Source organism: uncultured Ruminococcus sp., from assembly GCF_947301925.1.
Classification (GTDB): Bacteria; Bacillota; Clostridia; order Oscillospirales; family Ruminococcaceae; genus Ruminococcus.
The window spans coordinates 1-48,071 of sequence record NZ_CAMYUE010000018.1; the positions used below are offsets into that span (position 1 = coordinate 1).

Consider the following 48,071-nt stretch of genomic DNA (forward strand, 5'->3'; position numbering starts at 1 on the left):
GGAGCCTTATCGATCATATCGTAAGCCTCATACTGAGCCTGACCCTTCATAGCGAGAGTCTTTGTGATAGCAGCAGTAAGAGTTGTCTTACCGTGGTCAACGTGTCCGATTGTACCAATGTTTACATGGGGTTTGGTTCTTTCAAATTTAGCCTTAGCCATTGGGAAATTCCTCCTTAAAAAAGATTCAGTAAAATCTGTATATATTATTATACCAGATATTTTTGGTAAATTCAAGTGTTTCGGTAAAAAAATTGCTGCCAAAACACATGATTTTGTAAATTATGCCCGTTTCACACAGTTTTCCGCATAAAACGGGCGGAAAATACAATTAGTTCTTAGCTCTGTTAGCCATGATCTTCTCAGCAATGCTCTTAGGAACTTCCTCATAGCTGTGGGGCTCCATTGTGTACTGTCCACGACCCTGTGTATTTGAACGGAGGTCGCTTGTGTAGCCGAACATTTCTGAAAGCGGAACGAGAGCGTCTACCTGGATAGAGCCGGATCTTGCTTCCTGACCCTGGATCTGTCCGCGGCGTGAGCTGAGGTCGCCGATAACTGTTCCGAGATACTCATCGGGAACGATAACTGCAACCTTCATAACAGGCTCCATGAGAACTGCGTTAGCCTGCTTGAGAGCTTCCTTGAACGCGATAGAACCTGCGATCTTGAATGCCATTTCAGAGGAGTCGACCTCATGATATGATCCGTCGTAAAGCTCTACCTTAACGTCAACTACCTCGTAGCCTGCAAGGATACCGGCCTTCATAGCGCCCTGGATACCTGCGTCAACAGCAGGGATATACTCCTTGGGGATAGAACCGCCGACAACAGCGTTGGTGAACTCATAGCCCTTACCTGACTCGTTAGGATTAACTCTGATCTTAACGTGACCGTACTGACCTGAACCACCGGACTGCTTCTTGTACTTGTAGTCGATATCTGCGCTGCCCTTGATAGTTTCCTTATATGCAACCTGAGGAGCGCCGACATTGGCCTCGACCTTGAACTCACGGAGGAGACGGTCTACGATAATGTCAAGGTGGAGCTCACCCATACCTGCGATGATAGTCTGACCTGTTTCCTCGTCAGTCCATGTCTTGAAGGTAGGATCCTCTTCAGCAAGCTTTGCCAGAGCGATACCCATCTTCTCCTGACCAGCCTTTGTCTTGGGCTCGATAGCGAGCTGGATAACAGGCTCGGGGAATTCCATGGATTCGAGGATGATAGGATGCTTTTCATCACAGAGTGTATCACCTGTAGTGGTGTTCTTGAGACCAACAGCAGCAGCGATATCGCCTGAGTAAACTGTTGTCAGGTCCTTTCTGTGGTTAGCGTGCATCTGAACGATACGACCGAAACGCTCGCGGGTATCCTTTGTAGCGTTGAGGACTGTATCACCCTGATTTACGACACCTGAATATACACGGAAGAACGCAAGCTTACCAACGAAGGGATCTGTTGCGATCTTGAATGCGAGAGCTGCAAAGGGCTCGCTGTCAGAAGAAGGTCTGTCCTCCTCTGCCTCTGTATCGGGGTTAACGCCCTTGATAGCAGGAACATCGAGAGGAGAAGGCATATAGTCGATGATAGCATCGAGAAGCTTCTGAACGCCCTTGTTCTTGTATGATGTACCGCAGGTAACAGGTACCATGTGGTTAGCTATAGTAGCCTTTCTGATGCAGGTCTTGATCTCTTCCTGTGAGAGCTCGCCCTCTTCAAAGTACTTCTCCATGAGAGCCTCGTCCTGCTCGGCAACGTGCTCTACCATCTCGTCGTGGTACTTCTGAGCAAGTTCCTTCATATCCTCGGGGATATCTTCAACCTTGATATCTGTACCGAGGTCGTTAGTGTAAATGTAAGCCTTCATCTCAACAAGGTCGATGATGCCTCTGAACTCGTCCTCAGCACCGATGGGGAGCTGGATCGGAACAGCATTACACTTGAGTCTGTCCTTCATCATGTCGATAACACGATAGAAGTCGGCACCCATGATATCCATCTTATTTACATAAGCCATACGGGGTACCTTATAGTTATCAGCCTGTCTCCAAACGGTTTCAGACTGGGGCTCAACGCCGCCCTTTGCACAGAGAACTGTTACAGAGCCGTCGAGTACACGGAGTGAACGCTCAACCTCAACTGTAAAGTCAACGTGGCCGGGGGTATCGATGATGTTAAGTCTGTGGCCTGCCCAGTAGCAAGTAGTAGCAGCGGAAGTAATTGTGATACCTCTCTCCTGCTCCTGCTCCATCCAGTCCATAGTAGCGGAACCTTCGTGTGTTTCACCGATCTTGTGGTTAACACCTGTGTAGAAAAGGATACGCTCTGTGGTTGTGGTCTTACCTGCGTCAATGTGGGCCATGATGCCGATATTTCTTGTATTTTCAAGTGAACAATCTCTTGACATACTTTACTCCTTTTACAATGACGCTTACCAGCGGTAGTGAGCAAATGCCTTGTTGGCCTCTGCCATCTTGTGTGTATCGTCGCGCTTCTTGCAGGCACCGCCTGTGCCGTTAAGAGCGTCGAGGATCTCACCTGCGAGTCTTTCCTTCATTGTCTTCTCGTTTCTCTCTCTGGAGTACTTAGTGATCCAGCGGAGTCCGAGAGTCTGACGTCTTTCGGGTCTTACCTCCATAGGTACCTGGTAAGTAGCACCGCCGAGACGGCGAGCCTTTACCTCGAGCTCAGGCATGATATTTTCCATAGCCTGCTCGAACACCTCAAGAGCGTCCTTGCCTGTCTTTTCAGCTACGATCTCAAATGCACCGTAAACTATTTTCTGCGCTACGCCCTTCTTGCCGTCCAACATGATATTGTTTATCAGACGTGTAACGAGCTTTGAATTGTATACAGGATCCTGTAATACATCACGCTTTGCGATTTTACCTCTTCTTGGCATTTTCGCTTCCCTCCTTCATATAGATTGATGAATTCATAGGTACTCAAACCTTGTCGGTTACTGCCTCATCGGCCTTGCTTCGCCGACAGGTGTGTCAGGAGCCAATGCAGAGGATCAATCGATACAATCTATATGATCTCCGCATTACCCTGCGGTAGTAGTTATCCTATTGATAATGAATGTACGGCTCTCATGCAGTCAGCCGCCGACTGTTGTGAAGTATGCTCTTACTTCTGCTTGGGCTTCTTAGCGCCGTACTTGGAACGAGCCTGGTTACGGTTAGCAACGCCCTGAGCGTCGAGAGTACCTCTGATGATGTGGTAACGCACACCGGGGAGATCCTTTACACGTCCGCCTCTGATGAGAACAACGCTGTGCTCCTGAAGGTTGTGGCCGATACCGGGAATGTAAGAAGTAACTTCGTAACCGTTTGTGAGCTTAACTCTTGCGATCTTTCTCATAGCTGAGTTAGGCTTCTTAGGTGTAGCAGTTCTTACAGCTGTACAAACGCCTCTCTTCTGGGGTGAGCTCAGATCGATCTGAGTCTTCTTCTTGGCATTGTAGCCCTTCTGGAGAGCAGGAGCTGTAGACTTGGACTCGAGATCCTTTCTTCCCTTACGAACGAGCTGGTTAAATGTAGGCATATTTTTCCTCCTTTACATAATAATATAGTGCGTGCTCTTACCCTCAAAAGGGCATAGAATCTGCGCACTGATATATTATACCCAAAAAAGGGCGGCTTGTCAAGGGTAATCCCTCAAAAGCCGCTCTTTTTACTGATTTTTTGTTATTTTTCCCATTATTATCAAGGGTTTCGCCGTGGAGACTTAGCTATTTTTTCAGCCATTCCCTCATGTCGGTAATAGTACCGCCGCTTGCCGTGTAGGCATAGAAGGCGAGGACCTTTGACGCGTCAACGGAATTGATGTCGCCGTTTTCGTCCACATCTCCCGCGATATTCTGCTTTTCATTGAAGGCAGGCTCGCCGTTTGTGGCTATCCTTGCGTATTCCGCAAGTATCTGGCTGGCGTCTACGGAATTGACGTCGCCGTCCATATTCACATCGCCCAGTATTATGCCCTCATGGGGATCGGGCGGACCGGTTACGGGAGATGTTGTGGTGGTAGTGGTCTCCGTAGATGTGGTGGTCGTGGTTGTAGTTGTGGAAGCAGCTCTTACCCTTACGGTAAATCCGGCCTCCGCATATACCCATTCTCCAACGGCCTCGTTGTACGACCTGTATACCAGCTTAACGTTCTGCTCGCCGCTTACGGAGCTGTCATAGCCCTTTACCTCGTATCTCTCGGGGTGGGAAGCTGCCTCGTCGTAGCCGTGTACCAGCTCTCTGCCATTGCCGCCCACATGGAACACATTCACCGTCATGCCCGAAAGGGATATGGGCTCTCCCGCATTGTAATCCAGCTTGTCGGGAAGCCTTACCACGCTGATCTCCGCCGTATAATAGGGCGAAACGGTGGTAGTGGTGGTTGTTTCCGTGGTTGTTGTGGTGGTAGTCTCCGTGGTAGTGGTGGTAGTCTCCGTGGAGGTGGTGGTAGTCTCCGTGGAGGTGGTCGTAGTCTCCGTGGAGGTTGTCGTAGTCTCCGTGGTAGTGGTGGTAGTCTCCGTGGTGGTGGTCGTAGTCTCCGTGGAGGTGGTGGTCGTTGTGGTGGTTGTGGTCGTAGTAGTGGTGGTAGTCGTTGTGGTGGTCACAACAGGCTCTTCCACTTTTACACTGAAGCTGTCGGTAGCCGTCTCGCCGTTGGCGGTATAGCTGAGCCATACTGTGTATGTACCGTATCTCCAGCTCTGATAGTTGTCCGAACGGCTTATCCTCATATCGGTCATGGGAACCGTCTCTGCGGTCTTGGTGCCGTCACTGTTTATGAGACCGATCTCCACAAAGCCTCCCGTGAACCTGTGATCCAGATTCTCAAACCTTCTGTAGCTCAGCTTGTCGGGGAGAGCAACTATGGTTATGTAGGGCTTTGCCGCCTCTGTAGTAATAACAGGGGGAGCTGTTGTGGTGGTGGTAGTCTCCGTGGTAGTTGTGGTTGTTGTCTCTGTGGTTGTGGTAGTTGTCTCTGTGGTTGTGGTGGTTGTCTCTGTGGTTGTGGTGGTTGTCTCTGTGGTAGTAGTCGTCGTGGTCGTCGTTGTAGTTGTTGTAGTTGTTGTAGTAGTCGTAACGGGAGCAACTACCTCTACCTCGATCTGCGCATATGCCACCGAGCCCGATACAAGATAGCCGAAGGTTATGGGATACTTGCCGGGGGCGGTTTTGTCGAAGTCCATCCTGTTCACATATACCGAGTCGCGCCAGTAGGATATATCCTCCATATCCAGCACATCGGGACGCACATCCCTGTAGGAACCGTCGCTGTAGTACTCCCTGTACCAGCGTATCACCGTTCCTCCCGAGAGATCAAGATCCTCCCCTACGGTATAGGTGGTCTTGTATGGCGGCCGTCCTATTTCCAGCCCGGCAAACACGCTGACTACCGACGTAGTGGTAGTGGTGGTCGTAGTCGTTGTGGACGTGGTGGTGGTTGTGGTCTCGGTTGTCGTGGTGGTAGTTTCGGTGGTGGTCGTCGTGGTGGTTTCGGTGGTGGTCGTTGTCGTCGTCGTGGTGGTCGTCGTGGTCTCGGTGGTGGTCGTTGTGGTCTCGGTGGTTGTCGTAGTGGTTGTCGTAGTCGTGGTTGTCGTGGTGGTAGTAGTGGTCGTATCAGGCGGCCTTACCTCCACTTCAAGGTCAATGTACGATACCGAGCCTCCCGTGGTGTAGCCGAAGGTTATATTGTACTTGCCGGGACGGGTATTGTCAAATGCAGACCTGTTGACGTAAACTCCGTCACGCCAGTAGGATATTTCGTCCATATCCAGCACCTGAAGATGTATATCCCTGTAGGAGCCGTCGTTCATGAACTCCCTGTAGGAACGCTTTATAGTGCCTCCCGAAAGGTCAAGCTCCTCCCCTACGGTATAGGTGGTCTTTGTAGGAACGGCACCTATCTCCAGATAGGCCGAAACGCTAACTACAGTTGTAGTAGTGGTGGTGGTGACCGTCGTAGGCGGCGGAAGCACCTCCACCTCCAGCTCCGTATAAGCTGTAGAGCCCGATTTTGAATAGCCGAAGGTTATCTTGTATCTGCCCGGGTGAGTATTGTCATAGCTGTCCTTGTTGGTATACACGCCGTCCTGCCAGAAGGACATATTGGTCATATCCAGCTCCTCCAGCTCCATGTCCAGATAGGCTCCGTTGCTGAGGTACTCCCTGTAGGAGCGCTTTATGGTGCCTCCCGAGAGATCAAGCTCCTCGCCGTAGCTGAATGTGGTCCTGTAGGGCATTCTTCCGATCTCCACATTTGCGGAAACGCTTACCACATACACCGTGGTAGTGGTAGTAGTGGTTGTGGAGGTCGTGGTAGTAGTTGTCGTCGTCGTTGTCGTCGTCGTTGTCGTCGTCGTTGTCGTTGTGGTGGTCGACGTTGTAGTGGTAGTTGTTGTGGTTGTTGTAGTGGTGGTTGTAGTAGTTGTTGTAGTAGTGGTCGACGTGGTGGTGGTAGTTGTGGTAGTCGGCCTTGTAGTGGTTGTGGTGGTTGTCGTTGTCGTAGTCGTTGTTATGGGCGCAGGCGGTGTGCCGCTCAGCTTCTCGAACCTGTAGCCCGACTGCTTTGCATAGGTCTCGGCCGTAGATCCGCTGTATCCGCGGATCGCGCCGTTGTAGCTGCCCTTGCTGCCCGATTCGCTGTTGCATATCGTCAGCGTACCGCCTACGATATTACAGCTGCTGTTCTGTATAGTCACCGAATTCAGTGAAGAACAGCCTCTCAATGCGTCTCTTCCGAGACTTGTCACACTTACGGGGAGCTCTATTGAGCCCAGAGCCGTACAGCGCATGAAAGCGCCTCTGCTTACAGCTGTGACGGTGCTCGGTATGCTTACCGATCTCAGGTTTGAGCACTCCGCAAAGGCACTGGGGCCTATATTGGTGATGCCCTCCTTAATGATAACGGTATTGATAGAGTTCCTGCTGCCATACCATGGTGTATCGGAGCTCATGGCCCATGAGGCCATATTTCCCGAGCCCGATATTGTAAGAGTGCCCCCGCTGAGCACCCATTGCGCCTTGCTTCCGCAGGTGCCGGATTCACCTACTTTACCTCCCTGCTCCGTTATCTGAGCAGTTGCGGCCTCCGATAGCATTACCGGATATGTAAAGCAGGTAAAAATCGCCATTATCGCCGCCATTACCGCGGCTATAAGTTTATTCATGCATATTTTCTCCGTTCCGAGGAGCCTCCGCATCAGGCGGGGCGCCTTTATTTTCCCCTATGCATTCCCCTGATACCGATATATTATAATAACCTGCTGATGAATTCCGATAATGTCATTAAAGCTCCTTCGGTAGAGCCTGTATATGCGTAATATGCAAGTATCTTGGAGGCGTCTACCGCGTCAACGCTTCCGTTTTTGTCCACATCTGCGGCAAGAGCCTGAGAGGTGCTGAATGTTTTTTCACCCGAAGTCGATGTACGGGCATACTCTGCAAGCACTCTGCTGGCGTCCACAGCGTCTATCGTATTGTTATCGTTTACGTCTCCGCAAAGGAAAACAGTGAGTTGACAGGTATTAAAACTTTCCGGAGAAGTATAGAAAGTAACATCAACCTTACCCGGCGCTATACATTTTATCAGACTTTTGTTTTCGATAACAGCAATAGAAGTGTCTGAGACTTCAAAATGATCAAGCGGCCAGCCATCTGTATAATATTCAGCATAATTGCCAACCTCTACGGTACTATCGCGGAAGAAGAAACTGGTTTGGATACCCCGGGTGGTAGTAGTAACGACAGGTGCAGTAGTTGTGGTCGTAGTAGTTGTGGTCGTAGTAGTTGAGGTCGATGAAGTAGTTGTTGAAGTCGATGTAGTGGTAGTAGAGGTAGACGAGGTAGTTGTAGAGGTAGTTGTCGATGTTGTAGTTGTTGTGGTAGGTGTAGTGGTGGTAGTGGTAGGCGTAACAGGCTCGCTGCCCGCAACAGCAAAGTTTACACTGTACTTATTGGCGTATTTCTCGGCGGTAGAACCGCTGTAGCCAAGGATAGTGCCGCTGTATGAGCCCTGCCCTGCGTTCTCGCTGTTGCATATGGTGAGATTTCCTCCCACTATTGTACATTCCGGATTATAGATAGTCACCGATCTGAGGGAGCCGCACTCCCTGAGAGCGTCTCTGCCCAGTGAAGCAACGCCTGAGGGCAGGACTATGGACGAAAGAGAGCTGCAGCGCATGAACGCGCCTCTCTTTATGCTTGTAACCGTACCCGGTATGCTGACAGAGCTGAGATTCTTGCACTCGGCGAAAGCGCCGGGGCCCACATTGGTTATGCCCTCTGCGATAACTACCGATCTGATAGAGTCCCTGTACGGATACCAAGGAGTATCGGTGTTCATGGCCCATGCAGCCATATCACCCGAACCTGTAATGGTTAGTGTACCGCCGCTGAGTTCCCATTTTGCATTTGTGCCGCAGACGCCCGATTCTCCCACTCTGTTTTCAGACAGGATCGTCTGCGGAAGATCTGTGCTCACCGCCCATGCAGGTGCTGCCGCCGCTGCGGTAACGCACAGTGCTGCCGACAGGGCAGCCGCCATTAGCCTTTTCATGTTTTTTATTCCTCCCATTTTAATTTTTATTTCAGTCCCGTACAGCACCCCACGCATATACGGGACCCAAAAGCTTATCTTCTTCTTGGCACGAACAGCATTATCAGCGGATATATCTCAAGTCGTCCCAGAAGCATATCGAAGCAGAGGACTACCTTTGAGAAGGCGTTCAGACCGCTGAGGTTGCCCGCAGGACCGAAGCGTCCCACGCCGAAGCCGATGTTGTTCATACAGGTAATTACCGAGGAAAGCGATTCCTCGATGGAAAAGCCGTTGAGAGTCACCAGAAGCACGGATATGCTCATAAGCGTAAGGAATAGTATGAGATAATTGCTCACGCCGCGCACTACGTCCTTTTCCACGGGCTTGCCGTCCATCTTTACGGTGGTGACGGCACGGGGATTGGTGATATACTTCAGCTCCTTGATACCTGTCTTTATAAGTATGATTATTCTCGATACCTTCATTCCGCCGCCTGTAGAGCCTGCACAGGAGCCCACGAACATGAGCATCAGCAGCAGGGTCTGCGAGAACACAGGCCACTTGGCCGTATCCGTGGTGGAGAAGCCTGCGGAGGTCATGGTGGAGGCCACCATGAAGAAGGTATGTCTCAGTGTGTCGCCCACGCCGTCGTACATCTTGTGGACGTTCACCGATATTATTATCGTCGCGGCAATGATGACTCCGAAATAAGTCCTTACCTCTTCATTCTTGTATGCCAGCGAGAACTTCTTTATCAGCAGATAATAGTACAGGTTGAAGTTGACGCCGAACAGGATAATGAATATGGCGACGACCATTTCGATATATACGCTGTTGTAGTGGCCTATGCTGTCTCCCCACATGGAGAAGCCGCCTGTACCTGCCGATGAGCAGGCGTGGATAACAGCGTCGTAGAGGGGCATTCCTCCGCAGAGAAGGAGCACCGCCTCGGAGACTGTAAGTGTGATATAGATACCGTAGAGGATACGGGCCGAAAACCTTGATTTCGACACCAGTCGTCCCACCTTGGGGCCTGCGCACTCAGCCCTCATCATGTGCATGGTGCGGGCGTCGTTGCTGGACATGATAGCCAGCACGAACATGAGGACTCCCATACCGCCCAGCCAGTGAGTAAAGGCTCGCCAGAAAAGGCAGGCGCGGGACATGGCCTCAACATCCTCCAGTATAGTCGCGCCCGTGGTGGTAAAGCCCGAGACAGTCTCGAACAGGGCGCTGGGATAATCTTTTATCTCCCCCGAGATAACAAAGGGCAGTGCGCCTATGCAGGACATGGTGACCCATGAGGCCGCAACGCTTACAAAGCCCTCCATCGAATAGACCGCGTTGTTCTTCGGCTTGCGTATGGTGAAGCCGACGGCGATAGCCATAGTCATCAGGAAAGGTATTCCGAAAGACGCTACAACGTGATCCTCCCCGTATATAAACCCTACAATTACGGGCAGCAGCATGAAGAGTCCCACGACCTTCAGTATCTGACCCATAATATATGATACCATTCTGTAATTCATATTCTGTGCTGCGCTCTCCTCAATCGAAAATATTGCTGAGGTCGTGCATACCCTTTGTGGTGGTGACTACCACGACGCTGTCATTGACCTTCAGACAGTCGTCGCCCTTGGGGATTATGAGCTCGTTGCCTCTTACTATACTTGCTATGAGGATACCGCTGCGCAGCTTCAGCTTTTTCAGCGGAACGTCTACATATTCCTTCTTGTCACGGACTACGAATTCAATAGCCTCCAGCCTGTCGTTCACCAGTCTGTAGAGAGTGGTGACGCTGTTGCCGAGAGAATTCTGTCTTGCGCGGACATACTGCAATATCTGGTTTACCGTTATGGTCTTGGGAGATATTATGCTGTCCAGATCAAGGGTATCCGAAAGCTGCATCAGGGACATCCTGTTGACCTTGGTGACTACCTTATCCACACCGTTGTTCTTGGCCAGAAGAGAGAGGAGTATATTCTCCTCGTCTATGCCGGTTAGTGTCACCACAGCGTCCGCGTCGTAAACGCGCTCCTCCTCGAGGATATCGTGGTCTGTACCGTCGGCGCAGGATATATCCACCTTGTTGAGCCTGTCGGACAGCTCCAGACAGCGCTCGCGGTCGATCTCGATTATCTTGACCTTTACGCCCATTTCGATGAGCTGCTGAGCCAGATGATAGGCCACACGTCCGCCGCCGATAAGAACTGCGGACTTTACGCGCTTTTCACGGTAAGCGGCACTTATGCTCTTGAAGAACTTGACCATATTGCTGTGCGAAGCGGTCATGTGTATCTTGTCACCCGAGCGGAGCACAAAGTTTCCGTTGGGTATGGTCAGCTCGTCGCCGCGCTGGACCGCGCATATGAGCACGTCCAGCCTCATGCGTCTTGAAAGCTGGCTGAGAGCCACGCCGTCAAGTATGCTTCCGTTGGTAATGCGTATCTCGGCAAGGTCTACCCTGCCCTTGGCAAAGGATTCGATATTTATGGCCTCGGGATAGCGCAGTACCTTTGCTATCTCGTTGGCGGCATTGTAATCGGGGTTGACCATCATGCTGATGCCCAGCTCCTCACGCATGAATACCATCTGCTTGTCGAATTCGGGGCTGCGCACACGGGCAATACAGTGACGTGCTCCCATTTTCTTTGCGATGAGACAGGAGAGGATATTCACCTCGTCCGAAGTGGTAACGGCAATGAAGATATTGGCCTTGGAAACATTGGCCTCCTCCAGCACCTCTGTCTGAAGGCAGTTTCCCACTATGCCCATTACATCGTAGTCGTTGGAGGCAGCCTCAACAAGGCTTTCCTTCTTATCTATTATTGTAACATTGTGGTCGTCGTTAAGGACATCGGCGAGGGCGGTTCCCACCTTGCCGCAGCCTACTATTATAATATCCATAATTCCTCCGTATTGTAATTTGAAACTTCCCGGGTCGGGCGGATACAAATACTCATAATAATTATATCCCCGAAGCAGAATTTTGTCAACGCCTATTATATAAATTCATAGCGCATCAGGCATTATACTGCTCCTCCAGCCATTTTATCATGGCGTCGAAGCCCTCCTGGGTCCTTTCAAACTCGGCCTCGTGCTCTATCTCCGCCTTCATGGAGCAGAGCCTTCCGTGCCAGGTCATGCATTTCAAGGTCTCGCCGTTGGATATCTTGTAGGAAAAATCGTCCTTGCTTCCCGAGAAGTCGTTGCCGCTCTCGAAATAATAGAATTTGGGTATCTCGAATATCTCCGAAACGCTCATATGCTTTCTCCTCCTTCAAAAAACTCCACAGCCATATCCAGACTGTCGTATACCGCCGACAGCAAAGGCTTTATCTCCTCGTCGGGGGGCGTCATATCCGGTATCATCACCGCATGACAGCCTGCGGCATGAACCGCCTTTATGCCGTTGGGTGAATCCTCAAAGGCCGCACACTCCTCCGGCGGAAGTCCCAGCTCCCTTGCGGCGGTCAGGTATATATCGGGGGCAGGCTTGCCCGTTTCGATCATATCTCCGCATATCACTGCCGAGAAATAGTCCTCCGCTCCGATGTTTTTCAGGTATTCCACCGTCCTCACTCTCGGAGTAGCCGTAGCCACAGCCATTTTTATGCCCCTGCCGCGGAGGTAGTCCAGCAGGGTGAACAGCCCCTTCTTTACCTCCAGACCGTGCTCCTTTATGTATTCTCCCATGAGCTCTGTGCGGTGAGCCCTTATGTCCTCGGTGGGACAGTCCTCGCCGAATATGCCCTTCAGCAGGGGTATGGAGAACTTCCGCGCCATACTGCGCATTGAGTAGACGTGCTCCGGGGTCATATCGTAGCCGAAGTCCTTTGCCGCCAGTATCCAGAATTTGAGATAGAGCTTCTCGGTGTCTATCATAAGACCGTCCATATCGAAAATAGCGCCTTTGAGATCTTTCATTCAGATATTCCTTTTCATTTTTTGATTTGCAGATATTAAGAGCTAAGAGCTGCGCTGCAGGGGACGGGCGGCGAAACGCCGCCCCTACAAGCTAACGGCTAATTAATCAGTAAGGGCGGAAAGAGTTCCGCCCTCACTCTATTATATAAAAGAATTATTACCAGTTTATCATCCAGCTGTACATACCCTCATACTGACGGGCGGAGCTGTTCCACGAGAAGTCCTGCTCCATGGCACGCTTTACCATAGTATCCCACTGCTTGCGGTGGTTGTAGTAGATGTGCTTGGAGTAGTTTATCACGCCCAGCATCTCGTCGCCGTTGTAGTTGGCGAAGGAGAAGCCGTTGCCCGTACCGTCGAACTCATTGTATGGAGTAACGGTATCCTTCAGGCCGCCTGTCTCGCGGACGATGGGCAGTGTTCCGTAGCGCAGGGCTATGAGCTGTGTAAGGCCGCAGGGCTCGAACAGCGACGGCATCAGCATGGTGTCTGCCGCAGCATAGAGCTTGTGCGCCAGCTCGTCGGAATAGAGTATATTGGCGGAAACTCTCTCGGGATACTTCCACTGATAGTGCTTGAACATATTCTCGTATCTGGGATCGCCGGTACCTATTATCACGAACTGGGTGTTCTCGTCGCAGATACGCTCGATGGCGTAGTTCACAAGGTCAAGTCCCTTCTGATCGGTGAGGCGTGAGATTATGGCGATCATATACTTGTCCTCGTCCACAGGGAGACCCAGCTGCTCCTGGAGCTTCTTCTTGTTCTCCGCCTTCTTTGCCTTGACGTTTTTGGAAGTGAACTCCGCAAATATCTTCTTGTCGTTGGCAGGGTCGAACACCTTGTAGTCAATGCCGTTGAGTATTCCCCTCAGCGAAGCCGACCTTGCACGGAGAAGTCCGTCAAGCTGCTCGCCGTAGAAGGGGTATTTTATCTCCTCTGCGTATGTCTCGGACACTGTGGTGATGTAATCCGCATATACCAGACCACCCTTGAGCATATTGGCGTTGTTGTGGAACTCCAGCTTGTCCGAGGTGAACATATAGTCAGGCAGAGCCGTGTTGTACTTAAAGGTATCTATATCCCATACGCCCTGGAATTTCAGGTTATGGATAGTCATTATGCTCTTTGTTGAGCTGAAGAAGGGATTGGTTGCAAAGGCGGAGTGCAGGAACACCGGTATCATTGAAGCCTGCCAGTCGTGACAGTGGATGATATCGGGCCTGAAGCCTATAACGGGCAAAATAGCCAGTACAGCCTTGCAGAAGAAGGTAAATCTCTCTATATCCCATTTCAGGTCGGGAGAATAGGGACTGTCGCACTTGAAGTAATACTCGTTGTCAACGAAATAGAAGGTGATACCGTTGTACTCGTACTCCATTATGCCGACGTGGACGCCCTCGCTCCTCATACCGTAATCCATATAGAAGTGATGAACGTACTTGAATTCGTTCCTGTACTTATCGGGGATACAGGTATAATAAGGCATTATGACTCTTACGTCGAACTGTTTCTTGTCGATGTACTGCGGAAGTGCGCCTACTACGTCGGCAAGGCCGCCTGTCTTTATAAACGGGACGCACTCGGAAGCGGCAAATAGAATGTTGTTCATAGCATATCTCCTTACTATTGTATTTGTTACAGCCAATACCTGTAACCTTACTAATATTATATACTAATTTCTCCGTTTAGTCAACACAAAAATATGAACATTGCACAGCGGGCAGAAACTCAGTAAATATCAACAATAGTATTAGCAAAAATTTGTTTACTAAGTAGAATTTGAAAAAATATTTTTTGTTATTCAATGGTTTTCGTTTGAATAAGGGTGCTTTACGGCCTTATTATAGAAGGGCATGAAAAAGGACGGCCGAAGCCGTCCTCCGCATAAATGTTCACTGTCTGAGAAAGTCCGCGAGACTCATGGTGCCGTTGGTGGCGGTATATGCGTAATACGCAAGAACATTCGATGCGTCAATAGCGTCGATATTGCCGTCACTGTTCACGTCGCATTTATCGTATTCCTCCTGAGTGGGAGAACCGCCGCCTTCAGTGGAGTATTCCGCATACTTTGCAAGGATATTTGATGCGTCGATAGCGTCGATACTTTCGTCGCCGTTTGCGTCGCCAAACGAATGAGAAGAAACAACAGCTAAATCCACAAAACGGAATTTGTATGTATTGGCAGTTTCTTCAGCACACGAACCTTTGTAACCATATATAGTTAATTGCGGACAATTAGCAAGCGCTTTTCCCCCTATACTTGTCACGGTCTCGGGAATAGTGATACTCTTTAAATGCGTGCAGCCCATAAAAGCTGCGTCGCCTATACTTTTAACACCGTCAGGTATAACAACCAATGTTAAACTGTTACACCCCACAAAAGTAGTACTTTCTATCGCGGTAACACCGTCCGGAATAGTTACAGACTTTAATGACATACAGCTTTGGAATGCTCCGGCTTCAATAACCGTAATATTTTTCGGAATATTTACGGAATTCAGATGAGTACAATTCAAGAGCGCAAACTTACCTATTGTTTTAACGCTTTCAGGTAGTACAACAGATGTGATATCTTTACACTCTCTGAAACATTCATCGCCTATCTTGGTAACGGGAACACCCTTTATTTTTTCGGGGATAATTATCTCGCCTTCGAGATCCTTTGAAGCCTTGTAAAGCTCCGCATGATCGGTGTACACATGATACTCTATACCGTCCTGAGTAACTGTATCGTATCCGGACTCCTCTGCGGCAGAAACAGCATTTCTTATGTTAATTGGTGAATAGTTTTGTGTGATTACGTCTGTTGAGCCTGTAATAACGCAGGCAGCAGCAACCGCAATGATCTTTTTCATGTTCATCTTGAGAACCTCCTTATATATATATATATACATAATTATAGCACATTGATTCTGATTTTGTCTAATCTATTTTATATATAGCAAGCGCGTGCGATCTGCACTGTTTTTTCGATCAAACGTCATTGCACAGCGTTGGGGGATCAGCCGCAGCTCCCGACCCTATGCGATCTGAGGGACATGATACCGGTGAGCCATATTCCCCTTTGATATCGTTCCACGCTCCATATATCTCTATGTACACTTTTCGCGCTGCTGCGGTTTCAGCAGCAAAGCAAAGGCAGATGATATCCGCATCACAGTTCCCTGCAAATAAAAAGGACGGCCGAAGCCGCCCTTTATAATCATCATGTAAAGTATTTTACGCCGCTCTCGAAGATCTTCTGATCCTTTTCGCCCTGAACGTTCTTGCAGATATAGCTGCCCTTACGCTCGGAGTGACCCATTTTGCCGAATACTCGTCCGTCAGGCGAGGTGATACCCTCGATAGCCTCGATGGAAGTATTGGGATTGTAGCGGATATCCATTGTGGGATTGCCGTCAAGGTCAACATACTGTGTAGCAATCTGTCCGTTCTTTGCAAGCTGCTGAATGAGACTTGCGGGAGCTACGAAGCGTCCCTCACCATGTGAGATCGGAACTGTGTGTATGTCACCCACTTCACAGCCATAGAGCCAGGGGCTCTTGTTGGAAGCGATACGGGTGTTTACCATCATTGACTGGTGACGGTTGATAGTATTGAAGGTAAGTGTGGGAGCATCGTCTGCCATGTCGATTATCTCGCCGTAGGGCACCAGTCCAAGCTTGATAAGAGCCTGGAAGCCGTTGCATATACCCAGCATGAGACCGTCACGGTTCCTGAGCAGGTCGTGAACTGCGTCCTTGATCTTGGGATTGCGGAAGAATGCAGTGATGAACTTTCCGCTTCCCTCGGGCTCGTCTCCGCCGCTGAAGCCGCCGGGGATCATGATGATCTCAGAGCGTCTTACAGCTCTCTCGAAGTAGCTTACGCTCTCCTCGATATCACCTGCGGACAGGTTGCGGATAACTACAACCTCGGGCTTAGCGCCAGCCTTCTCAAATGCACGGGCAGTATCGTACTCGCAGTTTGTACCCGGGAATACGGGGATAAGCACTCTGGGCTTGGCTATCTTTGTGGAAGCTGCCAGCTGGATGCGGTTAGGCGATGAATATGTCTGTGGAGTTGTATCCGTAGTCTTTATGCGGCACGGGAATACAGGCTCCAGCTTGCCCTCCCATATCCTCTGGAGGTTGTCAAGGCTGAGAGTATAGTCGCGGCAGAGTATCTTGTAATCCTTGATAGTCTTGCCGAGAACGTTCTCGCCGCTCTTTGCGTCGCCGATGAGCTCGATGATGAATGCGCCGTAATAAGGCTTGAAGAGCATATCGGCAGAGGGCTGTGAGGTAAACTCGAAGCCGATCTTGTTACCGAAGCACATCTTTGCGATACCCTCGGCAAATCCGCCGTAGCCGTTGGTCCATACGGCGTTTGCGCGGCCGTCGGCAATAAGCTTCTCCACCTTGTCGAAGCACTCTCTGATGCTGTCGAATCTGGGAAGGCCGTGCTCGTCATACTCGGGAACTATGGTGATGACTGTATTTCCTGCGCCCTTGAACTCGGTGGATACTATCTTGTCGGCCATTGCAGTGGATACCGCGAAGGAAACCAGCGTAGGAGGTACGTCTATCTTCTCGAAGGTACCCGACATTGAGTCCTTGCCGCCGATAGAGCCGCACTCCATCTCCAGCTGTGCCCTGAACGCTCCAAGGAGAGCAGCCATGGGCTTGCCCCAGCGGGTGGGATCGTTCTGTGTTCTCTCGAAGTACTCCTGGAATGTGAGCCAGCACTTCTTGTAAGAGCCGCCTGCTGCAACCACCTTTGCGATGGACTCGATAACAGCCAGCATTGCGCCGTGGTAGGGAGACTTCTCGGAAATATCGGGATTATAGCCCCAGCCCATGAGAGAGCAGGTATTGGTCTCGCCCCTGAGCACGGGGATCTTTGCAGCCATAGCCTGTGAGGGAGTCATCTGGTATACGCCGCCGAAGGGCATGAGTACCGTGCCTGCTCCGATAGTGGAGTCGAACTTCTCGATAAGTCCCTTCTGTGAGCACACATTGAGGTTGGACATGAGCTGTGACCATGTCTCTGCGCTGTCAGTGGGCTCTGTCTCGGAATTGGGCAGAGGTCTCTCTATTTCAATGTCGGTATACTTGGGAGCGCCGTTGGAGTTGAGGAACTCACGGGACAGGTCAACGATAGTGTTGCCGTTCCATACCATTTTGAGGCGGGGCTCTTCAACAACGTCGGCAACGAGGGTAGCCTCCAGGTTCTCCTTTGCGGCCTCCTCCATGAACTTGTCAAGGTCCTCGGGAGCGATGACTACAGCCATTCTCTCCTGTGACTCGGAAATAGCTATCTCAGTACCGTCAAGGCCGTCGTACTTCTTGGGTACTGCATTTAGGTTGATAACGAGGCCGTCCGTGAGCTCGCCGATAGCAACTGAAACGCCGCCTGCACCGAAGTCGTTGCAGCGCTTTATCATTCTTGTCACCTCGGGATTGCGGAACAGTCTCTGGAGCTTTCTCTCCTCGGGAGGATTACCCTTCTGCACCTCTGCGCCGCAGCTCTCAAGGGATTCAAGTGTATGGGACTTTGACGAGCCTGTTGCGCCGCCGCAGCCGTCGCGGCCTGTCTTTCCGCCCAGGAGAATAACGATATCGCCCGGTTCGGGTCTCTCCCTGCGGATATTCTCAGCAGGAGCTGCGCCCAGAACTGCGCCTATCTCCATACGCTTCGCAACATAGCCGGGGTGGTATACCTCGGCAACATGGCCTGTTGCAAGACCGATCTGGTTGCCGTATGAGCTGTAGCCGTTTGCTGCGCCTACGGTTATCTTTCTCTGGGGGAGCTTGCCTGCGATGGTGTCCTCAACGGGTACCAGGGGATTTGCCGCACCTGTCACACGCATAGCCTGATATACATATGAACGTCCCGAAAGAGGATCACGGATAGCGCCGCCCAGACAGGTAGCCGCACCGCCGAAGGGCTCGATCTCCGTGGGGTGGTTGTGGGTCTCGTTCTTGAACATGAGGATCCAGTCCTCAAGCTCTCCGTCAACGTCCACCTTGATCTTTACAGAGCAGGCGTTGATCTCCTCGCTCTCGTCAAGGTCGGGGAGCTTTCCGTCGGCCTTCAGCTTTCTGGCCGTCAGTGTGGCAAGGTCCATGAGAGTCATGGGCTTGTCCGTTCTGCCCAGCTCCTCGCGGACGTTCACATACATATCGTATGTATCCTTTATATAGGGAGTGTCTATCTTTACGTTCTCAACATTTGTAAGGAAGGTGGTATGACGGCAGTGATCTGACCAGTAGGTGTCGATCATGCGTATCTCGGTGATGGTGGGGTTGCGCTTCTCCTCGTTGCGGAAATAGTCCTGACAGAACTTGATATCGTCATAGTCCATGGCAAGGCCGAACTTGTCCACGAAGGCGTGGAGTCCGAAGGCATTGAGGTTGATGAAGCCCTCCAGCTCCTCAACTGTTGTGGGGATATCGTAATTTGTATCGAGGGTCTTGACTGTCTCCAGTGAAGCCTCGCGGCTCTCAACGGGGTTGATGATGTAGGCCTTGAGCTTTGCGAAGTCCTCGTCGCTGATGATTCCCGAGATGATATAAACTCTGGCATTTCTCACGCGGCAGCGCTCTCCCTGACGGAGTATCTGTATACACTGCTCGCAGCTGTCGGCTCTCTGGTCGAACTGTCCGGGAAGATACTCAACGGCAAATACGCGGTCGGTCTCCGATATCCGCGGCATATCGTCATATACCACATCAACGGCAGGCTCCGAGAAAACGGTGTTGACAGCCGCCTTGAAGTCCTCCTCGCTGAGCTTGTCTGCGTCGTATCTGTTGAGGATACGAACTCCTGAAATGTTAAGTCTGAGCGCAGTCTTTATATCGCTGAGCACAGACTGAGCTTCTACTGCAAATTCAGGCTTTTTTTCAACGTAAATTCTGAATACGGACATAATTCAGTCTCCCTTCAATTTAATTCATAATGCATAAATGCATAATTATAAGGCTAATAAATGTCATCAACAGGTCTGCCAATGCAGAAGTCGTGACCATACTCTTCTATTATAACACTAATTATCTGATTACGCAAACTTTTTTCGGGATTTTTTCGGGAAATTTTTACTAATGTATAATCGGGTGCATATCCGCGGTGAAATTCTGTAGAATTTTCACGCTCAAACAGCACCGGCACCGTTCTGCCCACCAGTGAGCGGAGATATTTTTCCCTTGTCTCCTCGGCGGCGGCAGTCATCTCCTGCCAGCGGAGAGTCTTGACGCTCTCGGCCACCTGTCCCGTCATTCTGTCCGCCCTTGTTCCCTTTCTCCGAGAATAGCGGAAAACGTGTACCTTTGCAAAGCCAGTTTCCCTTATGAACTCCACGGACTCGGCATGATCGGCGTCGGTCTCCTGCGGAAATCCCACCATTACGTCGGTGGTGAAGGAGCACTGCGGGAATATGCTGCGTATGCGCTCAGTCAGCGCACGGTACTCCGCGGCGGTATATCTGCGGTTCATGGCTTTCAGCGTCCTGTCGCAGCCGCTTTGCAGGGAAAGATGAAACTGGGGACAGAACTGCGGCAGGGCTCTCAGTCTCATGAGCAGCTCCTCCGACATCTTCTCGGGCTCCAGAGAGCCGAGACGTATGCGCTCTATACCCGCTGTTTCCGCGCATATCTCCGCGGCGTCGGCAAGGTCGCCCCCCCACTCCCTGCCGAAGAAGGCAAGGTTTATGCCAGACAGGACTATCTCCTTCACGCCCCCTGCCGCTATCTCCCGTACCTCCTCCCGGAGCACGTCCAGCGGCTTTGAGCGGCAGCGCCCCCTTGCAAAGGGTATCATGCAGTAAGAGCAGAACTGGTCGCAGCCGTCCTGTATCTTCACGAAGGCGCGGGTATTGCTGTCAAAGCGGCTGCACCTCAGCGGCTCGAACAGATCCGAGGAGGTGTATTCCGACAGCTCCACCATGCGCCTGCGCTCCGTCAGACAGCTCTGCACCATAGCCACGATATGGCTGCGGTACTTTGTTCCCGCGATTATATCGGCCTCGGAGAGCGTCGAAGCTTCCCCGGGATTTGCCTGGGGATAGCAGCCCGTAAGGGCTATGACCGCATCGGGCAGCGCAGCCCTCGTTTTCCTCAGAGCAGCCAGCGCACGGCTGTCCCCCGAGGAGGTTACGGTGCAGGAATTGATGACAACTGCGTCCGCAGCCTCGCCCTCTCCCACTATGTCGAAATCCGCACTGCGGAAAAGCTCCTTCATGCACTCGGTCTCATAGTGATTGACCTTGCAGCCGAATGTTATAAAATATACTTTATACATAATTCACCCATTTATTACATAATCTGCACTTTACCCTCACTGACAAAATGCACAATTTTCACTTCATATTTTTATTCACTCTTAATAATATATCTTTATTGATAAAAAAAGCCTCCCCCATATCAATCAATTATACCAAACTGACGAAAATTCCGCAAATGGCTTGACACCGCCGATTTTTAGTGATATGATATAGGTGCGGTAAGGGAAAAGCCGCAGGAAAAAGAAATAAACACAAAAAAACACACGTACACACACCGACATCCGAAAACAGGAGGTAAAGCATGACAAAAACGACTGTTAATCTTCAGGCAATCAATGACGTAAAGGAATTCGTCAACATCGTTATGAAGTATGATTTCGATATTGACCTCGTTTCCGGAAGATACGCTATAGACGCAAAATCCATTATGGGTATCTTCAGCCTTGATCTCTCCAAGCCCATTGAACTCAACGCACACACAGATGACGCTGACAAGTTCCTTAAAGAGATCGACAAGTTCATCGTAAAGTAAAATAGACCTGAGAAAAAGCAAAAGGGATATGTTCCGTAAGGAATGTATCCCCTTTTTCATTATATATCAGCTGTCCAGAAGAGTCTCCCCTGCGATGTTGCCGTTATTTGCGTCGATGTATACCTCGCAGACCTCCCCGTCCTTTACGGGTACCTTCCACGCAAGGAGAGGTCCGTCATATATGACCAGCTCTGCCTTAGTATTCTTCTCGGTCTTGTACTTGTCCGCCGCACACTGTACAGCCTCCAAAGCGCTGACTTTCGGTTTTGTATTGAAGCCCCAGAGGTCGATGTAATTGCTGTTGAGCACCACCGCCTTGTTTGCCTCATTGCGGTCCACCATTATCTCCACGAAGCCTGCCTTCATACCGTCGCAGAACTGATCGAACCTGTATTCCATCTTGTCGCCGTAGTCTATGGTATTGCTCAGCTTCAGCTCGCTGTATACGTCCACAAAGCCCATGACCTGCGAATAGGAGGCGATAAGGTCGAGAGCCTCCCTGGCGTCGTTTACGGGATCCTCGCTGAGGACGCCCTGTATTATCCTTACGGTATCGTCCTCCTCGTTTCTGGTTACGAAAACCTGCGACTCGCCCTCCATGGGAGTCACATCGTCAAGGCTGCGCTGCTCCACCGACCATGTCTCCGGCTTGTCGGGAACTCCGCTGTTGTGTGCGGACTTGCCTGCCGAACAGCCACACAGCATCACTGCCGCTGACATAACTGCCGCAGCCGTCATAATACTTCTTTTCATATGAGCACCTTCATTCACTTATTGTCTGTTATAGTAATCTATACCGCCGTTGGGACGGAAATACGTCCTTATGTAGCCGTCGGTGGATAGTATGACGAACTCGTTGGTGGCCTCGATATAGTATACTCCGTCGCCGTCCTCGGCCTCTGTCTTGTGGAGGGCTGCGGGATCGTTTATAACGTCGCTGGCGCCCTTTTCGTAGTCAGCAGCGGTATCGTAGTCAAACTCGCCGCCGTGCTTCTCGAAATGCTGGTTCAGCAGCTTCTTGTTGCGGAAGTGATACTCCACATAGCTGCCGTCACCGTTATCGAATATGGCCGTAGTAGTGGTAGTTTCTGTATATGTCTCGGAGGACGTGGTCTTTTTGTTCTTCTTGTTCTTTTTTGTGGTGGTGATATCCTCATCACTGTCCGAAGCAGCGGTCTTTTTATTCTTCTTTGTTGTCACCGCCTCAGTGGTCTGCGCCTTTGTGGTCCACTCCACAATGCCCTCCGTGGTGGTCACGGTATCGGTACGGGGACGCTCGATGTAGCTCTCATTGTGGTCGGTGCAGCCGAAAAGCGCCGACGCCGCCAGAACGAAAGCTGCCGAAACTGCGGCAAATGATCTTATTTCCTTCATGCTCTGACCTCCTTGCATAGCTTCTGTAAATACATTATACAGCAACTCTGCAAAAATATCAAGAAAAAAATGGTTTCCCTTTTATTGCGAAACGGAAACAAGAACAGAGAAGCCGTAAATCTGTACTATCAGCCAAATTTTTCCCTCATTTTTTGTGGCAAACGATAATTGATACTTTGGCTGTCATGTGCTATAATATATTTATGAACATTTTTTGAACGGAGGCTGTGACATGATCGCAGGTATCATAGACAGTTCTGATAATACCAAATACTGGGAGTCCGCTCTCGGAGGCTCCTTTGACTGCGCTGTTGCAGACGATACCGGCAGGCTCTCCGCCTGCGATATCATACTTGTATCCCAGGAATACTGCTGCGGCGCCATAGGTCAGGTCATAAGCAGCATACGCAGCTCGGAAAGGCTCCGCAGCGTACCTGCGGCTGCCGTGACCTCTGACCCGAGCTGTGAGAATCAGGAGATACTCCTTGCCATGGGCTTTGACGACATTATCCGTATGCCCGTCTGTGACAGTCTGCTGCTGAGGAGGACAAAGGCTCTCGCCGCAGTACCTCTCCGCGAAACTGCGGAGGCCGGCAGCTCATTCGACAGGCTGCTTTCCTTCAGCGACCATGAGGCAGGAGCCTTCTGCGTGCGCTCCGTGGAGTTCACCAGCATTTTCCGCTTTGTAATGAGACTGCTGGAAAGGTCGGGGAGCTCCGCACAGATGCTGGTGATGTCCCTGTCCTGCGCCGAGGACCGCGGCTCCGAGCTGCGGAAAAAGAACATGAACATACTCTCCGAGGCCGTAAGGCTCTGCCTGCGCCGCGGCGATATGGCTTCGGTGTGCGGAGACAACAGGATAATCGTGCTCCTTGTGGGTGCGGACGACGACGGCGGTCACCTTGTGGCAAGCCGCATAGTCAGCTGCTTTTACAGCGAATGTGAGGACGGCGCCTTTGAGCTGTCCTATGACCTGAGAGAGGTAAGCGGCAAGCGCTGAATCTCCCGCATATGAACGAAACGAGCCCGAAAGCAGCTCTTGCTGCCTTCGGGCTCTTTATATCATATCCCTGTATCATATACCCCGTTCCGTCATTCCTTGCCGTCGTCTATGAACTCCAGTATATCTCCCGGCTGACACTGAAGCACCCTGCATATGGCGTTCAGCGTGGAAAAGCGTATTGCGCTGACCTTTCCCGTCTTCAGCTTGGAGAGGTTCACATTTGTTACACCCACGCGCTCGCTGAGCTCGTTGAGGCTCATTTTTCTGTCCGCCATTACGCGGTCAAGTCTTAATATGATCGACATAGGCTCACCTCACAGTGTTTCGTCGGATTCCTTCTGGAGCTTTGCGCCGTAGTTGAATACAGCTATGAAAAGCAGCACCACAAGTACGAATATGGCTGTTGTGATACCTCCGATAGTACCGATGATGAGCTTGAACCCCGCCCATGGTATCATAGAGATACCGAAGGCCTTCATCTTCTTTATAACGTTTTCCTCAAAGGGCGAGCTGCACTTTTCCAGTGCCTTTGCCAGTCTCTTGCCGAATATGACTATGACTGCAATGAATGTCATGCTTACCGCTGCCAGAAACATAAGTCCCATGCACAGGAACTTGAAGCCCATGCCTGCCGCCTTGTCAAGACCCAGACTGATATCATATATCCTGCTTCCGTCCTCTGCCCTGGTCTCGGTAACGTTGTATACCAGGTGATTTTTACCCTTTCCGATATCTATGTCGTCCTCCTCGACCTTTATCATATTTTCTGGCACCTCGCTGCTGACGGTTATCCTGCCGCCAAGATCAGCGTTTACGCTTACAGCGTCGTCCGGCAAAGTCAGGAAGTATATCCCCAGCACTATGCACATTACTATGCTGACTGTTATTACCACAAAGGCAATGGTCAGCAGTATTCTGCTTGCCTTGCCCAGGCCGTTGATCTTTCTTATGCTCTTGTCCTTTAAAACTGTATTTGTTCCTTTCATGATCGTACCTCCTTATAATGTCCCATATCATTTTACTGCTTTGGAAGTCGTTTCCCCTTCCGTGATCCTATAATACCATGAGAATTAACGTTTGTCAACTGTTTTTTATCGTTTATCGTTAATTATTGTATGTTTGCATATAAATGCCAGTACCTGAAAAGAGGCGTTTTGTGCAGCTTACACGATAAATTTTTATCGTTTGTCATTAAATAAAAGCTGCATTTTATTGTAGACATATCAGATCAGATGTGTTATAATATAGTAGATCAACATTTGTACTTGTAGGGACGGCCATTGGCCGTCCGCAAAATATACGTTTATTATAAATGACTGTAATCGGCGGGACGACGAGGACGGAGTCCCCTACAAATTTTGATTTATCACAGGAGGTTTTTCTATGAAAATGACTTTTATAGGCGCTACCCATGAAGTTACGGGCAGCTGCACTTATATAGAAGCCTGCGGCAAAAAATTCCTTGTTGACTTCGGTATGCAGCAGGGAGAGGATATTTTCGAGAACGTTCAGGTGCCTGCGGCTCCCTCTAATATCGACTTTGTACTCCTCACCCACGCTCATATCGACCACTCGGGTCTGCTCCCTCTCCTCTATGCAGGAGGATTCAAAGGTCAGATACACGCTACGGAAGCAACGGCAAATCTCTGCTCGGTCATGCTCCGCGACAGCGCTCACATACAGGAATTTGAAGCGGAATGGCGCAACCGCAAGGCCGCAAGACGCGGCGAGGCGCCCTTTGAGCCCATATATACCATGGAGGACGCTATCGGTGCCATCGAGCTCTTCGTTCCCCACAAATACGAGACCGAGGCGGAGATCGCAGAGGGTATCACTGTCAGGTTCCGCGATGCAGGACACCTTCTCGGCTCATCAAGCATTATCCTCACTCTCACCGAGAACGGCATAACAAAGACCATTGTCTTTTCGGGCGATATCGGCAATGTGGATCAGCCCCTTATCCGCGATCCACAGTTCATCGAGTCCGCTGACTACGTCATGATCGAATCCACCTACGGAAACCGCGTTCACGACCGCCCCACCGATTATACCTCCTCCCTTGCAAAGGTGCTCCAGGAGACCTTCGACCGCGGCGGCAGCGTCATTATCCCCTCCTTCGCAGTGGGCAGGACCCAGGAAATGCTGTACTTTATCCGCCATATAAAGGCGGAAGGTCTCGTCAAGGGTCACGACGGCTTCCCCGTATATGTGGACAGCCCTCTTGCCAACGAGGCTACGGATATATTCATCAGCAACCGTGAGAGCTGCTACGACGAGGAAGCTCTCTCCTTCGTCCGCAAGGGCATCAATCCCATCTCCTTCGACGGCCTCATAAGAACGGTCACCAGCAACGACTCCGTGGCTATCAACAGCGACGAGCGTCCCAAGGTCATCATCTCCGCAAGCGGTATGTGCGAGGCAGGCCGTATAAAGCACCACCTCAAGCATAACCTGTGGAAGAAGCAGAACACCATTCTTTTCGTGGGATATCAGGCAGGCAATACTCTCGGACGCGCCCTTATCGACGGCGCCAAGCGCGTGAAGCTCTTCGGCGAGACCGTAAAGGTGGCCGCCCGTATCACTCAGCTCCCCGGTATCAGCGGTCACGCCGATGTGAACGGTCTCCTTGAATGGGCGAGAGCCGTCAAGGGAGTAAAGAGGTTCTTTGTCAACCACGGCGAGGCAAGCTCCTCCGAGAGCTTTGCACAGAGGCTCCGCGACGAGCTGGGTGCGGAGGTATACGTTCCCTTCAGCGGCGCCGAGTTCGATATTGCCGAAAATGTCATAACCATTGACGCCGAGCCAATTCCTATCCCGAGAAAGAAAAACACCGCAAACTACAGTATCGCCTACAGCGACCTGCTTGCGGCTTCGGAACGTCTTTCCGCACTTATCAAGGACTCCGACGGCAGAACAAACGCTGATATGCGCCAGCTCACCGAGGCTATCAACAAGCTCTGCGACGACTGGAAGCTATGAGACGGATATGCAGTAAATGCGGAAGCGAGATACCCGAGGGCTCCGCGGAGTGTCCCACCTGCAAGGAGATAGCCGAGCTTGACCGAAGCAACACCGTAAAGCTTTCAGGCGCTATTTATACGGGAGTTGTGATAGTATCCGCAGTATTCGCACTTTTACTTATCTCGGAAGGCATAAGCAGCTTTGTCTACGAGCTTCAGAACGAGAGAAATCTGGTATACTTCCCCGATAATGTCATTACTCACCTGCTTATACCGCTGGCCTATGCCTTTTTCACCGCTATGATAATACTCAGCGACCGCTCGCCCTATCTTATCATACTGCCTGTAACGGGCATAGCTGCGGAAACGGTGCAGCTCCTCACCGATCTTCACGACAACACCGTAAGCTTTGTAACAAGAGGTAGCGATTACTACATCACAACGGTAATGGACTTCTTTTCCGCCGCACTGGTGATACTTTTCCTCGCCTTCATGATAAAGATGATAAGGGAGGATTATTCCATATCCCGCAGCAGATGGATGATAGCCGCAGCCTTCACCCTTGTTTTCGCAAGGGTAGTCATGAAGCTCTGCTTCATAGAGGAGTACGAGATAACAGGCTCTCTGCTTTCATACGCCGATCAGACGAAAATGTACCTTCTCTTTGCGGCATCCCTGCTGAACGTGAAAAAGCGTAAGCTGAACTCGCAAAAGGCTGCAATAAAAAACGAAAGCTCCGATGAATGATATCGGAGCTTTTTTTCGGCCGTCCCTTTAAATGCAAAAATCCCGTAAGCGATCGTCCGAACGCTTACGGGATATCATTTTTATATTACTTGATGACTCTTACTCTGATAACGCCGTCAACTGCGTTGATCTTGCCCTCTACTGCGGGAGGAACGTCACCGATGATGTCGAGCATGGTGTATGCGAAGTCCTTCTTGCTGGCATTTACCATGTTCTCGATATTGAGACCCTCATTGCCTACTGCTGATGTGATGGAAGCAATAGTTGTGGGAACGTTCTTGTGGATGATGCAAACCTTTGTGCCCACTGCGTTCATTGAAGCATTGGGGAGGTTTACGCTGTTCTTGATATTTCCGCTCTCAAGGTAGTCGATAAGCTCCTCGGCAGCCATAACTGCACAGTTGTCCTCGCTCTCGGGTGTGGAAGCTCCCAGGTGGGGAAGAACGATAACGTTCTCAACGCCCAGAACTACATCATCAGCAAAGTCTGTAACATACTTAGCAACCTTACCGTCAGCAATAGCCTTGACTACTGCCTCGCTGTTGATGAGCTCACCTCTTGCCAGGTTGATAAGACGAACGCCGTCCTTCATCATAGCGATCTGCTCAGCATCGATGGTGTTCTTTGTCTGAGGAGTATAAGGCATATGGATCGTGATGTAATCACTGCTTGTGAAGATCTCGTTGATATCGGAAACGATCTTTACTGTAGGATCAAGGTGAAGAGCAGCTCCGATGGAGATATAGGGATCGTAACCGATAACCTTCATGCCCAGAGCCTCGGCAGCGTTTGCGATCTTTCCGCCGATAGCGCCCAGACCGATGATACCCAGTGTCTTGCCTGCGATCTCGGGGCCTGCGAACTTGGACTTGCCGCCCTCAACTGTCTTGGGAGCGTCGGGTGTGCCCTTCAGTGAAGCAGCCCATGAAGCAGCCTCAACGATCTTTCTTGAAGCAAGGAGAAGTGCGCATACAGCCAGCTCCTTAACAGCGTTTGAGTTAGCGCCGGGAGTATTGAATACACAGATACCCTCCTGAGCGCAGCGCTCAACGGGGATATTGTTTACGCCTGCACCTGCACGGGCGATAGCGAGAAGGTTGTCGCCGAACTGCATCTCGTGCATCTTGGCTGAACGAACCATTATAGCGTCAGGATTTGCACACTCATCAGCAACTGCGTACTTGCTCTTGTCGAATACGTCTGTGCCTACAGCTGAGATCTTGTTTAATGTCTGTATCTTGAACATTTCAGTTAACCTCTTTTCAAATATGATATTTTTGGTATGTAATGTCTCAGGAATTCTCTTCCTCAAACTTCTTCATGAAGGCTACCAGCTTCTCAACTCCCTCGATAGGCATTGCATTGTAGATAGAAGCTCTCATGCCGCCAACTGATCTGTGACCCTTGAGGTTCTCGAAGCCTGCTGCCTTTGACTCGGCAACGAACTTCTTGTCAAGCTCGTCGTTGCCTGTGATGAAGGGAACGTTCATGAGTGAGCGATCCTTGGGCTCAACTGTGCCCTTGAACATCTTGCTCTGGTCGAGGAAATCGTAGAGAATCTTAGCCTTTGCCTCGTTGTGCTTCTTCATAGCCTCGAGTCCGCCCATCTTCTTGATCCACTTGAATACCTTGCCGCAAACATAGATGCCGTAGCAGGGAGGTGTATTGTAAAGTGACTCGTTGTCAGCCTGGATCTTCCAGTCCATCATTGTAGGAGTGCACTTGAGTGCAGGACCGTCAGCGATGAGGTCCTCACGAACGATGATGATCTGTACGCCTGAAGGGCCAACGTTCTTCTGAACACCGCCGTAGATAACGCCGTACTTTGTTACGTCAACAGGCTCTGAAAGGAAGCATGAGCTTACGTCAGCAACAAGCTCGTGTCCCTTTGTGTTGGGGAGCTCCCAGAACTTTGTACCGTAGATAGTGTTGTTCTCGCAGATGTATACATAGTCAACATCCTCAGGGATATCAAGATCGGAGCAGTCGGGGATATATGAGAAGGTCTTGTCAGCAGATGAAGCTACCTTTACAACCTCACCGTACTTCTCAGCCTCCTGTGCAGCCTTCTTGGCCCACTGGCCTGTGATGATGTAAGCAGCCTTGCCCTTCTTCATAAGGTTCATGGGAACGCCTGCGAATACCAGTGAAGCGCCGCCCTGTACGAAGATTACCTTGTAGTTGTCGGGGATATTCATGAGGTCGCGGAGATCCTTCTCAGCGTCCTTGATGATCTCATCATATACCTTTGAACGGTGGGACATCTCCATAACGGACATACCGCATCCCTTATAATCCATCATTTCCTCTGCGCATTCCTTGAGAACTTCCTCGGGAAGAACAGCAGGACCTGCACTGAAGTTGTAAACTCTGCTCATTTTAAAAACCTCCAAGTAAATATATTATAAAATAGGTAGTATTGCCATACAATATAAATTATACTCCTTTGGACTGCATAAGTCAATACGAAAAAGGGATTTTTTTTGCAGTCTGTGAAAAAATTGTCACAACCAACGAAAATGGCAGGGCAAATCTGCTTTTAGTTGCTTTCGGCGATTATTTTACAAAAAAGCGGCAGATGTCATAGGACTTCCGCCACCGTGGTATGTCAGTGTTTTTTCATGTAAGTTTCAATGCTATCATTACCGCCCGTCTGAGTATATGTATAGTACGCAAGGATATTTGAAGCGTCTATAGCATTTACGCTGTCATCATTATTTACGTCGCAGCAGTCTCTCTCGGTTTCTGTAAGCTTTGCGCCGTTTGTGGTAGATATTCTTGCATAGATCGAAAGCACGTTTGAAGCGTCGACAGCGTTTATCATGCCGTCACCGTTGACATCACCCTTTGAAGGCTTGCCTGCTGCGGGAGTTGAGCTTCCGTTGCCGGTCACTGTATAATAATAAAACAATGTTTTAGAACGCAGTTTATTTGTAACATCATTGCCGTTAAGATCAACGGCTTTTTTCACGGTTATCTTACATTCGTGACTTCCGACAGCCGAATCATCGGGTATCTTTATCTTAACTGCCGGATAGAAGAAACAGCCTCCGCCGCTCTGTGGCTCAACTGATAATTTCTTTTCAAGTATTACGGCTTTTGGGTCATCAAGCTCCACATCATAGTCAAATTCCTTGAAATAATGGTCTTTGCCGTTGATATTGCCTGTTACATAATATCCGTTGTCAGCCAGCAGTCTTTCGTTATATGCAAGGTTTTCGTTGCCGCTGCCCGCTCTGCTTATACTCATCATGGTTATGTTTACTATTTCAGTGTCGGGATCAGGTCTTCCTGTATCCTTACCGTTTTTGTCAAGTATAGAATATTTGCCATTATATGTATTGAAATTAGATGTAACATCGTTTCCGTTTTTATCAATGGCTTTTGTTACAACGATCTTAAAGCCGTATTCACGCAAAGGAGTGTTTTCAGGAAATTTCAGCTTCGCGTGAACCGAATAGAAAGCGCCTACATTGTGCAGCTCCTTACTTTGTACGACAACATTTTTATCATCGAATACGAAATCGTATTCAAATTCCTTGATCTGTTCAGCGAATTTAAGGAGTTTTTCAGATGTTCCCCGGTCATCGTACAGTTCAATGCTGAAAATGAAGGAATTATTGTCACTGCCCTGTTTGAATTCATAGTAATCAATACTTGAAAAGATTCCTTTAAGGTTTAAGTCTGCGGTCGCAGTTGCGGCAGCATTAGCTGTAATAACACTGTCAGCGGAATTGTCAAGTGCATAATTCATCGGAGCGCAGACTATTGTCAGTGACATAGCAGCGACTAAGATCTTAAACATCCTCATATAATATCCTCCTTAATCCAAGATGATACATTAATTATATCATCGCTGCCTGAATATAGCAAGCCAAAATTTGTTAACACTTCCCGAAAAGTCCTTTTGAACCAAAAAAGGACGGCGTGAAGCCGTCCTGTCAGTTATTCGCTGTAAACCACGGCGATAACGGATATATTATCCTTGCTGCCGTTTTCAAGAGCCTTGTCCACCAGCAGATGGAGCCTCGATTTCAGGCTTTTCGGCAATTCTATTATCTCCTCTATGTCCAGTACGGACACATAGTCCGAAAGTCCGTCTGTACACAGCAGCAGCAGGTCGCCGTATTCCATTCCGCCCTCAAGCACTACCGTATCTATCTGCGGTTCCGACTTCTGATTGCCCAGAACGGGGAATATTATATTCCGGTGGACATGAGTCTTTCGCTCCTCATGGGTTATAGCTCCCTCATCAATGAGAAGCTGCACAAGGGACTGGTCGCGGGATATCTGCTTGATACGTCCGCCGCGGTATCTGTAGAGCCGCGAATCCCCCACATTGAAGGTAAGGATATTATTGCTCTCGTCCACTGCTATACCGCACAGCGTCGCCTGCATATTGTGCATCTCGGGGTCGGCCTCGCTGAACTCCGCAAGAGTGCGGTGAATGGCAAGGAGCTCCTCGTCAAGCTTCATCTCGCCTGTATAGCCTCTGTCGCGGATAAGCTCCAGACACATCTTCGAGGCCAGCTCTCCCGAGCGCTCCCCCGATACTCCGTCCGAAACAGCCGCAATAAACGGTTCTGATACAGTCTGTTCGGAAGAGCCTGAATCTATAACGCTGTCCTTTATGAGCAGGGCATCTTCATTGTGCGGCATTATGCCCTTATCCGTTACTCCGCAGCAGTAATACATTCATTCTCCTCCTTTTCTCTTTATTCTATGCCGTACATTCTCATTCCGTTGCGGCAGGTTATGTCTATGAGCTCCTGAACAGGTACGCCCTTTATCTCCGCAGCCTTTGCAGCCGTATAAGCTATCATGGAGCTGTCGCTGCGTCTGCCTCTGAAGGGCTCGGGAGCCATATAGGGGCAGTCCGTCTCCATGAGGAGCCTGTCAAGGGGCACCGCTTCAAGGGCCTTCAGGGCCTTCTTGGCGTTTTTGAAGGTGATGACTCCCGTAAAGCCGATGTACATACCTATCTTTATTATTTCTCTTGCTGTCTCCGCAGAGCCGCTGAAGCAGTGTACCACTCCCTTCGGACGGTACTCCTTCAGTATATCCACAGTGTCCTCCGCGGCATTGCGGCTGTGAACTATCACGGGCATATCCAGCTCCGCAGCCAGCTCAAGCTGCTTTCGGAACAGGCTTATCTGCTTTTCGCGGTCATAGCCCTCGTAGTGATAGTCCAGACCTATCTCCCCCACTGCCTTTACCTTCGGCGATGAGGCGATGATCTCCCGCAGGATATCAATTATATCTCCGGGAGCGCTGTCTGCGTACTCGGGGTGGAAGCCTGCCGCCCCATATACATAGTCATAGCGCTGTGCAAGCCTCACGTTCTCCCGTGAGTCCCTGATATCGGAGCCTGCCAGCATGACCAGCTCCACGCCCTTTGAGGGAAGCTCCGCCAGCACCTGCTCCCTGTCGCCGTCAAAGGCGCTGTCTGCGTAATGCGCGTGTGTATCGAATATACCGGACATCATTTCTCCTTGAAGTACTGATCCTTGATGTTGGCAATGAAGCCGCTGCTGGGGATAAAGTCGTCGCCTGCATTGGTGCCGTCCACAGAGAGAGCCACCGCGATAGAGCTGCCGTTCTCGAACATATTCTTTATAGCGGTCTTGTGCTCCTTGTAGTCAGCGGACTTGACGTCCGACTCCACCATATTGATTATAGTGTTGAAGTTATTGTCAAAGCTGTCGGCGATACGCTTGCCGTCGGCCTGATTCACCATTGACTTGAGAACGTCCGTAGCAATGAGTGTACGCTCGTACTCTCCGCCCTGGAACATCATATATGTGACAAACATCTCCACCTGATCGCTGTTGAGGTACTGCTGGCTTCCGTCGTTCTTGAAGCCTGCAATATCGGCGTTTACGGCGTAGGTAACGCCGCCGAAGATGTCGCTTATCTTCTTGAAGGCAGCGGAATCGAACTTCATATACCTGTCTACCTCAACATCGAATACCTTTTCCACGAAATCCGCAGCACCTGCGGGGCCGCTGCTCTGATAGCTGTTCATGATACTCTCCTGAGTATCACCTACCAGCGCAATGGAGTTGGAGGGTATACCGATGAATACCAGCTCCTTCTTCACGGGGCGCGAACGCATGAGCACGAAGGTGGGCGGCGCGTTCTTCTCGGGAACGTCAAGTACAAGCAGGACGGTATGGTTGTCCGCGTCGGTGACCATGCCGCTTGTTCTGGGGATAGGCTCCGAGGGCTTTTCCTGTTTGCCGAAGCCAAGGTACTTGTAAAGGCCTGCCGCTATACCTCCGATCACGATAAGACCGATGAATATAGTCGCAAGAAAGGGTACTGCAATTGATCCGCTTTTTCTGTTTGCCATTTTGGTGGCTCCTTTCATGTTTTTACTTTCAGAAATTATTAATATTTGTTTTTTTGTGAGGGATATAAACTTTTCGTATAACGCCTGTCCGTATAATATACGTCCCCGCATGAATAAAAAATATTTTCCAAAGTCAGAGGTTAAAACTTATCCGCGATAATGCGGTTGTCAACAGAGTTTTCCACATTTTCAACAGTTGTGAATGGGGGTTTGATGTTTAAACACACAATTCAACAATCCGTTGAAAAAGAACAGGTGTTCAGCACGGGATTTGCCGCATAGCGCCGTTGCCCGTCTCCGTAAACAACGGTATATAGCCAAATGCTCCGGCCGCATTTTCTGACTGCCTGCTGTGAAAAGCACGGTCTCAGCTGTTGAAAAGGGCTGTATTTCGGTGACAGCACGGTGAAAACTCCACTGTTTTTTTCAACTTTGAACACAAAACAGGAAAGTCATCTCACTGCACTGTTGATTTGTTATAAAGTTTGTGCTATAATTAATACGGCAGTTCAAAAACGTTTTCCATGAAGACCAGCTTGCGCTTTATGCCTTCTATATCGGGACCGCACTCGTCTATGACTCCGTAGACCTCGTCAAGTCCGAAACGGCGTATCTTCCGCCCCTGCCTTACGGCATAGTTCAGGGTCTGATAGGTCCCCGATTTGAACGAGCCCTCATTGAAGTAGGATATCACCGCCGAGGCGTTGTCCACCATGAAGTAATTCCGCACCTTGTACAGGTCGGGAGAGGTATTCTCTCCGCTGCGGCTCTTGCCGTAGACCACAAGAGGGTCGGTGCTGGTGGTCAGGAGCATATCCGCTCCCCTCTCCACATCTGCAAGGAACTCCCTGTAACGGGGGCTGAACCGCTCGCTGTGGCGAAGATAGGGCATAACGCCGATAAGACGTATACTGCTGTCGCAGCGTTTCTTTCCCAGTATATACTTGGCAGCCCACAGGTCGGTGCCCTCGGCAAGTCCGCTGATGAAGCTCCTGTAGCCGTTCTCCACCGCCATGTCAATGTACCTGAACAGCATGAGCTGAACGGTGCGCAGGGTTATGCCGCTGTATATGGGATCTCCTCTGTATGGGAGCACGCTGTTTTCGCGGTGTCCCGTAAAGCAGACCGTCCTTTCGGCATCGGTCTCTATATCCTCCGACGGAAACACGGGGACTCCCGAATCAAGTGAGAAAAGCATGGCACACCTCGCTCTCACGAAAATACTACTGTTATGTGCATACATTGAAATTATAACATACATCACTCCTTATTTCAAGAATTTTTTCGACTTGTAATTAAATTTTAAATAAAGAAAGGACAGATCACGGAATGAAGCCGTATCTCAAACGCGCATGGGCTGAGGTATCACTGCCGCAGCTCAGAAAAAATGTGGATATCATCCGCAGTCTCAATTCTCCTCAGACAGAGATCATGGCTGTGGTCAAGGCTGACGCCTACGGCCACGGCGAGGAGCATATCGTCCGCTGCCTTGCAGAGCAGTGCGGCATACGCTACTTCGCGGTATCAAATCTGGACGAGGCCATTGCGGTAAGGAAGTTCGCTCCCGAAGCGGATATACTCATACTGGGCTATACTCCTCCCGAGTACGCCCATGAGATAGCGATGTATGATATCATACAGGGCGTTGTCTCCACCGAATACGCTCAGGAGCTGGTAAAGAACACTCTCTCCCCCATACGCTGTCATATCAAGATAGATACGGGTATGGGAAGGATAGGCCTGAAGCACGATACTCCCGAGGCCTGCGCCGACGAGATAACCGAAATGATGAAGATCGACAAGCTCTCCGTTGAGGGCATATATACTCACTTCGCCGTTGCCGACAGCGACGATCCCGACAATATCGCCTACACCGACAGGCAGGAGAAGTTCATCACCGATACCTATGACGTGCTGGCAGGACGCGGCATAAAGCTCCGCCACCTGCACTTCATGAACAGCGCAGCTACCTGCTACCGCAACAGCTCACGCAGCACTCTCTCCCGCGCAGGTATCATACTCTACGGCCTGCACCCCGATGTAAGTCTGGATATCCCGGAGGGGCTGGAGCCCCTTATGGAGCTGAAGGCCGTTATCTCCCACGTCAAGACCGTAAGAAAGGGCGACTGCATAAGCTACGGCCGCACATTTGTGGCAGACCGCGAAATGCGTATCGCCACAGTTACCATAGGCTACGCAGACGGTTATTCCCGTCTTCTCAGCTCTAAGGGCGAGATACTCGTCCACGGCAAGAGATGCAGGATAGTGGGCAGAGTCTGTATGGATCAGCTGATGATGGACGTTTCAGACGTACCCGAGGCAAAGTCGGGCGATATCGTCACACTTATCGGTACTGACGGCGATGACCGCATAACAGCCGACGACCTTGCACAGATATACGGCACCATAGGCTACGAGGTAGTCTGCGGCATATCCAAGAGAGTGCCCCGTATCTATATTGAGTGAAAAGAATTAAGAACTAAGAGCTAAGAGCTAAGAACTAAGAATATAGATGGCGGCGCCCGGCAACGGAAAACCACATTCATTGCGGCGCCTTACAGGCACTTTTCCAATGATTTCGGGCGGATAATATCCGCTTCTACACGATTAAAAAGGGAATAAGGAGAATGCTTATGAAAAAGAAGGCTTTAACACTGGCGGCTGCGCTTGTACTGCTCACGGGCTGCAGCAATCCCCTTGACAAGGACGGCGGCACGGAAACCGTCACCACCGCCCCTGTCACCACCACAGAGGCTCCCACGGATCCTCCCACAACTCTCCCGAAGAAGGTGATATACTTCCGTATGGGCGAGGACGAGACCACCGAACCCTTCCTCACCAGCGAGCATATCTCGACCTGCTCTCTGGAATTCCCAAAGGACGAGAACGGCGAGACCATGTATACTGTCAGTATGCTGTTTGATGAAGAGGGAACGGATATCTTCGCAAAGAAAACCGAAGAAGCTGCAAACAGCGGCACTCCCATCACCATATGGTACAACGAGTACCTCCTGACAATAAACTCTGTCTCCGAGCCCATAACCGACGGCAATGCCTCTATCACCGGGCTTGATTTCGACAGCGCCGCCAAGGTATCGAGCTGGATATATGAATGTATCGAAAAGCCCGAAGAAACTACTGCAAACGAAGGTGAACAATAATGGCAAAGGCAATGACCATTTCTTATGTTGTAGGCAATAACCTCTATCTGAACCTCACAAACAAATGTCCCTGCAACTGTACATTCTGCATACGCAACCACGCGGACGGCGCATACGGCTCCGATCCCCTCTGGCTGGAACACGAGCCCTCCATGGAGGAGATAAGGGAGGATCTGCGCAAGCGCGACCTCAGAAAATACCGCGAGATAGTGTTCTGCGGCTACGGCGAACCCACCGAGCGCCTTGATGTGCTCCTTGAAACTGCCGCATATCTCCGCAGCAGAGAGCACTGTCCAAAGCTCCGCATAAATACAAACGGTCTGGGCGACCTTATCCACGGCAGGAGCATTGCCAAAGAGCTGTGCTACGAGCTGGATACCGTGTCCATCAGCCTCAACGCCCCCACGGCAGAGGAATACATGAAGGTTACACGCCCTAAATTCGACAACGCCTTTGAAGCTCTCCAGAAATTCACTAAGGACTGCGTAAAGATCGGCAGAGCAGAGGTGATCATGTCCGTAGTTGACGTTATCCCCCAGGAACAGATAGAGGCTTCAAAGAAGCTGGCTGAAAAGCTGGGAGCAAAGCTCCGCGTGAGAACATTCGACGAGTAAAATACAGCACATATTTCAACAGTTGATTTTGTGCATTATTTTTATATTACACCTATGGAAAAACACAGGGAAATATGATATAATTATTTATTGAAAGATTTCTCTGATCTGAGATAAGGAGTAGTTTTTATGAGCAAAAAAGGTAAGATAATCCTTGCAGCTTCGCTTTCCACATCGGTGCTGGCCGTTACGGCCGCCGTTGTCACGGTATTTGTCTGCAAGCGCATCTACGAGAAGAATTACTTCTCGGTCACAGATTAACAGGTCAATATTATAAAAAGAAGGTTGAATAATATGGAAATCAAATTCACAAAAGCAGAAACTCTCAAGGCTAAGCCCCAGCCCGGCGACAAGCTCGGCTTCGGTCACATCTTCACAGACTATATGCTGGTAATGCCCTATGACGAGGGTCAGGGCTGGCACGATCCCGAGATCCTGCCCTACGGCAATATAGAGCTCTCACCTGCCGCTATGTGCTTCCACTACGGCCAGGAGGTATTCGAGGGCCTGAAGGCTTACAGAACTGCCGAAGGCAAGGTACAGCTCTTCCGTCCCGAGGAGAACTTCAAGAGACTCAACAAGTCCAACGAGAGACTGGTTATCCCCGAGCTCCCCGTTGAGCTTGGTATGCAGTGCCTCACAGAGCTCATCAAGGTCGAGAAGGACTGGGTACCCTCAAAGGAGGGCGAGTCCCTTTACATCAGACCCTTCATCATCGCAGTTGATCCCTTCCTCGGCGTTAAGCCCGGCGAACACTATCTCTTCATGATAATCCTCTCGCCCTCAGGAGCTTACTACGAGACAGGCCTCAACCCCGTAAATATCTACGTTGAGAGCAAGTATGTCCGCGCTGTAAGAGGCGGTATGGGCTTCGCTAAGACAGGCGGTAACTACGCTGCTTCACTCATCGGACAGGACGAGGCTCACAAGCAGAACTACTCACAGGTTCTCTGGCTGGACGGCGTTGAGCAGAAGTACATCGAGGAAGTAGGCGCTATGAACATCTTCTTCGTTATCGACGGCAAGGTTGTAACACCTATGCTCCAGGGCTCTATCCTCCCCGGTATCACAAGAAAGTCCGCTATCGAGGTATGTAAGGCAAAGGGCCTCGAGGTAGAGGAGAGACGTATAGATATCCAGGAGATCGCTGACGCTTACGACGCAGGCAAGCTGGACGAGGTATTCGGTACAGGTACAGCTGCTGTTATCTCACCTGTCGGCCACCTCAAGTGGAACGACAAGGTAATGGAGATCAACGGTAACAAGATCGGCAAGATCTCTCAGATGCTCTACGATACAATGACAGGTATCCAGTGGGGCAAGGTCGAGGATACATTCAACTGGGTATATCCTATCGACTGATAATATAAAAAGCCGCAGCGCTTACATAACCGTGGTGCTTATATAGAAGTTTATGCGCAATTATCGGGGACAAACCTTTCTGAGGAAAGGTTCTTTCCCCGAACCCCTTTTCCAAAGACTTTATAACTGAATTTAGCCCGTACAGGGCGCTCTCCACAAAACGTGAGATCCGGTAATAACCGGGGAGCGCCCTGTAAGGGCTAAATTTAATGCTAAAAGTTTTAGGAAGGGAGTTTGAGGGTGACTCCCCGCAGTGCGGGGAGATGTCACGCAGTGACAGAGGGGACGCGCCTCCGTCAGAGGAACCCTTTTTCAAAAGGGTTTCCCTCAATATCACCCGTAAAGCTGCTATATGAGTATAGCGGTTATGTAAGCGCTGCTTTTTTTATACACAGGCGGATAAAATCCGCCCCTTCTCATTATTTCCAGCTCACATTATAAAGAGTGACCTCATGTGCGCCAAGGGCTGAAGCTCCGTCGATATTTCCCAGCTGGAACTTTATATCCGCCTCCATGTCATGATCGAATGTAACGTCAAGGCTGTAATGCTTCCTCTCGGGAGTAACGGTCAGCTTCTCGTCAAGATACCGCGTATAGGAGCTGTCCTCCACGGTGACTGTCATGCTGCGCTCCGCAGTGGAGCTCACGTCGAATTCAAGGGTGTGCTTCTCGCCTGCCATGACCTCTTTTCCGCGGAGCAGTGCCATAACTGCGTATTCAAGCTCTCCCGGGTTCCTTACGCTTACCACCGTACAGCCCTCCTTGTTGACCACGGAGGCGTCTGCCCCCTCGATATAGTTGTCAAGGGCAAGGGAGGCCTGCTCTGTGGGACGGAAGTCCGTACCGTCCTTCTTATATACGCGGACGTAGTCGATATCGAAGTTCCTGTCACCGTCCGCAAAGGTGGCAGGCTCTGCGTATATGCCGTCTATGCCGTCGAAGTGGCCGCCCACCGCAAGATTGAGTATGATGTAGAAGTTCTGGTCAAAGGGCGCAGGGTAGCTGAAGCCGTCGGAACTCCAGTCTGTCTGCGTACTGTAGAGAATATCGTCAACGTACCAGCGTATCTCGCCGCGCTCCCACTCGATACTGTAGGTATGCCAGTTGTAGGTGCCGTCGCCGCCGTTGAACTCATAGTCGTTGGTGAGATACCTGTTATCGGGCCATGCGCCGCCGAAGTGTATGGTGCCGCATATCTTCCCGGGAGTGCTGCCCCAGCCCTCCATTATGTCTATCTCGCCCGACTTCGCCCAGCCGCCGTACACACTGTCCTCGGGCAGCATCCATATGGCAGGCCACAGGGACTTTCCCGGATCGCACCTTGCTCTCACCTCTATCCTGCCGCCGCATACCGAGAATTTATGCTGAGTGCTTATCCTTGCGGAGGTATAGTCGTAGCTGCCCTGCCTCTCGTCGGTCCAGCTCTCCTTCCTTGCGGATATGGTGAGAACTCCGTCCTTCACTGTGGTATTCCTGTCGGTGTAGAACTCCTGCTCGTTGTTGCCCCAGCCGCCTGTTATATAGTTGCCTGCGTCGTCAAGCTTCCAGTTGCCCAGCTCATAGGACCATTTGTCCGTATCAAGACCGCTGCCGTCGAATTCATCGCTCCACAGCAGGGTATAGCCCTCCGCAGGAGCCTGAGCACCGTTGCCCAGCAGGAATCCGCCCAGACTTTTCAGCTCCGCCGCAGACCTTCCCTGCTTTCTTGCTGAGACCATATCGAATATATCCACTGTGCCGTCGCTGTTATAGTCCATATACACCGCGCTGTCGGCACATACCGCCCCGGGCACTGCCATGAGCAGCACCGCTGCCGCCGCAGCTGCTCTGAGTATCCTCATATACTCCCCTCCGTTCAGGTTTATTATGAGATTATTCTAACATTTACAGCCGCGTATGTCAATATCTCCCCTGCTCTTGCAAAAGGAAGCCGAAAATGCTATAATAGTATCTGCTGTGAAAAATTTTCACGCAATACCTCGGAAATACCTTTTTCCCTGCGTATACTGTATATACGGGCACTGATGTCCGATCTGTTTAGGAGGATTCTTTATGAAAAAGTTCATTTCAGCTTTTATAGCCTGCTCTCTTGCTCTGCTGACCTTCGCTTCATGCGGAAGTAAGTCAAAGGACGACAAGAAGGACGGAAAAACTGCGGATATCGAGGGCAAGTGGGCGCTCAGCGACGTTCCCGATTCCGAGATAAACAGCGCAGGCCTTATATTCGGCAACAACGGAAGCGGCTCCATGTACGAGGAGACCTCCTCCATATTCAGCTTCTCCGGCGACAGCATGAACCTCTACGGCTATGCTATCGACAAGGAGTACATAAAGGAAGAAAACGATGTTGTGACTGTTACTCTCCGGGACAGCAACATAATTGTCATGAAGAGACTTGAGAGCAGCGGAAACGGCTTTGACGGCAAATATTCACTCAGCGGCGGAAGCCTCTACGACAGCCTTTCCCAGGCAGTCGCCAGCAAGGACGGAAAGACAGATATCACCGTTGAGCTCTCCGACGGACACAGCTTCGTTATATTCAATGATCTTTTCACCTATAAGACCAAGGGCAAAGACCTTGTGATATCGGGCTGCTCGCCGCTTATAATGCCCTCCGCGGACGAGAATTCCGATGAGATATCCGCCGAGTACAAGGTGGAGGGTGACAAGCTCACTATTATCGACGACAAGAATACTAACGTCCTCACTAAAGTAGCATAATATTACCTTCATCCTTTGCTGCCGCCTATGCGGCAGCTTTTTTCTTTGTATCGTGCTTCGGAGAGAGTCCTTCCGATGCGGTTATCCATTCCCGCTCCAATTATGTCTTGCATAAATCCTCAGGTAATGGTATAATTATTTTATAATGAAATCCAGGAGGTACACTATGAATATAAACGACACCATTCACGGCTTTACCGTAACAAGGATAGCTCCCGCCCCGGACTGCGGCTCGGAGCTCATAGAAATGCAGCATATAAAAACAGGAGCAAGACTGGTCTGGCTGAAAAACAGCGGCGAGAACAAGCTCTTTTCCATAGCATTCAGAACTCCCCCCAAGGACGATACAGGCATTTTCCATATACTGGAGCACTCCGTTCTGGGCGGCTCAAAGAAATTCCCCGTGAAGGAGCCCTTCCTCGAACTGATGAAGGGTACCATGAATACCTTCCTCAACGCAATGACCTACCCCGACAAAACTGTTTTCCCTTTTTCAAGCAGAAACGATACGGACTTCATGAACCTGACGAGAGTCTACCTTGACGCGGTGTTCGATCCCGCTATATACTACAATCCCAATATCTTCTATCAGGAGGGCTGGCATATCGAAATGCGCAGCGCCTCCGACAGTCCCGTATACAAGGGCGTGGTCTTCAACGAGATGAAGGGCGCTATGTCCTCGGTCTACAGCCGCATGGAATCGGAGATCATGAACGTGCTCTTCCCCGACAGCTGCTACCGCTATGAGTCGGGCGGACTTCCCGAGGCTATAACCGACCTCACCTATGAACAGTTCATCGAGGGACACAAGACCTACTATCATCCCTCAAACGCCTATATTTACCTGGACGGACCTGTGGATATCGACTCCGTTCTCGGTCTCATCGACGGTGAGTACCTCAGCCGCTTCGACAGGCGCGATACCCACAGCGAGATAGCCGTTCAGTCTCCTATCGAGCCTGCTGTGAGAAAGAGCTATTACGAGATCTCTCCCGACGAAGAGGAGACTAACCATACATACCTCGTTATCGGAAAGGTACTGGGCAGCTGGCAGGAGCGCGAAAGGATAACCGCTGCCGCCGTGCTGGGCGAAGCTCTTACAGGCTCAAACGACTCTCCCCTGAAGCGTGCCCTGCTGGATACGGGGCTCTGCCTTGACGTATCACTGGAGGTCAGCGACGGCATAATGCAGCCATTCGGCTGCCTCAGCATAAACAATACAGACCCCGAAAACTGCGAAAAGCTGAAGGAGACAGTCCGTGAGACTGTCACACGCCTCTGTGAGGAGGGTATCGACCGTGAGCTCCTTACCGCTGCGGTGAACAGGCTGGAATTCCAGTACCGCGCAGGCGGCGAGCCCAGAGGTCTCACCCGCAATATAAACGCTCTCTCCGCATGGCTCTACGGCGGAGATCCTCTGCATTTCCTCGATATGGGCGGAGTATACGACAGCCTGAGAGACAAGGTGGATTCGGGATATTTTGAGGAGATACTGAAGCAGTGGCTCCTTGACGGTCAGGGTACGGCAGAGCTGTACCTCCTGCCCTCACGCACCTACGGCGAGGAGCAGAAGGCCGCAGAAGAAAAGCGCCTCGCCGCTGTTATGGACGGCCTTGCCTGCGAGGAAAAGGACGTTATCGTTGAACAGAACAGGAAGCTTGATGAGTGGCAGCAGTCCGTTGATACTCCCGAACAGCTGGCGACTATGCCTCACCTTGCTCTGTCAGAGGTGGGAGAGGAGCCTCTGCCCTATGAGACCGAGGAGACAGATATAAACGGTCTGACCGTGCTCCGTCACCCCTCATCGGACGAGGGCATTGCCGCTGTCAGCCTTTACTTCTCCCTTGCGGACTGCACCGAAAACGAGCTCTCCGCCGCTGCTGCCATGACCGAGCTCCTGGGCGAGCTCCCCACCGCAGACAGCTCCGCTGCCGAATTGCAGCGCAGGATAACGGGACTTCTGGGAAGCATCTCCCACAGCATACTTGTTTTCTCAAAGAAGGGCGTTACAGACAGGTGTACCCCCTATCTCTGCACCACCGCAAGATTCCTTGAAAAGAATACCGCCGAGGCTTTTGACCTCATTGCGGAGATCATAACAAAGACCTGCTTTGACGACGCCGAGAACGTCAAAGAGCTCCTCCTCCAGTCGGACGAGAACTTCAAGCAGTCCATCATCGCCAATGGTCATACCTACTCCATGCAGAGAGTAAGGGCTTCACTGTCGGCAGAGTCCGCGGTGAACGAGCTGGTTTCCGGCTATGAGGGATACAAGAGGCTCCATGAGGCGGTAAAGGCTCCCGAAAAGCTTATTGGCGATATAAAGAGCCTTTTCGGACGCATCATCTGTACTTCAAGACTTACCGCCAGCGTTACGGGAAATATCTCCCCAGAGGCGCTCATATCGGCTCTGCCCAAGGGCGAGCCCTCTGCGGCGGAGGATATGGACTTCCGACTGGATATCCCCGAAGATCAGGGTATCATCATTCCCGCGGGCGTATCCTATTCCGCTGTGGCCTTCCCAGATAATTCGGCTGACAGCGCTGTAAGAAAGGTGCTTTTCCGCGCACTGTCCCTTGAATACCTCTGGAATGAGGTAAGAGTCAAGGGCGGAGCCTACGGCACCGGCGCACATATGACTCCCTCGGGCGAGCAGGCATTCTTCTCCTACCGCGATCCCTCGCCTGCCGCTACTCTGGAGACCTGCCGCGGCGCTGCCGACTTCACGGAGAAGTATTGCAGCGGCGAGCCCGATATAACTCAGTATATCATCAGCTCCGTGGCCAAGGAGGAGCCCCTCATGTCCGACGGCAACAAGAGCAGAAAGGCCGACGGTCTCTGGTTCAGAGGTATATCCTATGAGGAGAGGGCTGCCGAAAAGAGGCGTATGCTCAGAGTTACGGCCCGTGAACTGAAGGAAGCTGCCGCAAACCTGAGAACTGCGGGCAATACCTGCGTAATGGGTACCGAGGCCGCTATGGAGGGGCTGGATCTCGTAATTGACACCCTTGCATAAGGGCTTCCATGAGCTTCCGCTTTTGAATAAAAACAAGCGCCTGTATTTGTGAGCTTCACATTACAGGCGCTTTTTTATTGTCATTCCCCGCCGCTGTTTCATATAATAATCTGATCGGTGATTATTATTTCATGCCGTTTTCGGCGGATCGGAGGATCTTATGAAAAATATGAATATACTTATCGCAGGCGGCGATACCAGACAGCTTTTCTGTGCCGCACGCCTTGCCCGTGAATACAGTATCGGCATTATGGGCTTCGACAGCGAATACCTCCCCGAGGGTATTTCCCTGCCCGCGGCGGATATCTCTGAAGGCCGCTATGACTGCGCTGTGCTGCCTGTGCCGCCCCTCAATGACAACGGTGATATACTTGCTCCGTGCAGCAGCCATTCACTCCCCACCGAGACGATATCACGGCTGCTTAAAGACGGCGGCTGTATACTTGCAGGCAGGGTCAGCGACGGCCTGAGAGCTGCTTTCCCGCACCATGATATCATGGACTATATGCTTCGTGAGGAACTGAACCTGAGAAACGCCGTCCCTACCGCAGAAGGAGCGGTTCAGATTGCTCTGGAGGAGCTTCCCGTTACCCTCAGCTGCCTTGATGTGCTTATCGTAGGACTGGGCAGGATAGGCACGGCTCTGGCGGAGATACTCAAGGGCTTCGGCGCTCATGTCACCGCTGCCGTCCATAATCCCCGCGGAGCTGCAAAGGCAAGGCTCTGCGGTATCTCCTCCATACCTACAAGACGTATCAGCGGCGGCTATCGTCTGGTGTTCAATACCGTTCCTTACCTTGTTTTCGACAGCGATATGCTCGGCAGGTTCGGCAAGGACACCCTGTTCATAGACCTTGCCTCAAAACCGGGAGGCATAGACTTTGACGCCGCAGCCGCCCTCGGGCTCCGCGCTGTATGGGCGCTGGGACTTCCGGGAAGGACGGCGCCCGTTACCGCAGGAGAGATAATCGCAGAGACGGTCAGCACCATGCTGGCGGAAAGGAGCGAGACCCATGAGTGAGGTACTGAAGGGACTGCGCATAGGCTACGCCTTGACGGGCTCGTTCTGCTCCTTCAGGCGGAGCTTTGAGCAGGCGGAGATACTCAGGGAGTACGGCGCGGAGCTCATACCGGTGATGTCCGAAAATGCCGCCTCCATATCCACCCGCTTCGGCACAGCAGAGGAAAATTTACAGCGTCTCCGCGCCATAGCAGGCAGGGAGGTCATCACCTCCATTGAAGCTGCTGAGCCAATAGGCCCGAAAGATCTCACCGACATAATGGTGGTAGCACCATGCACCTCAAACACTGCGGCAAAGCTGGCCTCCTCAGTCACGGATACCGCCGTGACCATGGCTGTAAAATCCCATCTGCGCAGCGGCAAGCCTGTGGTTCTGGCCATTGCCTCAAACGACTCCCTTCTGGCCTCTGCCAAAAATATCGGAGAGCTGTTCAACCGCAGGAATTACTACTTCGTTCCCATGGTGCAGGACGACTGGGAGAAAAAGCCAGCCTCACTGGTTGCGGAGTTCTCACTGCTGCCCCGTGCTGTGGAAGCGGCTCTCAGCGGCGTGCAGCTTCGCCCGATAATCTACCACAGCGCACCGAAATAGAAAACAGCGGTCGAATGACCGCTGTTTTTCTTATGAAATCTGCTTTATATAGTAATCGTACGCTGAGACCTGAAGCTCCACATAAGTAATATTCTTATCGTATACAATGTTGTGATACTTCATTATGTATTGTCCATATGTGAAATCACCGACCATATGCGTATCGTTGATAAGACCGTCCTCCAGATCATCATGATTGTACTCGGTATAGGGAATACCTATCAGCTCCAGCTTTTTATTGTTCTTTTCGCTGAGCTGCTCCTGTATATAGTCGAAACGCAGGGCATCTATATACTTGTTTGTAAAGCAGGCTGTAAGTATAAGGAAAGCCGCGGCGAAAACGCAGGTAAACATGAAGCCGCCTGCGATCCTGCCATACTTCCAATCTATTGTACTTGCCGCACAGGTAACCACCTCGCCGCACAGCAATATCCAGAACATATAATTTGAAAAGAAACAGCGTGCCGTAGCAGGACTGATAAAGAGGAACGGTGCAGTCAGCATAAAGGTGCTGACAAGATATATGTACGCCCGTATCCTGCCGTTCTTATCAAGAAAAACATAGATAAGATAAGCCAGAGACACCACATATATAAAGGAAAATGCTGTTTCAAGAGCTACTATCCTCATGGCAGGCGTAAACACTCTCAGATTGGAAATACATCCTGTATATATGGAATACACTGAGTACAGCCAGCATACGGTTATACAGGGCATGAGATACTTGTGCTTGCTGCCGCTGAGATCTTTCCTGAACAGGAGAACAGTGAAAGCAGCCGTAATGATGATGGGTATTGCCCAGAAGTCCTTGGTATAATGTACTACGATGAATGAATAGGCATTCTGGAGTATATTGGAAAAGCCTAACTCAAAGTATCTGTTGCCTACTTCATCGCCCTTGGAATAGATATCGCCGTAAATTCCTCTCCCGAACATAAGGAAACAGGAAACAGCTGCACCAACAAAGAATGATACAGCATGAAGAACAGTCCTTTTCTTGATTTTAACAGCAATGACAATAAGTGTAACAGCCAGCATAACATTGTATATGGTCATATGCTCAACGCAAAGTCCGCCTGTCAAGCCGATTAAGAATACAGGTACAGCCCATATGCGTTTAGCGGTATACTCGGTAAAAAAGCACCTGAACATAAACAGAAGATATACAAATGTCATCAGTACGGAGAATACATAATTGGTATAACCGCTTATCCAGTTAATAGTCTCGGCATAGGTGGTATGAGGAATGAATATCAATAGAAGAAGCGGGAAGTAATACTTGTTTCCCTTTATATGATCCTTGAAATCGAAAAGGCGTCCCATTATTACAAGAAATGCTGCAAAAGTAAGCGTGATAAAAATTATCCTGAAGGGGATATTTCTGACCAGCCATATAGTTACCTGATTTGAAAAAAGCCGTCCGTTGGGAGTCCTCCATGCATCAAGTGAACTATCCTCAACCGAGTAGTACCACAGATAATCGTCGCCATTCATAAAAAGTGCAAAAGAACTGCAAAGCGCAAAGATGAAAACGAACAGATACGGCAGCCATTTCTTTCTGAAAACCGAAGAATTCATCCTCTCCCCCCATTTTTTAAATATATCCGTAATTTCAAAAAAGCTCCATTAGAAAACTAATGGAGCTACTTTGTGTCGGCACTGATCTAATTTCCCGGGCCGTCGCCAGCCAAGTATCATCGACGTAAATGAGCTTAACTTCCGTGTTCGGAATGGGAACGGGTGTGACCTCATTGCCATAAGCACCGACTATTTTTAGAATCTTAAAAAGAATAAAGCGTAATGCGAGGCGAAACTCTAAATGAAGCTTAAAGGAAAAGCCCTCGACCGATTAGTACTCGCAAGCTGAACGTGTCACCACGCTT

At 50.5% G+C, this 48,071-nt stretch carries 40 protein-coding genes and 1 rRNA gene; 13 read left to right on the top strand and 28 right to left on the bottom strand.

The features are described 5' to 3' along the window. The 14 genes from Q0Y65_RS13750 to mtaB all read right to left on the bottom strand — a co-directional run. Positions 1–161 (bottom strand): GTP-binding protein (locus Q0Y65_RS13750; protein WP_297961102.1); only part of this gene is annotated, 161 nt, incomplete at its 3' end. 169 nt (positions 162–330) lie between these two features. After that, positions 331–2,409 carry an elongation factor G gene (fusA, locus tag Q0Y65_RS13755; protein ID WP_297960984.1) on the bottom strand — a complete coding sequence of 693 codons (2,079 nt, stop codon included), beginning with the start codon at positions 2,407–2,409 and terminating at the stop codon, positions 331–333. 24 nt (positions 2,410–2,433) lie between these two features. Next, a complete protein-coding gene (gene rpsG, locus Q0Y65_RS13760) occupies positions 2,434–2,904 on the bottom strand; it encodes a 30S ribosomal protein S7 (protein ID WP_009983569.1) in 471 nt (156 codons plus the stop codon). Positions 2,905–3,131: 227 nt separating this feature from the next. Beyond that, positions 3,132–3,548 carry a 30S ribosomal protein S12 gene (rpsL, locus tag Q0Y65_RS13765; RefSeq protein ID WP_297960988.1) on the bottom strand — a complete coding sequence of 139 codons (417 nt, stop codon included), beginning with the start codon at positions 3,546–3,548 and terminating at the stop codon, positions 3,132–3,134. A 187-nt stretch (positions 3,549–3,735) separates the two neighbouring features. Further along, positions 3,736–7,173 (bottom strand): leucine-rich repeat protein, encoded by a 3,438-nt coding sequence (locus Q0Y65_RS13770; protein WP_297960992.1) that lies wholly within the window; start codon positions 7,171–7,173, stop codon positions 3,736–3,738. A gap of 83 nt (positions 7,174–7,256) precedes the next feature. Next, entirely contained in the window at positions 7,257–8,561 is a 1,305-nt protein-coding gene (locus Q0Y65_RS13775; protein WP_297960995.1) for a leucine-rich repeat protein, read from the bottom strand. Between the two features lie 74 nt (positions 8,562–8,635). Further along, positions 8,636–10,072: a TrkH family potassium uptake protein gene (locus Q0Y65_RS13780; protein WP_297960998.1), complete on the bottom strand. Its 1,437-nt coding sequence runs from the start codon at positions 10,070–10,072 to the stop codon at positions 8,636–8,638. 19 nt (positions 10,073–10,091) lie between these two features. Next, positions 10,092–11,450: a Trk system potassium transporter TrkA gene (trkA, locus tag Q0Y65_RS13785; RefSeq protein WP_297961001.1), complete on the bottom strand. Its 1,359-nt coding sequence runs from the start codon at positions 11,448–11,450 to the stop codon at positions 10,092–10,094. Between the two features lie 115 nt (positions 11,451–11,565). Then, on the bottom strand, positions 11,566–11,808 hold the full coding sequence (locus tag Q0Y65_RS13790; protein WP_297961004.1) for a hypothetical protein: 243 nt from the start codon (positions 11,806–11,808) through the stop codon (positions 11,566–11,568). Beyond that, entirely contained in the window at positions 11,805–12,470 is a 666-nt protein-coding gene (locus Q0Y65_RS13795) for an HAD family phosphatase (RefSeq protein ID WP_297961007.1), read from the bottom strand. Before Q0Y65_RS13795 ends, Q0Y65_RS13790 begins: the two co-directional genes overlap by 4 nt. Positions 12,471–12,627: 157 nt before the next feature. Continuing rightward, positions 12,628–14,082 carry a glycogen synthase GlgA gene (gene glgA / locus Q0Y65_RS13800; RefSeq protein ID WP_297961010.1) on the bottom strand — a complete coding sequence of 485 codons (1,455 nt, stop codon included), beginning with the start codon at positions 14,080–14,082 and terminating at the stop codon, positions 12,628–12,630. A gap of 283 nt (positions 14,083–14,365) precedes the next feature. Further along, entirely contained in the window at positions 14,366–15,334 is a 969-nt protein-coding gene (locus Q0Y65_RS13805; RefSeq protein ID WP_297961013.1) for a leucine-rich repeat protein, read from the bottom strand. A 344-nt stretch (positions 15,335–15,678) separates the two neighbouring features. Further along, a complete protein-coding gene (locus tag Q0Y65_RS13810; protein ID WP_297961016.1) occupies positions 15,679–19,383 on the bottom strand; it encodes a phosphoribosylformylglycinamidine synthase in 3,705 nt (1,234 codons plus the stop codon). A 53-nt stretch (positions 19,384–19,436) separates the two neighbouring features. Further along, positions 19,437–20,750: a tRNA (N(6)-L-threonylcarbamoyladenosine(37)-C(2))-methylthiotransferase MtaB gene (gene mtaB / locus Q0Y65_RS13815; protein WP_297961019.1), complete on the bottom strand. Its 1,314-nt coding sequence runs from the start codon at positions 20,748–20,750 to the stop codon at positions 19,437–19,439. Positions 20,751–21,034: 284 nt separating this feature from the next. Between mtaB and Q0Y65_RS13820 the strand changes: the two genes are divergently transcribed. Further along, a complete protein-coding gene (locus tag Q0Y65_RS13820) occupies positions 21,035–21,265 on the top strand; it encodes an HPr family phosphocarrier protein (RefSeq protein ID WP_297961022.1) in 231 nt (76 codons plus the stop codon). A gap of 66 nt (positions 21,266–21,331) precedes the next feature. Here Q0Y65_RS13820 and Q0Y65_RS13825 read toward each other — a convergent pair whose 3' ends face one another. Continuing rightward, positions 21,332–22,018, bottom strand: coding sequence for a PepSY domain-containing protein (locus Q0Y65_RS13825; RefSeq protein WP_297961024.1), 687 nt, complete (start codon positions 22,016–22,018; stop codon positions 21,332–21,334). A gap of 18 nt (positions 22,019–22,036) precedes the next feature. Beyond that, positions 22,037–22,639, bottom strand: a complete 603-nt coding sequence (locus tag Q0Y65_RS13830) for a hypothetical protein (protein WP_297961027.1) — start codon at positions 22,637–22,639, stop codon at positions 22,037–22,039. A gap of 232 nt (positions 22,640–22,871) precedes the next feature. On the opposite strand from Q0Y65_RS13830, the gene Q0Y65_RS13835 reads away from it, so the two are divergent. Beyond that, positions 22,872–23,639 (top strand): hypothetical protein, encoded by a 768-nt coding sequence (locus Q0Y65_RS13835; protein ID WP_297961030.1) that lies wholly within the window; start codon positions 22,872–22,874, stop codon positions 23,637–23,639. A 92-nt stretch (positions 23,640–23,731) separates the two neighbouring features. Here the strand turns inward: Q0Y65_RS13835 and Q0Y65_RS13840 are convergent, their stop codons facing one another. Then, positions 23,732–23,947, bottom strand: a complete 216-nt coding sequence (locus tag Q0Y65_RS13840) for a helix-turn-helix transcriptional regulator (protein WP_297961033.1) — start codon at positions 23,945–23,947, stop codon at positions 23,732–23,734. A 9-nt stretch (positions 23,948–23,956) separates the two neighbouring features. Beyond that, the gene (locus Q0Y65_RS13845) at positions 23,957–24,628 is read right to left on the bottom strand and encodes a hypothetical protein (RefSeq protein WP_297961036.1); all 672 of its coding nucleotides are present in this window, start codon (positions 24,626–24,628) and stop codon (positions 23,957–23,959) included. Between the two features lie 397 nt (positions 24,629–25,025). Between Q0Y65_RS13845 and Q0Y65_RS13850 the strand changes: the two genes are divergently transcribed. Then, on the top strand, positions 25,026–26,621 hold the full coding sequence (locus tag Q0Y65_RS13850) for an MBL fold metallo-hydrolase RNA specificity domain-containing protein (RefSeq protein ID WP_297961039.1): 1,596 nt from the start codon (positions 25,026–25,028) through the stop codon (positions 26,619–26,621). After that, positions 26,618–27,349, top strand: coding sequence for a hypothetical protein (locus Q0Y65_RS13855; protein WP_297961042.1), 732 nt, complete (start codon positions 26,618–26,620; stop codon positions 27,347–27,349). The genes Q0Y65_RS13850 and Q0Y65_RS13855 overlap by 4 nt, the downstream gene beginning before the upstream one ends. A gap of 85 nt (positions 27,350–27,434) precedes the next feature. Here Q0Y65_RS13855 and Q0Y65_RS13860 read toward each other — a convergent pair whose 3' ends face one another. The 7 genes from Q0Y65_RS13860 to Q0Y65_RS13890 form a co-directional block, all read right to left on the bottom strand. Further along, positions 27,435–28,595 carry a 3-phosphoglycerate dehydrogenase family protein gene (locus tag Q0Y65_RS13860; RefSeq protein WP_297961045.1) on the bottom strand — a complete coding sequence of 387 codons (1,161 nt, stop codon included), beginning with the start codon at positions 28,593–28,595 and terminating at the stop codon, positions 27,435–27,437. 46 nt (positions 28,596–28,641) lie between these two features. Then, entirely contained in the window at positions 28,642–29,727 is a 1,086-nt protein-coding gene (gene serC / locus Q0Y65_RS13865) for a 3-phosphoserine/phosphohydroxythreonine transaminase (RefSeq protein WP_297961049.1), read from the bottom strand. A 230-nt stretch (positions 29,728–29,957) separates the two neighbouring features. Continuing rightward, positions 29,958–31,160, bottom strand: a complete 1,203-nt coding sequence (locus tag Q0Y65_RS13870) for a dockerin type I domain-containing protein (RefSeq protein ID WP_297961053.1) — start codon at positions 31,158–31,160, stop codon at positions 29,958–29,960. Between the two features lie 134 nt (positions 31,161–31,294). Then, complete coding sequence (locus tag Q0Y65_RS13875; protein ID WP_297961055.1) at positions 31,295–32,044, bottom strand: PP2C family serine/threonine-protein phosphatase; 750 nt, start codon at positions 32,042–32,044, stop codon at positions 31,295–31,297. A gap of 20 nt (positions 32,045–32,064) precedes the next feature. Further along, on the bottom strand, positions 32,065–32,832 hold the full coding sequence (locus Q0Y65_RS13880) for a TatD family hydrolase (RefSeq protein WP_363293569.1): 768 nt from the start codon (positions 32,830–32,832) through the stop codon (positions 32,065–32,067). Beyond that, positions 32,832–33,701: an LCP family protein gene (locus tag Q0Y65_RS13885; RefSeq protein WP_297961062.1), complete on the bottom strand. Its 870-nt coding sequence runs from the start codon at positions 33,699–33,701 to the stop codon at positions 32,832–32,834. Before Q0Y65_RS13885 ends, Q0Y65_RS13880 begins: the two co-directional genes overlap by 1 nt. 496 nt (positions 33,702–34,197) lie before the next feature. Beyond that, positions 34,198–34,899, bottom strand: coding sequence for an SLOG family protein (locus tag Q0Y65_RS13890; RefSeq protein WP_297961065.1), 702 nt, complete (start codon positions 34,897–34,899; stop codon positions 34,198–34,200). 131 nt (positions 34,900–35,030) lie between these two features. Here Q0Y65_RS13890 and alr point away from each other — a divergent pair, with 131 nt between their 5' ends. The 5 genes from alr to Q0Y65_RS13915 all read left to right on the top strand — a co-directional run bounded on the left by alr (position 35,031) and on the right by Q0Y65_RS13915 (position 38,838). Next, on the top strand, positions 35,031–36,167 hold the full coding sequence (gene alr / locus Q0Y65_RS13895) for an alanine racemase (RefSeq protein ID WP_297961068.1): 1,137 nt from the start codon (positions 35,031–35,033) through the stop codon (positions 36,165–36,167). A gap of 167 nt (positions 36,168–36,334) precedes the next feature. Next, positions 36,335–36,862 (top strand): SecDF P1 head subdomain-containing protein, encoded by a 528-nt coding sequence (locus Q0Y65_RS13900; RefSeq protein WP_297961071.1) that lies wholly within the window; start codon positions 36,335–36,337, stop codon positions 36,860–36,862. Further along, on the top strand, positions 36,862–37,476 hold the full coding sequence (locus Q0Y65_RS13905; protein ID WP_297961074.1) for a TIGR04100 family radical SAM protein: 615 nt from the start codon (positions 36,862–36,864) through the stop codon (positions 37,474–37,476). The genes Q0Y65_RS13900 and Q0Y65_RS13905 overlap by 1 nt, the downstream gene beginning before the upstream one ends. Positions 37,477–37,605: 129 nt before the next feature. Further along, positions 37,606–37,737 carry a hypothetical protein gene (locus tag Q0Y65_RS13910; protein WP_278245059.1) on the top strand — a complete coding sequence of 44 codons (132 nt, stop codon included), beginning with the start codon at positions 37,606–37,608 and terminating at the stop codon, positions 37,735–37,737. 33 nt (positions 37,738–37,770) lie between these two features. Continuing rightward, positions 37,771–38,838 (top strand): branched-chain amino acid aminotransferase, encoded by a 1,068-nt coding sequence (locus Q0Y65_RS13915; protein ID WP_297961079.1) that lies wholly within the window; start codon positions 37,771–37,773, stop codon positions 38,836–38,838. A gap of 419 nt (positions 38,839–39,257) precedes the next feature. Here Q0Y65_RS13915 and Q0Y65_RS13920 read toward each other — a convergent pair whose 3' ends face one another. Then, positions 39,258–40,679: a glycoside hydrolase family 16 protein gene (locus Q0Y65_RS13920; RefSeq protein ID WP_297961082.1), complete on the bottom strand. Its 1,422-nt coding sequence runs from the start codon at positions 40,677–40,679 to the stop codon at positions 39,258–39,260. 211 nt (positions 40,680–40,890) lie between these two features. Here Q0Y65_RS13920 and Q0Y65_RS13925 point away from each other — a divergent pair, with 211 nt between their 5' ends. The 4 genes from Q0Y65_RS13925 to Q0Y65_RS13940 all read left to right on the top strand — a co-directional run bounded on the left by Q0Y65_RS13925 (position 40,891) and on the right by Q0Y65_RS13940 (position 46,188). Next, on the top strand, positions 40,891–41,559 hold the full coding sequence (locus tag Q0Y65_RS13925) for a hypothetical protein (protein ID WP_297961085.1): 669 nt from the start codon (positions 40,891–40,893) through the stop codon (positions 41,557–41,559). A gap of 166 nt (positions 41,560–41,725) precedes the next feature. After that, positions 41,726–44,575 carry an insulinase family protein gene (locus Q0Y65_RS13930; protein ID WP_297961088.1) on the top strand — a complete coding sequence of 950 codons (2,850 nt, stop codon included), beginning with the start codon at positions 41,726–41,728 and terminating at the stop codon, positions 44,573–44,575. Positions 44,576–44,735: 160 nt separating this feature from the next. After that, positions 44,736–45,596 (top strand): dipicolinate synthase subunit DpsA, encoded by an 861-nt coding sequence (locus Q0Y65_RS13935; RefSeq protein ID WP_297961091.1) that lies wholly within the window; start codon positions 44,736–44,738, stop codon positions 45,594–45,596. Further along, positions 45,589–46,188, top strand: a complete 600-nt coding sequence (locus tag Q0Y65_RS13940) for a dipicolinate synthase subunit B (protein ID WP_297961094.1) — start codon at positions 45,589–45,591, stop codon at positions 46,186–46,188. The genes Q0Y65_RS13935 and Q0Y65_RS13940 overlap by 8 nt, the downstream gene beginning before the upstream one ends. Positions 46,189–46,218: 30 nt before the next feature. Here Q0Y65_RS13940 and Q0Y65_RS13945 read toward each other — a convergent pair whose 3' ends face one another. Further along, positions 46,219–47,766: a DUF6056 family protein gene (locus Q0Y65_RS13945; protein WP_297961098.1), complete on the bottom strand. Its 1,548-nt coding sequence runs from the start codon at positions 47,764–47,766 to the stop codon at positions 46,219–46,221. Between the two features lie 73 nt (positions 47,767–47,839). Beyond that, positions 47,840–47,956 (bottom strand): 5S ribosomal RNA (gene rrf, locus Q0Y65_RS13950). Between the last annotated feature and the right edge of the window lie 115 nt (positions 47,957–48,071).

Coding starts and splice junctions, on each gene's coding strand:
- Q0Y65_RS13935 (WP_297961091.1), top strand. CDS start 44,736: ATGAAAAATATGAATATACTTATCGCAGGCGGCGATACCAGACAGCTT.
- Q0Y65_RS13930 (WP_297961088.1), top strand. CDS start 41,726: ATGAATATAAACGACACCATTCACGGCTTTACCGTAACAAGGATAGCT.
- Q0Y65_RS13825 (WP_297961024.1), bottom strand. CDS start 22,018: ATGAAAAGAAGTATTATGACGGCTGCGGCAGTTATGTCAGCGGCAGTG.
- fusA (WP_297960984.1), bottom strand. CDS start 2,409: ATGTCAAGAGATTGTTCACTTGAAAATACAAGAAATATCGGCATCATG.
- Q0Y65_RS13850 (WP_297961039.1), top strand. CDS start 25,026: ATGAAAATGACTTTTATAGGCGCTACCCATGAAGTTACGGGCAGCTGC.
- Q0Y65_RS13945 (WP_297961098.1), bottom strand. CDS start 47,766: ATGAATTCTTCGGTTTTCAGAAAGAAATGGCTGCCGTATCTGTTCGTT.
- Q0Y65_RS13940 (WP_297961094.1), top strand. CDS start 45,589: ATGAGTGAGGTACTGAAGGGACTGCGCATAGGCTACGCCTTGACGGGC.
- Q0Y65_RS13870 (WP_297961053.1), bottom strand. CDS start 31,160: ATGAGGATGTTTAAGATCTTAGTCGCTGCTATGTCACTGACAATAGTC.
- Q0Y65_RS13805 (WP_297961013.1), bottom strand. CDS start 15,334: ATGAACATGAAAAAGATCATTGCGGTTGCTGCTGCCTGCGTTATTACA.
- Q0Y65_RS13910 (WP_278245059.1), top strand. CDS start 37,606: ATGAGCAAAAAAGGTAAGATAATCCTTGCAGCTTCGCTTTCCACATCG.
- Q0Y65_RS13835 (WP_297961030.1), top strand. CDS start 22,872: ATGATCGCAGGTATCATAGACAGTTCTGATAATACCAAATACTGGGAG.
- Q0Y65_RS13770 (WP_297960992.1), bottom strand. CDS start 7,173: ATGAATAAACTTATAGCCGCGGTAATGGCGGCGATAATGGCGATTTTT.
- Q0Y65_RS13855 (WP_297961042.1), top strand. CDS start 26,618: ATGAGACGGATATGCAGTAAATGCGGAAGCGAGATACCCGAGGGCTCC.
- serC (WP_297961049.1), bottom strand. CDS start 29,727: ATGAGCAGAGTTTACAACTTCAGTGCAGGTCCTGCTGTTCTTCCCGAG.
- alr (WP_297961068.1), top strand. CDS start 35,031: ATGAAGCCGTATCTCAAACGCGCATGGGCTGAGGTATCACTGCCGCAG.
- Q0Y65_RS13840 (WP_297961033.1), bottom strand. CDS start 23,947: ATGTCGATCATATTAAGACTTGACCGCGTAATGGCGGACAGAAAAATG.
- Q0Y65_RS13890 (WP_297961065.1), bottom strand. CDS start 34,899: ATGCTTTTCTCACTTGATTCGGGAGTCCCCGTGTTTCCGTCGGAGGAT.
- Q0Y65_RS13915 (WP_297961079.1), top strand. CDS start 37,771: ATGGAAATCAAATTCACAAAAGCAGAAACTCTCAAGGCTAAGCCCCAG.
- Q0Y65_RS13810 (WP_297961016.1), bottom strand. CDS start 19,383: ATGTCCGTATTCAGAATTTACGTTGAAAAAAAGCCTGAATTTGCAGTA.
- Q0Y65_RS13885 (WP_297961062.1), bottom strand. CDS start 33,701: ATGGCAAACAGAAAAAGCGGATCAATTGCAGTACCCTTTCTTGCGACT.
- Q0Y65_RS13845 (WP_297961036.1), bottom strand. CDS start 24,628: ATGAAAGGAACAAATACAGTTTTAAAGGACAAGAGCATAAGAAAGATC.
- mtaB (WP_297961019.1), bottom strand. CDS start 20,750: ATGTATAAAGTATATTTTATAACATTCGGCTGCAAGGTCAATCACTAT.
- Q0Y65_RS13830 (WP_297961027.1), bottom strand. CDS start 22,639: ATGAAGGAAATAAGATCATTTGCCGCAGTTTCGGCAGCTTTCGTTCTG.
- Q0Y65_RS13920 (WP_297961082.1), bottom strand. CDS start 40,679: ATGAGGATACTCAGAGCAGCTGCGGCGGCAGCGGTGCTGCTCATGGCA.
- rpsL (WP_297960988.1), bottom strand. CDS start 3,548: ATGCCTACATTTAACCAGCTCGTTCGTAAGGGAAGAAAGGATCTCGAG.
- trkA (WP_297961001.1), bottom strand. CDS start 11,450: ATGGATATTATAATAGTAGGCTGCGGCAAGGTGGGAACCGCCCTCGCC.
- glgA (WP_297961010.1), bottom strand. CDS start 14,082: ATGAACAACATTCTATTTGCCGCTTCCGAGTGCGTCCCGTTTATAAAG.
- Q0Y65_RS13790 (WP_297961004.1), bottom strand. CDS start 11,808: ATGAGCGTTTCGGAGATATTCGAGATACCCAAATTCTATTATTTCGAG.
- Q0Y65_RS13875 (WP_297961055.1), bottom strand. CDS start 32,044: ATGTATTACTGCTGCGGAGTAACGGATAAGGGCATAATGCCGCACAAT.
- Q0Y65_RS13860 (WP_297961045.1), bottom strand. CDS start 28,595: ATGTTCAAGATACAGACATTAAACAAGATCTCAGCTGTAGGCACAGAC.
- Q0Y65_RS13905 (WP_297961074.1), top strand. CDS start 36,862: ATGGCAAAGGCAATGACCATTTCTTATGTTGTAGGCAATAACCTCTAT.
- Q0Y65_RS13880 (WP_363293569.1), bottom strand. CDS start 32,832: ATGTCCGGTATATTCGATACACACGCGCATTACGCAGACAGCGCCTTT.
- Q0Y65_RS13780 (WP_297960998.1), bottom strand. CDS start 10,072: ATGAATTACAGAATGGTATCATATATTATGGGTCAGATACTGAAGGTC.
- Q0Y65_RS13900 (WP_297961071.1), top strand. CDS start 36,335: ATGAAAAAGAAGGCTTTAACACTGGCGGCTGCGCTTGTACTGCTCACG.
- Q0Y65_RS13925 (WP_297961085.1), top strand. CDS start 40,891: ATGAAAAAGTTCATTTCAGCTTTTATAGCCTGCTCTCTTGCTCTGCTG.
- Q0Y65_RS13820 (WP_297961022.1), top strand. CDS start 21,035: ATGACAAAAACGACTGTTAATCTTCAGGCAATCAATGACGTAAAGGAA.
- Q0Y65_RS13795 (WP_297961007.1), bottom strand. CDS start 12,470: ATGAAAGATCTCAAAGGCGCTATTTTCGATATGGACGGTCTTATGATA.
- Q0Y65_RS13775 (WP_297960995.1), bottom strand. CDS start 8,561: ATGAAAAGGCTAATGGCGGCTGCCCTGTCGGCAGCACTGTGCGTTACC.
- rpsG (WP_009983569.1), bottom strand. CDS start 2,904: ATGCCAAGAAGAGGTAAAATCGCAAAGCGTGATGTATTACAGGATCCT.